Genomic DNA, 52710 nt, shown 5'->3' on the forward strand with positions numbered 1-52710 from the left:
CGGCCCGGCCGCGCTGTTCGTCAACGGCAAGGCCCTCTGAGCGACCCCGCACCACCACGGCAGCCCCCAGCCCGACTCGCGGCCGGGGGCTGCCGGCCCTGCCCGGTCACGGGCTGCCGGAGCACTTCGCGGAATGCCACCGTGACCGGCTTCCGACCGCTGGGAGTCCACCGCGATCGGCCGGGACACCGTCCGGCGCGGCCGGCCGCCCGCGCCGGCCCGCCGGGGGACGGCCGCACTCCGCCTGACGGCCGGTCGGCGCCGTCGCGTCCGTCGCCCGCTCGGTGTCCGGGGCGCCGTCCGCCGACCCGTTGCGCCAGGACGACCGCGGCTCCTCACGGTGGGTCCGCTGCCGTGCCCGACCCGACGGGCGGGTGCCCGGGGCGGCCGCGACGGCGGGACGCCTGTCGGCGGGCAGGTCAGTCGGCCCGCCTCCGGCGGGGCCGTGCCGGTGGGACGGGGTGGACGGGAAGCGGGGTGTCGCCGAGAGCGGCGGCGAGTTCGGAGTCGTCGATCTCGTGCCAGCCGGTGAAGTCGGCGGTGGCGTAGGAGCCCAGCGGGGTGACGGTGCCGTCCGGCGCGGTGCCGCGGCGCCAACCGAACGCGACGTCGCCCGTCCCGCCCGGGCGGCCGAAGCCCTCCGGCGCCCGCCCGACGTACACCACGACGAACAGGCACGCACCGGTACCCGTGCCGCCCCCGCCGTGCCGGTAGACGCCACCCGCGTGGAAGAACGATTCGGCCATGACCGGCTCCTTCACCGTGGGACGGGCCGGGAGGTCCGCGGGCCGTCACGGCGGTGGTGCTCGCCGGGACGGCCGGACGGCGGTGGAGGTCGCTTGCGGAAGGTCGCGAAGACCTTGCCGAAGGTGCCGGGGACGGCCGCCGCGACGCCGTCGGTGGTGTCGCCGAGGCTCACGCCCGTGTAGGTGACGTCAGCCGGCACCAGGGTCTGGTCGCCCGGACAGGTGAAGTCGCCCGGGCCCGGCGGGTGGTCCCCGGGGCGACGTGGCCCCCACCCGCCGCGCCGCCCGTACGCCGGCGGCGGAGACGGTGCTCGATCCACCGCGCGCCCACGCTCTCATCACGGACTCCGCCACTGACAGTCAACGCTACGCCCAACCACGGCGCAGACAAGCCCCATCGGAGACCCCGCCCGGTGACTCTCCGTGAATACCGGCTGGTCAGCGCGGTGCTGCGCCCGGAGCGCCGGTGGCCGCACCCGTCGGGCTCACTTCTCGACGAAGACGATGTCCTCGACGGCGGGGCGCAGCTTGATCGTGCTGTCGTTGATGTCGATGACGCGCTGCAGGCCCCTGGTGGAGGTCCGCTGCTCGGAGAGGAAGAATTCGTCGTCCGCGCCGGCCAGGTAGGCGGGGAGGGAGTCGAGGGAGGGACCGAAGAGGCGCAGGTAGTCGGCCAGGCGTCGGAAGAGTTTCGGCAGGATGACCGTGTGCTCGGTGAGCGAGCTCAGGTCCTCGATCTTGGCGCCGCTGTTGGTGGCGTCGTAGGCCCAGACGCTGCCGGGCGCCTTCGCGGCCTGCGCCCCGCGGGCGGTGGCGGCCATGTCGAGGCGCAGTTCCTTGGGCAGGTTCGAGTAGAACGTCGGGTAGGCCAGGCCGCGGGCGAGCAGTTCGTGGTTGGCGGTCTGGTGCAGGAGCGGCACGTCGACCTTGATGGTCGTTCCGCTCTTGGCGTCCGGGATCGGCGTGCCCCGGCCGGCCATGGCGATGCAGCGGCCGAAGGCGTCGGCGCCGGTGGCGAGGACGAACCCGGGGACGGTCTCCGGGGTGGCGGAGGTGACCCGCTCGTCCGCTCCCCGGGTGACGTCGGTGAAGCCCAGCCAGGTCAGCAGGGCGTTCCGGGCCGCGTGGGCTCCCAGGTCGAGCGGCTGGTGGACGAAGTCGGGGCCGACCCCCTGGTAGTGGGTCTCCGGTGCGTCGATGCCGTCGAGCCGGAGGGCGGCGCCGCCGTGGACGTCCCGTTCGATCTTGTGCTCGCCGGGCAGTTCGAGCCAGAAGCCGGGGTCGTCGGGGAGGAAGTGGACGGTGTCGCCGTCCGGCTCGAAGTTCTTGATCTGGTAGTGGCCCTTGACGAGCATCATGGTCATGAGGTCCTCCTGTCACCGGGATGTGACTCATTGTGAGGTCCTCCGTGGGCAAACGGTGGCATCGTGCCGTCGGCGCGTTGGCCGCGTGGGCACATCGGTGGCCGCCCCCGCGGGGCGGCCCGGGAGGGCATGTCCCGCCTACAGCCGCTCCTCCATGCCGACGGCTTCGCGGAGGCGGTCGTGGGCCTCGCCCGGTTCGTCCTCCTGGAGTTCGAGGAGGGCTTCGGCGATGGCGTCGAGCTTGCGCTGGATGGCGTGCTCGGCACGGCGCTCCGAGTTCTTGAGCATGGCGAGCAGCAGCAGCGTGACGGCGGTCATCGTGTCGCCCACCACGAGCTGCCACTCCGGGCCGAGCCCGGCCGCGTGGACGGCCACGAAGGCCGCCACCAGCAGCAGGCACAGGCCGGCGAAGAGCGGCGAGGCGGTGAAGTTCGACGCCAGTTCGGCGAACCGCTCGAACCGGCCGCGGCGGCCGTCCTCGCCCTTCTCGGCAGGGTGCTGCAGGGTCATGGCGCCGTCCCTCCGGCCCGGCCGGTCACAGGCGCCGGGCGGCGTCGGCGATCCGCCCGCGGGAGATGCCGGCGGCGTCCAGGAGTTCGGCGGAGGTGCCGGAGCCGGGCAGGATCCGCACCGCCAGGTGGGCGAGGGCCGGGCAGCGCCGGTGCTCCGCGAGGGCACCGAGCACCGCCTCGCCGAGGCCGCCCTCCGGGTGGTGGTCCTCCACCACGACGAGGCGTCCGGTGGCGTCGGCGGCCGCGGCCAGCGCCCGGCCGTCCACCGGTTTCACCGAGTACAGGTCGAGGACGCGGGCGGCGACGCCCTCCTCGGCGAGCAGGTCGGCGGCGGCCAGGCACTCGTGGACGGTCACGCCCGTCCCGGCCAGGGTGACGGTGTCCTCGGCACTGCTGCGGAGCGTCTTGGAGCCGCCGACCGGGAAGGACTCCTCGGGCCCGTAGAGCACGGGGTAGGCACCGCGGGTGGCCCGCAGGTAGGAGATGCCGTCGAGGTCGGCCGCGGCGGCCGTGAGCGCGGCGGCCGAGGTGGCGTCGCTCGGGCAGAGCACCGTGGAGCCGTGCACGGACCGCATCATCGCCAGGTCCTCCAGGCCCATCTGGGACGGCCCGTCGGCGCCGATCTCCACGCCGCAGTGGGTGCCGCACAGCGTCAGGGTGGCCTGCGAGACCGCGGCCATCCGGATGAAGTCGTGGGCCCGGGTGAGGAAGGCGGCGAAGGTGGCGGCGTACGGGTGGCGGCCGCGCACCGCCATGCCGACGGCGGTGGCGACCATCTGCTGCTCGGCGATGAAGTTCTGGAAGAACCGCTCCGGGTACGCCTCCGCGAAGTCCCCGGTGTGGGTGGAGTTGCCGACCTCGGCGTCCAGCACGACCGTCTCCGGCCGCGCGCCCAGCGCGACCAGCGCCTTGCCGAAGGCGGAGCGGGTGGCGACCTCCTCGCCCCGCTCGAAGCGCGGCAGCTCCACCGGGGACCTGACCCCTGTGGACCTGCGGCGCGGCGCGTCGGGCGGCCGCGGACCGCGCACGGTCAGCTGCCGCACCCCGCCGAGCTCGTCGACGGCGCGGGCGGCCAGGTCCTCGGGCAGCGGCTTGCCGTGCCAGCCGTCGGCGTCCGCCACCTCGGACACGCCCCGGCCCTTGACCGTCCGCGCGACCACCACGGTCGGGGCCCGGCCGTCCGCCGCGGTGGCCAGCGCCCGGTCGACGGCCTCCAGGTCGTGGCCGTCCACGGCGACCGCGCGGCAGCCGAAGGCCTCCGCCCGGCGGACGTACGCCTCGGTGTCCCAGCCGAACTCGGTCGGCCCGCACTGGCCGAGCCGGTTGACGTCCACCACGGCGGTGAAGTTGCCCAGCCGGTGCCGGCCGGCCGCGCCGAGCGCCTCCCACACCGAGCCCTCGGCCATCTCGCTGTCCCCGCACAGCACCCACACCCGCGAGGGCAGCCCGTCCAGGTCGCGGGCGGCCAGCGCGATGCCGACCCCGTACGCCACGCCCTGGCCGAGCGAGCCGGTCGCCACGTCCACCCAGGGCAGCACGGGCGTCGGGTGGCCCTGCAGCCGGGCGCCGATGCGGCGGTAGGTGGTCAGCAGCTCCGTCTCGCCGATCACCCCGGCGGCCCGGAACATCGCGTACAGCAACGGTGAGGCGTGCCCCTTGGAGAAGACCAGGTGGTCGGCGGCCCGGTTGCCGGGATCGAGCCAGTCCGCCCGCAGGTGGCGCGCCATGAGGACGGCCATCAGGTCGGCGGCCGACAGGCTGGACGTCGGATGGCCCGAGCCCGCCGCGGTGCTCGCCCGCACCGAGTCGACCCGTAGCTGCTGGGCGAGTTCGGCGACCTGCCGCAGGTCGGTGCCGGGTTCGATCGGAGCGGTGAGGGTGCGGTCGGCGGTCATGGCGCTCTCCTTCCGTTCTTCCCGCGCCTGCCCGCCACGGCCGTCCGGAATCAGCCCGTTCCGCGCCGCGTGGCCGCGCCCGCAGCGGGCAGCCGCCGGAGTGGAACCAGCGGCCGCAAGGAGCCCCCGATGAACAGCCGGAAGCACACCCCGGACGGCGACCGAAGGCCCGGGGAACGGCACGACTTCCCGCACGCCCCGCACGGACCGGGCCGCACCTCACCGCAGTGGTGGCCGCAGGGTCCGGTGCGCCGCGGCACCGAACCGGTCACGGCCCGCACCGACCTGGAGCTGAGGCGCCTGCTCTCGCGGGTCTTCCTCGGCTTCTTCGCGGTCGGCACGGTGGCCTTCGCCGTCCTCGCCGGGACGGCCGGCACGGGGGTCGCGCCGAACCGCACCACCTTCGCCGTCTTCGCGCTGCTCTGCCTGGCCTTCGCCGGCATCGCCGCGCTGGACCTCATGGTGATCCGCCGCCGGATGGCCGCGGGGCAGGGCAGGGACCGCAACGAGCGGTGAGCCCGGCGGTGCCGGCGTCCGGATCCGAGAGGGCCGGACACCGGCACCGCCGCAGGCGACGTGGAAGCCGCCGGCCACGAGGAGCCGGGCGCGCTCGACGACCCCGTCCGCGGACGACTCGGCGGTGAACTGCAGAACGTGCATGAGGTGGAGCCCTTCGGGTCCGCCCGGGGCTTTTCCCGCAGGGCAGTTGGAGGCGTGGGAACGTTCGTCCCGGGCAGACGCCCGGCAGGCCCGAAGCGAGGAGGTGAGGGTGATGGCCAGGATCCGGATTGCCCCCAAGCCCGGCCGCGGCCGCCCGCGGCCCCCGATCGACCTGCGGACCCCGTCCGGCCGACCGCTGCCGTACTGACAGGGCGTCGACCGTGCCGCTCCCGACTCCGCTGTCTTCGCGGCCCCGACCACCACGGCGTGACCGAACGTGAACCGAAAGAGCCTCAGCACCCGGCCGTCCCGGCCGGGTGCAGCTCGTACAGGGCGAAGGCGTGCTTGACGACCGGCTGCGCCACGTTGCGCACCGGCACCCCACCCGCCGTCATGCCGTGCTCGGTGCCCGCGTGCGCGTGGCCGTGGACGGCCAGGTCCGCCCGGCCCCCGTCGATGGCCTCCGCCAGCAGGTAGCTGCCCAGGAACGGGTAGATCTCCGGCGGCTCGCCGGCCAGCGTGTCCGGCACGGGGGAGAAGTGCGTCAGGGCGATCCTCAGGTCGCAGTCGTCGAGGTCGGCCAGGGCCGTGCGCAGCCCGTCGGCGAGCGACCGGGAGTACCGGACGAACGCCTTCATCTCGTCCTCGCCGAACTCCGAGCCGCAGCGCCCCGCGAAACCCCCGCCGAAGCCCTTGGTGCCCGCCACCCCCACCCGCATGCCGTCGACGGAGACCCTGGCCGTGGTGCCCTCGAGGACGGTGACCCCACCCTCCTCGCGGAGCACCTCCGCCACCTCGCCCGGGCAGCCGTCGTGGTGGTCGTGGTTGCCGAGGACGGCGATCACCGGCACGTCCAGGCCGGCCACCTCCGCCGCGACCGTCCGGGCCTCGGCGACCGTGCCGTGCCGGGTCAGATCACCGGCGAGCAGCAGCAGATCGGCCAGCCCGCCGAGGCGCTGGAAGGCCGGGCGGTAGCGGCCCGCGGCGTCCGGCGCGAGGTGGATGTCCCCGACGGCGGCGATCCGGGCGGTCGGCCCGGACACCGCACCGCCGGGTACGGCTGCGCCGGTCATCGCACCGCCTCCGGACGGTCCGGCACACCCGTGTCCGAGAGCACGATGTCGGTGTGCACCCGCAGCCCCGCGAACTCCTCCGCCACGGCGTCCAGGAGGTAGCTGCGGCAGGCCGCGCTGCCCGCCACGGCCCGTACCAGCACGGCGTCGCCGCGGAACTCGATCCGCAGCGCGAGTTCGGCGTAGGGCCCGGCGGCGAGCCGCTCCTGCAGCCGCGCCGCGCGGTACTCGGCGGGCCCGGAGCTGTCGGCGCCCGACCCGGGTTCGACGGTGTTCACGGTGTCTCCTCCCCGGACGGCCCGATCACGTCGAGCCGTTCCAGCAGGTAGAGGAAGGCCTCGGCCATGGGCAGCCCGCTGCAGCGGGACCGGACCTCGGCCCAGTCGATCTGCTCGCGCAGCGTCCGCGCGAGCGGCAGCACCCGGCCGAAGTCGCAGTGGTGCTCGGAGAACGGGGTGAGTTGGCTGACCATCAGGTCCGTCGGCGCCAGGACGGGCATCCACACCGAGTCCACCGGCCGGGCGACGGCCCGTTCCAGCAGTTCGGCGCTGACCGGCCGGTCGGAGAGCGAGAAGATCAGGTCGATCTGCTGCCCCTGGAACTCGGTCTTGACCAGCCAGTCCTCCGGCGGCGACCAGACCTCCATCCCCGAGCCGTTGAGGACCTCGGTGACGGCCTCGATCTCGTCGCGGAGCACGCAGAAGTCGGTGTCGTGCAGCGTCCGCCGCGGCACCCCGTGCGCGTAGGAGGCGACACTGCCCGCGAGCGCGAAGCGGTGGCCGCTCGCCTTGAGCAGCCGGGCCACCTGCTTGGTCGCCTCCAGGATGCCCTGGGACGGGTCCTGGCCGCCGTCGCCGCCCGCTGCCGGGGCGGTCGAGGGGGTGGTCGGGTCGGAGCGGGAGACACCGGGTGCGGTCACGCTGGGACCTCCTGTGGTCGCCGGTCCGCGCCGGCCTGGCGGACCTCCTCGCACCGCTGCCGGCGGGCCGTCCGTGGACGGGGCCGCGTCCGGCACCGGTCCGACCGTCCCGGGCGGCTGGCCATCCGTCCGGGACACCTTGTCGGGCTCCGTCGGGGGACGGGCTGTCGGGCTTCTTGCCGACCCGGCCCGGGCGAAACCCGGATCCGCCGGGCCGACGCGCACCGGACGGCGTTTTGCCGGCTCGGCAGCCGGGCAGGCGAGACCGGTACTCCGCGACCGAACCACCCGAGGAGGAGCCATGGAGGACATCCCGCAGGGCGGCGCCGGGGGAGTGCCCGGCCATCACGCCGACGAACACCACGACGACCGCAACGACAAGGGCGAACGGGGCGACCGGGACGACCGGCGGACACCGACCGTGAAGACCGTACGGGCGGGCGCCCCGGTGGCCGAACAGGAACCCGAGGGCCGGCAGACCGAGGACGAGGACCCGTCCGACTCCGGCTGACCACCGTCCGTCCGGACGCACGAGGGGACGTGTCATGGAACACGAGGAATTCCTCCGCCTGGTGCACGACACGGGCGGCTACGAGGACGACGGCACGGACGAGGCCGTCACCACCGTGCTCGGCCTGCTCGGCGAACTGCTGGGCACGGCCTCCGCCGAGGCCCTGGCCGACCAACTCCCCGAAGAACTGGGCCACCTGGTGCTCCCCGAATCGGACACCGAAGCGGCCCGCTGGACCGCAGAAGGCTTCCTCGGCCGGCTCGCCGCAGCACGGGACACCACCGTCGACGAGGCCGCCGTGGACGCCTCCGCCGTCCTGCGGACCGTGGCCGAGGCCGTCGACGACAGCGAACTCGACGCCCTCGTGACCGAACTGCCCGCCGGTTTCTCCGAGCTCCTCGGCCACCCCGAACTCGCCTGAGAGCCCCACACCCGCCGACCCGTGAGGAGTCCGCCGTGCCGAACCTTCCACACCCCCGCAACACCGCGGCGCAGCGCCCCGCCGAGGAGCAGACGCGCCACGAGCGGGCCCTCCTCGCCGCACTCGGCGAACTCCTCGACGACCTCGCCGCCCTCGCGCCGGGCGAGGCGAGGTTCGGGCGCAGGCCCTCGGTCGTCGTCCGCCGGCCCGCCACCCGCCCGGATCCCGCCGACCTCGGCGCGACCGCCTGAGCCGGCAGCGGCCGTTCACCTGCGGGTTTCGTTCCGGGGGCTGACTTCGCCGTCCGCGAGGTCCACACTGGTGCTGTGACCAGCCCACTCCTCCCCCCGGCACGCCCCGCCCACGCGGCGGCGGTTTCGCCCCGCGGGCGGACGGGCGGCGCCGCGCCGCGGCGCCGCGGACACCTGGTCGCGGCCGGGGCCCAGGACAGTGCCGGCGTGTCCGTGCTGCGGCACGCACTGCTCAGCGAGGTCGGCCACTGCCCGCCCGGCGGATCGGTCACCGTGGACCTCGGCGCCCTCGCCCGGTGCTCCGACGCGGGCATCGCCGTCCTGCGCGAGGCGCTCGACGCGGCGGCCGCCCGCGGGATCGAACTCCGGCTCACCGGCCCGCACTCCGCCGTGTGCCACGCCCTCGGCCTCGTCGACGTCGGCGGCTGGCACGTCGCCGCCCCCCGCCGCTCCTGACGGAACCCGAGCCGCGGCGACCCCACGCGCCCCTGGGGAGAAGCACGGTTGACCCTCGGCGACCACGGGTAGCCGCCGCACGTGCTCACCATCGGCGTGGAGGAGGAGTACCTCCTGATCTCCCCGGCCACGGGGGTGCCGGTGGCGCGTGCCGCCCGCGTCCTGGCCGAGGCCGGGCTGCATCCCGCGGTGACCCACGGCGAGGTGCAGCGCGAACTGCTGCAGGCCCAGCTGGAGGTGGCGACCCCGGTCTGCCGGAGCCTCGACGAACTCGGCGGGCACCTGCTGCGGCTGCGCCACTGCCTCACCGGTGCCGCCGAGGCCTGCGGCTGCCGGCTCGCCGCCTGCGGCTCGGCCCCGTTCACCGACCGGCTCCCGGTGCCGGTCACCCCCTCGGCGCGCTACCGCCGGATGCGCCGCGACGCGCCCGCCCTCACCGACGAACAGCTGATCAACGGCATGCACGTGCACGTGGGCGTGCCGGGCCGGGCGGAGGGCGTGGCCGTGCTCAACGGGCTGCGGCCGTGGCTGCCCGTGCTGACCGCGCTGGGCGCCAACTCGCCGCTGTGGCGGGGCCGGGACACCGGCTTCGCCAGTTGGCGCACGGTCGTCTTCGGCCGCTGGCCGGTCAGCGGTGTGCCCCCGTCGTTCGCGGACGGCGCCGACTACGACCGGCGGATCCACCGGCTGGTCGCCACCGGACTGATCCGCGACACCGCGCAGGTCTACTGGCAGGCCCGGCTCTCCGAGCGCTACCCGACCGTCGAGGTCCGCACGACCGACGTCCAGCTGCGGGCGGACGAGGCCGTGCTGCTCGCCGGGCTCGTCCGTGCCCTGGCCGCCCGTGCGCTGGATCCCCGCCGGGCCGCGGCCGTGCCGCCCGCCCCTCCCGAGTTCCTGCAGACCGCCGCCTGGTACGCCGCCCGGCACGGCCTCGCCGAACGGTTGCCCGACCCCGCCACCGGCAGTCTGGTGCCGGCTGCCGAGGCTGCCGCGACGCTCCTCGCCTGCGTGGGGCCGGAGCTGACGGCCGACGGGGATCTGGAGCGTGTCGAGGAGGGCCTGCACCGCCTGCTCGCCGAGGGCAACGGCGCGGTGCGCCAGCGCCGCGAGCTCCGGCAGACCGGCCGCAAGGGCCTCGTCCGCATGGTCACCGACGAGACGGCCGGCCTGCTGAACTGAGGCCCGGCCGTTCGGCGCCCCGGCCCGTCCGGGTCGGGCACCCGTCACCGGCCCCACCCGGGGCCGCGGAGACGAGGAGGTGTGCCATGCACAGGTCCAAGCGGTACCGGCCGGTCTTCGACGGGTCGCCGACCGGAGTCACCGTGATCGCCACCGGCGCGAGGGGCGTCAGCGGTGCCGAGGTGTACACCGACGAGTCGGGCACGGTGCGCGCCGGGATCGAGGCGGACGGCACCGTCCGGTCCGTCGTCGCCACGCGGCAGCTCGGCCGGCCGCGCAGCGCGGAGCCGATCGTCCGACCCGCAGGAGTCCGCCGCGGTGTCGGGATTGGGACGGGGATCCGGGGGCAGACGCACTGATTCAGGCGATTGCGGCGCGAGCCCCCGAGGCGCCGGATCGCGGCCGGCCCGACCGGAGTGGGTGCACCGTCATGGCCACCGTCGTACGAAGACTGCCGCTCAGCCGGCAGCAGACCGCACTCTACGAGCGGGCCGGTGAACTCGGCTGGGCGGTGCGCCGCGAGCCCGGCGACCGGACGCGCAACGAACGCCTGCTCTTCACCCGTCCCGGACGCTCACTGATGGCCGTCTTCACGCACGACGGCGCCTTCGCCTACGCGAGCGCCTCCGGTCCCGGTACCGGCGTCGTCGAACTGGACCTGCCCGGGACGCTGCGGGAACTGGCGAGCACGTCCCCGGCGCCGGCCGCGCAGGCCGTCCGAGCCGCACCCCCCGAGGAGACGCCGCCGGCCGAGTCCAGCACCACGGCCGGCATCTCGGTGCCCGAACCGCCGGAACTCCGCAAGGCCTGGGGTCCGTGGCCGCTGGTGGTCGTCGGGCTGCTGGTCCTCTGCGTCCTGGTCTTCATGGTGGCGCGGATCTTCGCCTGAGCAGCACCCCCGGACCCCGGGGGCCGGCGGGAGGACGCCATGACCGATGAACGCGCAGGGCTGCCGGACCACCGCGTCCGCCACCTGCGTCCCGGGCAGGACCACGCGCTGGCGACGGCGATGGCCTTCGTCCAGCAGACCCTCGACGACTGGTACCCGGCCGGCCGCGACCGGGCCGAGACCCGGCGCGTCCGGGAGAACGCCTTCCTGGTGGCCGACGAGCTGGTCGCCAACGCGTGCGCGCACACCCCGGGGCCGACCCGTCTCGACCTCGACAGGGCCGGCCGGCGGTTGAGCATCTCGGTGACGGACGGGAACGCCGCACCGCCCGTCCTCCTCCACCCCTACCGGCCCGACGCGACCTTCGGCCACGGCCTCCGGATCGTGGAGCGGCTCGCCCTGCGGTGGGGCCACCGGCCCGTGGGCGGCGGCAAGACCGTCTGGGCCGAGCTGCTGCCGCCGATGCCCCGGGTCAACGGCTTCCCGGTCGATCAGGGCCGGCTCGAATGACACCGGAGACGGACGGCCGTCAGCAGACGGTGCCCTCGAACCGGCAGGGATCCGTGAGTTCGATCTCGAAGACGGTGTCCGCCTCGGTCACTTCCAGGAGGCGGACCACCTGCGGGCTGGGGGAGGCCAGGCGGAAGCCGATCCCCGCCGCCAGGGCGGTCTGCCGGGCGCGGAGGAGTTCGTTCAGGCCGGCGGAGCCGCAGAAGTCCAGCGCGGCACAGTCCACCGTGAGCAGCTCCGGGGCCGGCTCCTCCAGCAGCGCCCCGCCCAGGGCCTCGGCCAGGGCGTCAGAGGTCTCCATGTCGACCTGCCCCGCCAGGGCCAGCCTGCACACACCCGGCGGGGCGGGGCGGCGGGTCACGCGGAGGTCGGTTCCCACGGTCCGTTCCTCTCGTCGTCGGGACCTCCCGTGGTGGGAGGTCTCCACTTCGACACTGGCCCATCCGGGTGCCCTCCCACAGCCCCCTGAGCGAAGCGGCACGGTTCCGGCGTCCTGAAAACGAAGAACCTCCGTCTTCGTGACGATCCGATCGGTCCGACCGGTTTGCCGGGCTCCGCCGCCGACGCCGGGGACGGCCGTTCGTTTCCCGGGGCGCGGGCCGGGCAGGCGCGCGCACAGATTCAGGGCGGGAGCCCCCGGACCGGGCGGCCCCGCACCCCTGGAGGAGGCTCCCGTGCATCCCGTCATCCACGTCACCCACCGCTCGCCCACGCCCGGCCTGCGGGTCGTCCAGCTGGCCGGGGAGGCCGACACCGGCAGCACCGAGACGCTGCGCGCCGCACTGGACAAGGCGCTGAGCCGCCTCCCGGCGCCCCACACCGTCGTGGTGGACTGCTCCGGCCTGGAGTTCTGCACCACCGCGGGCCTGAACGAACTGATCGTCGCCCGGAAGCGGGCCGCCGCCGACGGCATCGCCTTCCGGCTGAGCGAGCCGCGCGAGCAGCTGGCCCATCTCCTCCGGGTGACCGCAACGCACGAGCTGTTCGACGTCGAGCCCGCCGCCCTGCTGGAAGGCCACCTGTCATGACCGTCGTCAGAGTCTGTGCACGCCCACTGCTGGCCTCGATGTTCATCGCCGGCGGGGCGGACGCGGTGCGGCGCCCCGAGCACCTCGCACCCGCCGCCCGGCCGGTCGTCGACGCCCTGTCCGACCTGCCCGGGGTACCCGCCCGCACCGTCAACGCCGTCCGCCTCAACGGCGGCGTCCAGGCCGCCTCCGGCCTGCTCCTCGCGGCGGGGAAGCTGCCGCGGCTGTCGGCGGCCGTCCTCGCCTGCACCCTCCTCCCGGTCACCTGGGCGGGCCACCGCTTCTGGGAGGCCGAGGACGAGGGCGAACGCGCCCAGCAGCGGATCCACTTCCTCAAGAACCTCTCCATGCTCGGCGGCCTCCTGATGGCCGCCACCGCCGACAAGGACGGCCACCACCCGCTCCACCGCTAGGACGTGTCCTCACGGGCGTACGGATGCCGCACAGGGGAGTCCGCACGCCCCTTGAAGGCACGTCCTGCAGGGCGGCTCCCGCCGGTGGGGCGGGCGTGTATCGCGGGCGTATCGAAAACCGCATACGCCGCCGCAACGCCCCACCGGCTCGAATGGGGGCATGAACCTCGACGCCTCCCCGTCCGCACCGCCTCGCCGCACGCTCAGGGCCGCGCTCCTCGGCCTGGCGGTCCTCGGCGTGGCGGGCGGCGCGTTCGTCGTCCGGCGGCCGCTGATGATGTCCGCCCCGCGGTGCATGGCCGGACGGTGGCACGGCTGCTTCGACACCTTCAACGGTGTGGTGCTGATGACCCTGGTCGCACTGCCGCTGTCGGTGCTGCTGGCGTGGGCCCTGGCGCACCGCCGGCGTGCCGCCGGGGCCGGCCGGGCGTGGCGGAGGTCGCTGGCCGAGGTCGGCATGGTCCACGGGACGGTGCCGTTCGTGTGGATGACCATGATGCCGGGCGGCGGCGCCGGCACCGTGCCCGCCCGGGTGAGCCTGGTGCCGCTGCGGGACCTGGTCACGATGGGGCCGCTGGGGATCGTCGGCAACCTGCTGGTCTTCGCGGCGCTGGGCTTCTTCGCGCCGATGCGGTTCGCGGCCCTGGCGTCCGTGCCGCGGGTGCTGGCGCTCGGGGCGGGCTGCTCCGTCCTGGTCGAGACCGCGCAGTACGTCCTGCAGCTGGACCGGGTGTCCTCGGTGGACGACGTCCTGGTCAACGCCGTCGGCGCCGGGCTGGCCGGCCTCGCCTCGCGCCGCCGGTGGTGCACCGCGGACCGGGCGCCGTCGGACCCGTCCCGCCCCGCGCCGGTCGCGGCTTAGGCTTCCGGCATGCGCGTACTGATCGTGGAGGACGAGCCCCACCTGGCCGAAGCCGTCCGGGACGGTCTCCGGCTGGAGGCGATCGCCGCCGACGTCGCCGGCGACGGCGACCGTGCCCTGGAGCTGCTCGGCGTCCACTCCTACGACCTCGCGATCCTCGACCGGGACATCCCCGGCCCCTCCGGCGACGAGGTCGCCCGGCGCATCGTCGCCTCCGGCAGCGGCATCCCGATCCTCATGCTCACCGCCGCCGACCGGATCGACGACAAGGCGTCCGGGTTCGGGCTCGGCGCCGACGACTACCTCACCAAGCCGTTCGACCTGCGGGAGCTCGTCCTGCGGCTGAGGGCGCTCGACCGCCGACGCGCGCACCTGCGGCCGCCGGTCCGCGAGATCGCGGGCCTGCGGCTCGACCCCTTCCGCCGGGAGGTCTTCCGCGACGGCCGGCACGTCGCGCTGACCCGCAAGCAGTTCGCGGTGCTGGAGGTCCTGGTCGCCGCCGACGGCGGGGTCGTCAGTGCCGAACAGCTGCTGGAGCGGGCCTGGGACGAGAACGCCGACCCCCTCACCAACGCCGTCCGCATCACCGTCTCCGCGCTGCGCAAGCGGCTCGGCGAGCCGTGGATCATCGCCACGGTGCCCGGCGTCGGCTACCGCATCGACACCGGCACGGACACCACCCGCCCGTGAACGGACGGCCCGGGTTGAGCGCCCGACTCAAACTCACCCTCAGCTACGTCGGGTTCCTCGTCGTGGCCGGTGCCCTCCTGCTGGGCGTGGTGTGGCTGTACCTGCTGCGCTACGTCCCCGACAACAGCCGGGGCCTGCTCGGGGTGTCGCCCAACCGCTACCTCCTGGTGCACACCTTCGCCCCCGCCGCGGCCGGGGCGATGGCCTTCCTCCTGGTGTTCGGCCTCGTCGGCGGATGGATCCTCGCGGGCCGGATGCTCGCTCCGCTCACCCGGATCACCGAGGCGGCACGGACGGCCGGCCAGGGCTCGCTGTCCCACCGGATCCGCATGGAGGGCCGGCGGGACGAGTTCCGCGAACTCTCCGACACCTTCGACTCGATGCTCGACCAGCTGGAGTCCCACGTCGCCGAGCAGCAGCGGTTCGCCGCGAACGCCTCGCACGAACTGCGCACCCCGCTGGCGATCACGCGGACGCTCCTCGACGTCGCCCGCAAGGACCCGGCGCGGAACCCGGGCGAGGTCGTCGAACGCCTGCACGCCGTCAACACCAGGGCGATCGACCTCACCGAGGCCCTCCTGCTGCTCGGCCGCGCCGACCGCGGCAACCTCCCCCGCGAGGACGTCGACCTCTCCCTGGTGGCGGAGGAGGCCGCCGAGACGCTGCTGCCGCTCGCCGAACGGCGCGGGACCACGCTGGAGGTCACCGGCGGGGCGGCCCGGACGAGGGGCTCCGCGGAACTCCTGCTGCGGGTGGCGACCAACCTCGTCCAGAACGCCGTCGTCCACAACCTGCCCGCCGGCGGCACCGTGACGGTGCACACCGGGACGCAGGGCGGCACGAGCGTGCTGCGGGTCGAGAACACGGGCCGCCCGCTCCCGCCGGACCTGCTGCCGACCCTCACCGAACCCTTCCGGCGCGGCGCGGAACGCGTCCGCACCGACGAGCACGAGGGCGCCGGCCTCGGCCTGGCCATCGTGCACAGCATCGTCCGCGCCCACGGCGGGACGCTCGACCTCGCCGCGCGCCCCGCCGGCGGCCTCCTCGTCACGGTCCGGCTCCCCGGCACACCGTAGGCGGCACCCCGTCCGGTGCCCGGACGGCCGTCAGGGCGCTGCGGTGTCGGCCGCCGGCGGCTCCGGTCCGTCGTCGTCGCGGCCCGCCGCCGGGGAGGGCGCGGTGCTGCTGCCCGCGCCCTCCCGGTCGGCGGCCCGCTCCCGGTCGCCTCCGCGCTCCGACGGCCCGGTGCCGCGGTCGTCCCGTCGGGCCCGGCCGCGGCGCGCCTCGGGGTGTTCCTCGGGGTGTGCCTGCGGGTACGCCCGGCGCCGGATGCTCACGGTCTCCTCCTCACGCCGCGCCGCGGTCGGACACGTAGTCCCGCACCCGGTCGATCAGGCCGACGCCCGGGGCCAGCACCTTGCGGGCGGCCGGCGAGGAGGGCGCGCCGGGGTGCGGCCGGGTCGGTGCGGTCGCCTTGGAGCGGCGCACCTGGTTGCCCAGCACCTCCAGGTCGGCCTGGCTGCAGGCCGCGCGCAGGGCCGGGAAGAGGTTCTGCTCCTCGTCGCGGATGTGCGAGGTGACCTCGTCGACCAGGGTGGTCGCCAGGGTGTCCAGCCGGGGGTCGTCGGCGTCCTTGCCCTCGATCTCCTTGAGCAGCCGCTCGACCTTCGCGTGGTCCTCGACCTCGCGGTCGGCCATCGCGTCGCCGCCGCCCACGTGCTCGCGGACCGCGGGGTACAGGTAGGCCTCCTCGGCCACGGAGTGCCGGACGAGCTCGATCGTCACCTCGTCGAGCAGCGACTTCCGGTGTTCCCCGGTGGCCTGCATGATCTGCGCGAAGAGCTCCTCGACCTCGCGGTGGTCGGTCTCGAGTTCCTTGATGACGTCGCCGCCGTGGCCTGCCATCGCCGCCTCCTCGGTAGGGGCCCGCCCGGTGCGGGCCATGACCGGCGGGTGCCCCGTCCGGCCGGGTGCACACGTGCCGTCCGGCGGACGTCCCCCGGACGGCCCGGTGGCTTCCGTCACAGCGGGTAGACGACGCCGCGAAGGACCGACCGGGGGACGGAACGGACGGCAGAAGGTGGACGGCATGCGTTTCCACGACCGCGAGCAGGCGGGCCGCGACCTCGCCGAGGTGCTGTGCAGACAGCTCGGCGGCGTACCGCCGGATCCGCTGGTGCTCGCCCTCCCGCCCGGAGGCGTGCCGGTCGGCGCGGCCGTGGCGACCGTCCTCGGGGCGCAGTTCGACGTGCTCGTCGCCCGGCTCGTGCGCGCCCCGGACAACCCCGAGGTCCCGGTGGGCGCGCTGCTGCCCGGCGCGCCGCCGCAGTGGCAGGAGCACGCGCTGCGCACGATGGGCCTGACGAAGCAGCGGCTGGCCGGCGAGGTCGCCGACGGGCGGGCCGAGGTGGACCGCTGCGAGGCGCTCTACCGCGCGGACCGGCCGTTCCCGCGGGTCCGGGGCCGCACCGTCATCCTCGTCGGTGACGGCCTCGCCACCGGCGTCGTCGCGAGGGCCGCGCTCCGCCGCCTGCGCGAGCAGCGGCCGGCCCGGCTGATCATGGCCGCGCCGGTGAGCGCCGCCCGCGCCACCGCCGCCGTGCAGCCGGTGGCCGACGAACTGGTCTGCCCGCACCGGTCCTGGTACCTGCACGACGTCGGCGACTGGTACGAGGACTTCCGTCCGCCCTCCGACCGGGAGGTGCTCGACGCCATGGCGGCCGTCCCCGCGGCCTCCTGACCCCGCCGCCGTCCTCGTGCCCGCCCCGCGACCGGGTGCGCCGTGTCGCGGGGGCGGTGGCCCCGGGTGCGGGCCGACCGGCGTAGCGTCGAAGGTCCGGGGCCCGAGTCTGGTGGTGGAGATGGAGTCGTTCCTGTTCGACAGCGCGAGCCTGGACGCGACGGAGGAGTTCCTCTCGTCCGCCTACACGCCGATGCGGATCGGCGGGCCGGTCGAGGACGCGAGGGTGCGGATCAGCCGGCGCGCGGTCGGCCCGCTGTCGGTGGACCGCCTGTCCTTCGGCTACACCATGGGCTACGACGCGGGCAGCCTCGGCAAGGTGTGCCTGATCACCGTGCACGCGGGCACCATCGTCGACCTCACCGACGGCCGCGAAGAGGTCTTCGGCACCGGGGAGACCTTCCTGATCGCGCCGCCCGACCGCCCGTACCGCGGCGAGGTCCGCTCGGCCCGCTACACCATCGCGATGTTCGACCCGGCGCTGCTCGCCGACGCCGCCCCGGCCGTCCCCGCGGGCGGCGGACCCGTCCGGCTGACCGGCCCCCGCGCGGTCACGCCCGAGGCCAACCGCCAGCTCACCGCCGCCGTGGCCTACCTCCGCGACGGCGTCCTCGACAACCCGGCCGCCTGCGAGTCCGACCTGCTGGTGTCCAGCGCCGCCCAGCACCTCGCCACCGCGACCCTGGCCGCCCTGCCGCACAACGCCCGCACCGACCCGGTACCCGCCGACAGCCGCGACGCCACCCCCGCGACCCTGCGCCGCGCCGTCGCCTTCATCGACGACAACGCCGACCAGGACCTCACCCTGGCGGCCGTCGCCGCGGCGGCCTGCGTCACGCCCAGGGCCCTGCAGTACTCCTTCCGCCGGTACGCCGGGTGCACCCCGCTGGCGTACCTGCGCCGCGTCCGGCTCGCCCGGGCGCACGCCGACCTCAGGGCCGCCGCGCCGCAGGACGGACTGACCGTCACCGGGATCGCCGCCCGCTGGGGCTTCGCCCACCCCGGCCGCTTCGCCGAGGCCTACCGGCGCGCCTACGGCATGGCCCCCTCCGTCACCCTCAGACGCTGACCGCCGCCGGCCGGCGGCCCCGCTCACCGCGGGTCGGGTGCCACGGCGAGGGGGGCAAGACGCCGTGGCACCCGTGTACCGCCTCTGGGCAGCGCGGCGGGCTTCAAACCTGCGGGTCCGGCGGCCGGCTCCGGCGGCGGTGGCTGGTGTCGCAGAACGGGAAGCACCGGCTGCGCCGGCAGGCGCACAGGGCGACCACCGGCCGCTCGCTCACCCGCCGGGTGCCGTCCGGCAGGACGACCTCCACCGGGCCCTCCACCAGGAACGGCCCGTCCCCGGCGACGGTGACCCGCCGCGGCGCGCGCTCAGACGGGCCGGACACCGCGGACCACCACCAGTTCCTCCTCGCGCTGCCCCGGGGGGATCAGGCCGCGCTCCTCGAACCAGCCGGCCCGGGCGGTCATCACCGGCCCGAACGGCTGGCGCAGCCGTGCCGCGATGCCGACCCGCAGCCCGGCGCGGGCGAGCGCGGCACAGGTCGCCGGGACGCCGGCCAGCGCCGACTGCACCACGAGCAGCACCCCGCCCGGCGCGAGCAGCGCCGGGGCGTCGGCGCAGATCCGGTCCAGCAGGGCACGGCCGTCGCCGCCGGCGTCCCAGCTGCGGGCGATCCCGCGGCGGGGCGGCGCCGACCGGCTGGGCACGTACGGCGGGTTCGCGGTGATCAGGTCGAACCGGGACCCGGCGACCGGGGCCAGCAGATCGCCGTGGCGCAGCCGCACCCGGCGGCGGTTGAGCAGCAGATTGGCGGCGGCGGCCGCCAGGGCACGGCGGGACACGTCCACCGCCGTCACCCGGGCACCCAGCGCGGCGGCGGCCATCGCCACCGCCCCGCTGCCGGTGCACAGGTCGAGGACCCTCCGGCCGTCGAGCGCCTCGCGTTCCAGCGCGTCGGTGAGCAGCCGGGTGTCCCCCTGGGCCGGGTACACGCCCGGCGGGGTGATCAATAGCATGGTGCGCGCCTGCCCGCCGCGCCCGAGCCCAATCGGTGCCGGGCCCGACCGGCCGGAGGCTCAGTCGGCGGGCGGCCGGAGGACGCCGTGCAGGAGTTCCAGGGCGGCGAGGACGGCCGCGCGGCGGATCCCGTCGCGGTCCCGGGCGTCGTGGCGCGGCCGGGCGGTGCTGGTGCCGTGCGGGGAGGCCAGGGCGACGAAGACCGTGCCGACGTCGTGACCGTCCTGCGGGGCCGGCCCCGCGACGCCGGTGGTGGCCAGGCCGTACCACGCCCCGGTCAGCCGGCGGACGCCCTCGGCCATCTGCGCGGCCACCCCCGCATCCACCGCGCCGTGCTCGCGCAGCAGGGCCGCGTCGACCCCGAGCAGGTCCTCCTTCAGCTCGGTGGCGTAGGCGACCACACCGCCGCGCAGGACGGCGGAGGCACCAGGTGCCTCGGCGAGCACCTGGCAGAGCGCGCCGGCGGTCAGGGACTCGGCGGCGGCGACGGTGTGGCCGGCCGCGTCCAGCGCCGCGGTGATCTGCCGGGCGAGCCGGGCGGGCCGGTCCAGCCGGCTGCCGGGGGAGGGACGGTCGGACACGGTCCGGCTCCTCGCACGAACGGCCGTCAGGCCGGCGGGCCGTCGTCGAGCGGCGCCCGCAGCGAGCTGCGGCCCCGGCCCCAGGCGTCCAGCAGATGCCCGGCCAACCGGTCCTCGACCGCGCCGGTGGCGGCGATGCCGAAGGCGATGTCCGCGGCCAGCGCCGGGTCGCCGGCCACCAGCGGCTCCAGCACGGCGCGCCGCACCAACTGCTCGTGGACGGCGTCCGCCACCACGTGCTCCCGGTAGAACAGCGTGCCCTCCGGGGAGGCGCCGAGGCGCTCCAGCGCACGGGCCAGCCGGGCCGCGCCCGGCGGGGAGGTGATCTCGACCGCGGCGAACTGGCCGACCGCCGCGCCGCGCAGCGCCCGGTGCAGCCCGAACAGCGACATCAGGTTGACCACCGCCAGGGCGGGGGCGGGGACGGCGTCCAGGTAGTGGCCGTAGCGGGTGTCGAGGCCGAGGTCGGCCATCATCCGCCCGAACAGCAGCGCATGCGCCCGCTCGGGCCGCCCCGACCCGTACTCGTCGTACTGCACGGTCATCAGGGCGGCCTTGGCCGGGTGCGGCAGCCGCGGGACGGCCCACAGCTGCGGGTCGGCCTCCTTCAGGTGGTAGAGCGACCGGTGCACCAGGTACTCCCGGGCCTGCCAGCGCTCGCCGCGCTCCAGCAGGTGGAACGAGGGCCCCGTGCCGTCCGGCGACTCCACGAGCAGATCGGCGACCACCCCGTCCAGCGGGCCCGGATCGCCCACCGCCCCGCGCAGCGCCGCGAGGAACGCCGCCTCCAGCCGGGCGCGCAGCGCCAGCAGGCCGGTGTCCCACTCCCAGGCCGGATCGACCCCGTGGAACCCCTGGTAGTGGAGCTCGTAGCAGACGTACAGGGCCAGCTGCGCGTCCTCGCCCCACGGGTCCCCGACGTCCGCCGGGCAGCCGGGCCCGGTGCCCGGCGCGGCGGTCAGCGCCTCCAGCACCAGCGCGGACAGCGGGCCGCGGGCCGTGGGCAGGACGGGCGCGGCAGGGGCGGCGGGACGCAGGGCGGTCGTCATGTGGGAACCTCTCTCTCGCGGGGCCTCGGCGCGGTCACGCACCGCGGAGTTCGAGCGTGCAGCACTTGGGACCGCCGCCCGCCTTCAGCAGCTCGGGCATCTCCACCGGGACGGGGCGGTAGCCGCGCGCGTGCACCTGCGCGGCCAGGCCGGCGGCGGCCCGCGGCAGCACCACGTGCCGTCCGTCGCAGACCGCGTTCAGCCCGAACACGGCCGCGTCCGCCGCCTCCGCGCGGACGGCGTCCGGGTACAGGGTGGCCAGCAGCCGCCGGCTCGCGGCGGAGAAGGCCGGCGGCCAGTACATGATCTGATCGTCGCTCAGCACGGCCAGCGCGGTGTCCAGGTGGTAGAAACGCGGATCGACCAGCTGCAGGGTGACCACCGGCAGGCCGAGCAGGCGCTGCGCCTCGCGGTGGGCCGGCGCGGTCGTCCGGAAACCCGAACCGGCCAGGATCCGCCGCCCGGCGACCAGCAGGTCGCCCTCGCCCTCGTTGACCAGGCTCGCCGTGTGCACCGGCCGGAACCCCGCCCCGGCGAACCAGCGGCGGTGGGCCGCGGCCTCGCCCGCGCGCTGCGCGTGCTTGAACCGCGCCACCAGCACCCGCCCGTCCACCACGGTGGCGCCGTTGGCCGTGAACACCATGTCGGGCAGCCCCGGCAGCGGATCCACGGTCGCCACCTCGTGCCCCAGGCCACGCAGCACCGCACGGAGCCGCCGCCACTGCCGCTCCGCCGCGGCACCGTCGACCGGACGCCCCGGGTCCATCCACGGGTTGATCGCGTAGTCCACCGCGAAGTGCGTCGGCGGGCAGAGCAGGTACCGCCGGCGGCGGGGTTCGGGTACGGACGGAGGTGTCGGCGAACGGGTCATGGTCAGAAGCTCCCGGTCGGCCCGGTGCCGGGCCCTTCCGGCACGCGGTCTGCGCCACGCCTACCCGGGGCCGCCCGGGACACACGTCCACCCGCCCCGGCCGCGCCGGGTCACGATCCGCGCGGTCCCGGCCGCCGTGGCCGGCCACCCCGGACCGCGGATCCGCCCGGGAGCCGACCAGGCGTGGGCCGCCCCCGGGCGGGTAGGCGCGACGGCACGACCGACCGGCGCGACGCGGACCCACGGAGGTGGCCCCATGAGCGAGGACATCGACTCCGACTCGGAGCCCACGGTGTGGGCGCTCACCGTGCAGGAACAGGAGATCGGCCCGCCCGTCGCCGAGGCGTTCATCGAGGTCGGGCGGCGGTGGCACGCCGAACTGCTCACCCACGCCCTGGAGAGCGGCTTCCTGCTGGCAGCCGGCGACGCGCCGCAGAGCACCGCCATGGTGGTGATGAACGGCCCGCTGGTCGACCGGCTGCTCTTCGTCGGCGGCCGGCAGTCCTGGGAGCCGGTGCCCAAGCCCGCGGCCTCCCCCGAGTGGCGGACCGCGGCCCGCGAACGCGGCGAGGTCCTGGTCGTCGTCGTCCCGCCCGGCACCTGCCTCACCGACGAGGCCGACGGCGACCCGCAGGACGGGGCCGACGGCCTCACCCGCAGCGTCGCCGCCACCGGCGGCGAGGGCGTCGTCCTGCACGGCACGGCAGCGCTCGCCCTGATCTGACCCACGGAAGACCACGGAAGACGAGGTGCACCATGACCTCCGGCGACCTCATCGACGTCGTCACCACCGACCACGAACGCATCCGCAACCTGTTCGGCCGCATGGCGGGCACCCCGCTGAAGGACCCGCTGCGCCGCGAACTCCTCGACGAGGCGGCCGCCCTGCTGGAACGCCACATGGCCGTCGAGGCGGAGTACCTCTACCCGCTGGCGCTGCGCAGCCTCCCCGAGCGGCGGGAGACCGTGGAGCAGGAACGGGCCGCACTCGCCACGATCGGCGCCCTGCTCGACGACCTCTCCCGGGTCGGCGCGGACGCCCCGCTCTTCGACCGCAAGGTCGCGCTGCTCGTCCGCGAGGTCACCGGCCACGCCAACGAGGAAGAGGCACTGATCCTCGACGAACTCGGCACCGCCGCACCCGCGGACGAACTCGCCGAGGCCGGCTCCCGGGCCCGCACGGAGCGGCTGCACAAGGTGCGCCGCTCACCGGCCGACCGGCCCCGGGACGACCTCCCGCCGACCGGCCCCCGCCCGAAGACCCACCTGCGGGACTTCTTCCGCATCGAGGGCCTGCCGAGGTGAAGCCCGCCGGCGGCCCCCCGGGTCAGAGGCTCTCCCGCAGCGGCGGCTCGTCGGCCGGGTCGATGTCGAAGACGGTGTCGGCCTCGGTCAGCCCGAGCAGGCGGACCAGCTGGGGAGAAGGCGCGGCCAGCCGGAGGATGACGCCGGCGGCCGTGGCCGCCAGCCGGGCGCGCAGCAGCGCGTTCAGTCCGGCCGAGGTGCAGAAGGCGAGCGCCGAGCAGTCCACCACCACGGCCGTCGGCCGGGGAGGAACGCCCAGCGCCCTCCCCAGGGCCTCCTCCAGCACGTGCACCGTGTCCATGTCGGCCTGGCCGGCGACGGCCAGCCTTCGTTCACCGGCCGGCGCCGGAAGGGGGGTGACACGGAGCTCCGCATCCATGGTGCTGCTCCCTCCGCCACGGACTCCCCGACGGGGCTTCCCGCGACAGTGGCTCCCGGGGAGCCTGCCCATCCCCCGCGGAACGAAGCGTCCCCGGCGGCGCGGACCGCAGAACGAAGACCCGGCCGGCCGGGGCCGCCACCCGGCCTCCGGGGGTTACGGCGGGCGGGGAACCGGTTACACGCTCCCAGGGGAGCAACGGACGCAGGAGACGAGGGTGAACCGGACATCGCGCCACTGGCATCTGCCGCTCGGGTCCACCGACGGTCCCGGGCCCCAGTTCGGCATGGCCTACGTGCGCCGAGCACTGGCGCAGGGGCCGTCGCCCGTGCCGTCCTCCGGGGAACGGGCCGAGGACGTCCTGCTGGTGGCCTGCGAGCTGCTCACCAACGCGTACTGCCACACCCCGGGCCCGCTCAGCCTCGACCTCGACCTCGACCACGACACCCTCACCGTCGCGGTGACCGACGCGAGCACCCGTCCGCCGGTCGTCCGCCCCTACCGCCCGCAGCAGCCGCACGGCCACGGCCTGCACATCGTCGAACGGCTCGCGGTGGACTGGGGCGTCACGCCCGTCCCGAGCGGCAAGACCGTGTGGGCGGTGCTGCCGGCGCCCTGACCGGGGCGCCCGCGGGTGGTTCGCCGCGGCCCGGGTAGGCGCGCCGTGAGACGCCGCGGCTCCTGGCCGCGGCGACGACGGAAGAGGCGAGCACCGTGCAGCGGACCGAGGCGTTGTGGCAGTCGACGGGCGGTCAGGGCTGGGTGGCGCTGGCCGACCTGGCGGCCGCGCTCGTCCTGTCCAGCCTGATCGGCCTGGAGCGGGAGGCGGGGCAGAAGAGCGCGGGTCTGCGCACCCACGCCCTGGTCGGCCTGGGCAGCGCTCTCTTCGTCAGCGTCTCGCGCTACGGCTTCGGCGCGGGCGACCCGTCCCGGGTGGCCGCGCAGGTCGTCTCGGGCATCGGCTTCATCGGCGGCGGCCTGATCTTCGTACGGCGCGACGCCGTGCGCGGGCTGACCACCGCGGCGACGATCTGGCTCACGTGCGCCGTCGGCATGGCCTGCGCCGCCGGGCTGGGCGTCGTCGCCGTGTTCTGCACGGCCGGCTACTTCCTGATCATCCGCGGCTTCCCCGCCCTGCTGCGGCGGCTGGCGCCCGCGCTCATGGACGCCCCGGTCAGCGTCGCCCTGGTCTACGAGATCGGCCACGCCCTGCTGCCCCGGGTGCTGGAGGCGTGCGCGGCGTCCGGCTTCCGGATCATCGACACCGAGACGGAGCAGGAGCGGGCACCGTGCCCGCCCGGCACGGAGCCCGACACGCTGATGCGGCTCTGCCTGACGCTGGAGGGCCGTGCGGACATCCGGGCCCTGACCGCCGAGCTCGCGGGCCTCACGGGCATCCGTTCCGTCGCCGTCCGCACCGAGGACTCCCTGCCCGGCCCGCGGGGCGGCACCTGACCGACGCCCTCCGACGCTTCCCGGTCACTCGTCGAGCGGGGCGAATCCGAGCACCCAGCCGAGCGCGTCCGCCACACCGCGGGCGCGGCGCCGCTCCTCGCCGGGCCGTGCGCAGTCCCGGGCCGCCACGATCGCCGCCCGCTCCTCGACGGCGAGTTCGCCGTCCGTGAGGAGCTCGTGCACGGCGCCGCTGATCGGGGCCGGCGTGCCGGGGTCGAGCACCCACCGGTAGGCCGCGGCGGCGCCGTCGGCCTCGGGTCCTCCGTCGGCACCGGCCGCGCACGCCGCGCGGTCGATCTCCTCGGGTGTTCTGACGGCGATGAAGTCCTGGACCGGCTCCGGCACGGACTCCTGGACGGACTCCTGGACGGCGGACGCTGCTGCCACGGCGGGGGACCTCCCGGGTACGGACCGTTCGGGTGCCCGCCCGGGCGGCGGGCACCGTGAGCCACAGCCACCTACCCTGCACCGGACGGGGCACGCCCGCGCGGTGTTCCCGCCGGCGGGTCGCCGTCGCTCGGGCGGCCGGTTCCGTATCGTGCCGCGCCACCCGGCGCGATGTCCAGGACGAGGAGCGCGATGTCGTCGGTGTGCCGGCCGGCGGGCCAGCTGTGCCGGACCAGCTCGTCGATGAGCCGGTCGAGTGGTCCGGCTCCGCTCACGCCGAGCAGACCGGCCAGCTCGGCCGTGGTCCGGGAGGCGTCCGTGCCGGGGACCTCCACCAGTCCGTCGGTGTAGAGGGCCAGCAGGGTGCCCTCCAGGAGCGGCAGGGCGGTGAGCGGGTAGCGGGCCGACGCGGCGGCGCCGAGCAGCGGCCCGGCCTCCACGGTCAGCACGTGGCCGCGCCCGTTCGGGCGGCGCAGCAGCGGCGGCGGATGGCCGGCGGAGGCGACGGTGGCCTGCCGCCCGGTGAGGTCGAGCTGGGCGTAGAGGCAGGAGACCAGCAGGTCGGAGTCGAGGTCCGCGAGCAGCCGGTTGGTGCGGGCGAGCACCTCGTCCGGCGCGGCTCCGGCCGTCGCGTGGGCGTGCACGGCGGTGCGGACCTGCCCCATCAGCGCGGCGGCCGTGGTGTTGTGGCCCTGCACGTCGCCGATGACGGCGGCCGCGGTGCGCTCGTCGAGCCGGATGAAGTCGTAGAAGTCGCCGCCGACGTCGAGGCCGCGGGTGGCGGGCAGGTAGCGGGAGGCCACCGTGATGCCGGCGACGCGGGGGAGGGAGCGGGGGAGCAGGGCGTGCTGGAGGTCGTCCGCGAGGTCGTGCTTGGCGTCGTACAGCCGGGCGCGGTCCACCGCCTGGGCCAGCAGGCCGGCGAGCGAGGTGAGGACGGCGCGCTCGCCGGAGTCGAACGCCCGGGGGCGGTCGTAGGACAGGATGCAGACGCCGACGGGCCGCCCGGAGACGATCAGCGGCAGCACCGCCCAGGCCCGCTTGCCGCTCATCCGCGGAGCGCCCGGGTACTCGTCGGCCATCTGGCTCGCGTCGGCGAAGAACGCCGGGGCGCCGCTGGCCAGCACATGGCCGGCCGGGGTGAGCCGGGTGTCGAGCGGCAGGCCGTCCAGCCGGGCGATGCTCGCCGAGGAGTACCCGCAGTGGCCGATGATCTTCAACCGGCCCGCGTCGGCGGCGGACAGCACGAGCCCGTCCGCGCCGAAGGCGGGCAGGACCTGGTCGGCGACCATCTCCACGACGTCGCGCACCCCGACGGCCTCGGTCAGGGCTGCGGCGAGGTGCATCAGCTGGTAGAGGCGGCCGCCCTGGTGTTCGCCGTCCGGCCGGTGCCCGTCCGCCGGGTCGTGCACGCCGTCCGCGCCGGGGTCGGCGGCCGCGCGGGTGACGCGGACGCTGATGCCGCTGTGGTCGGGGTAGAGCCGGAATTCCAGCCAGGTGTCGGGCGGCCGCAGTGCGGTGAACGCGGCGGGCTCCCGGCTGATCACGGCCGTCCGGTAGCGGTCCTCGACGGCCGGGTCGTCGAGCCACGGCAGGGCCAGCCAGGGCAGCGTGCCGAGCAGTTGCTCCGGGGTGCGGCCGAGCACCTCGGCGGAGCCCGCGCTGGCGTACGCGATCCGCCCCTCCAGGTCGAGGGCGAGGCTCGCCCCGGGCAGCCGCTCGGCGAAGTCCGCGGCGGCCGGCTCCGCCCGGCCCGGCCCCTGACCGGTGGACAGGTCGGGGGCCGTGCGCGGCACGTCGGGCAGGCGCGGCGGCCGTTCCGCGTCGTCGAGCAGCCGGGCGATCCGGCGGCCCAGCGTGGTGATGTGGCCGCGTTCGCGGACGGTGGCGCGCTGCGGGTGGTCGGCGGGGAAGAGCAGCAGCAGCGCACCCCAGACCTTGCGGGCCCCGGCCAGCGGGGCCGCCGCGAGCGCCAGCGGGTGGGGCAGGGTGGCGGCGAGCCGGGGGTACGCCCGGGCCAGGTCCTGCTGCGAGCCGACCCACACGAACCGCTCCTCCTGGACGGCGTCGCAGACCGGCAGCGGCGCGGACAGCGGGACGCGCCGCCAGGCCGCGGCGAGCCCCGACGGCAGCCCGAAGGCGACCGCCATCACCAGCACCGGCTCCCGGTCGAGGAGGTAGACCGCACCCGCGGACGCGCCCGTCCGCCGGACGGCCTCGGTCAGGGCCGCGTCCAGCCCCGCGTCCGGATCCGGGGCCGGCCCGGGCGGTGCGGGTGCCGTGCTGCAGGGTGCCTTCTCGGCAGAGGTGTTCATCAGGGGTCCTCCGGACGTACCGCCCGCCCGGGTGCCGGGACCGGGGGCCTGCGGGAGGTGGAGCGGCCCCCGGAGGGGCGGTGGCGCCGTCGGGGCACCGGCCGTCCTCCGGGGACCGCGGGGCGCTCAGCGGCCGAGCGCGTCGGCGAGCTCCTTCTTGTTCATCTTCGACCGGCCGTGGATGTTGCGCTGCTTGGCCTCGTTGTAGAGCTGGTCGTAGGTGGGACCCTGGGCACCGGAGTGCGAGCGCTGTCCGCCGCGCCGGGAGGATGACATGTCCTGGACGGAGCTGCGGCTGGCGGTCTTCGACTCGCCGTGCCGGGCACGTTCCTTGTTGACCGTCCGGGCGGCGATCTCCTTCGCCCGCTCCTCGCTCTCGCCGCGGTCCAGTGCGCTGTCCTTGATGTGCTCGTACTGGCGTTCCCGCTTCTTGCTCGAACCGGCCGGCATGACTCCTCCTCGGGCTCGCTGGTGCCGTGGTGCCTGACCGCGCGCCTACCCCGCGGCCCCCCGCTCACGCGTGGCGCCCCGCACGGACGGGCCGCCGCGGTGTTCCGCGACGGCCCGTCCGTGCGTACCCGGGTCGTCCGGCCCCGGGCCGGAGCTGCCCGGGCCGGAGCTGCCGGGTCAGGAACTGCCGGGGGAGATCCGGCCGCGCCAGCCGCCGGACTCCAGGCCCTGGTCCTCGATGAACGCCTTGAACCGCCGCAGGTCGCCCTTGACGCGGCGGTCGACCATCCCCATCATGTCGGCGGCCTTCTCGGCGACGCCGTCCGGTTCGAAGTCCAAAGCCAGCCGCACCATCGTGTGGTCGTTGTCGAGACGCCGGAACGTCACCACACCCATCTGCTGGACGTCCCCGCCCACGGTGCGCCAGGCGATCTTCTCGTCGGGCAGCTGGTCGACGATCTCGGTGTCGAACTCGCGGCTCACCCCGGCGACCTTGGTCTTCCAGTGGTTGTGCCGCTCGTCGATCTGGGTGACCTCCTCCACGCCCTCCATGAAGCGCGGGAAGTCCGCGAACTGCGTCCACTGGTTGTACGCGGTGTGCAGCGGAACCTCGACCTCGACGGACTCTTGCACCATGCTCATGCCGGGCCTCCAGTCTTCTCGTCCAACAGGTCCGCGACGCGTCTGCCCGGCCGCTCCGGGTTCTAACGGGGCAATCGGGCCCATCGGCCGTCCGGTCGCCGAGCGGGGCGGGCGCGTGTCGTGAACGGCCGCCGCCCGGTGCCGCGCCGATGATGGGCGGATGACCCATGCCCCGACCGACACCGGTGTCCTGCCGCAGACCGCCCTGGCGAAGCTGACCGAGCTGCGGGAGCTCGCGGCCGGCGCGGTGGAGTCCTGGGAGTCCGGCGACCTGCCCGCCGCCCACCGTGCGGTGACCGCGGCGGCCTCAGTGGCCGCCGCGGTGCTCGACGTCCTCGCCGAGGCCCACGCCCGTGCCGAGGCCGAGGCCCACGCCCGTGCCGAGGCCGAGGCCCACGCCCGTGCCGAGGCCGATCGACGCCCGGCCGACACCGGGAGCGAGCCTGCCGCGGGTCCGGTCGGCCATTGGTGGGGCTGAGCGCGTTTCGGCTCCGCCCAGGGGCGCAGCCTCGAAGGGAGAGGGTGCGGCGCCGATCCTCCCGGTACCGGCCGGCCGCCCCCTGCCGCCGTCGAGGAGGTGGTCCGTGATGGCCGTTGCCACTCGCTCCGCGTCGATCCCCCAGGGCCGTCCGCCACCGCCGGTGGTCCAGCCCGCCCGGCCGCAGCCACCGGACGAGGTGGCACCCCGGCAGCCCGCCGGTCCCGCCCACGGGGCCCCGCCCGGGCCCGCCGGGCCGCCCGCCGACGCTCCGCCGCGCGAGATGCGGGTGGGCGCCTACGTCCTCGACACGGTGGCGGCCGACCTGTGGGACGCCGTCCTGCGCTGCGCCGCCGCGTGCCTGCGGCAGACGCAGGGCCCCACCCCGATCCCGCCGGGCCGCACCGCCCGGGTCCTGGTGCAGGTGGCGCTCACCGTCCTCCCCGACGCCGCCGACCCGGACACCGCGCCGCTGTCCGCGCCCGGGGCGACCGCCGCCCCCGACCCGGTGCGCCGCGCCGTCGCCTTCATGGAGTCCCACGCCGCCGACGACATCGTCCTCGCCGACATCGCCGCAGCCGCCTTCGTCACACCGCGCGCCCTGCAGTACGCCTTCCGGCGCCACCTGGACACCACGCCCCTCACCCACCTGCGCAGGGTGCGTCTGGACGCGGCCCACCGCGACCTGCTCGCCGCCGACCCGGTGACCGCCACCGTCACCGAGATCGCCGCCCGCTGGGGCTTCGCCCACCTCGGCCGGTTCGCCGCCTTCTACCGGGAGGTGTACCGGGCCGCCCCCCGCACCACGCTCCGCCTTCCGCACTGAGGCGGCCCGCCGCCGCGGGCGATCCCGGGAACCGCGCCCGTTTTCCGCCCGCCCCGCCGGGCAGCCGCCCGGCAGGGAAGCAGCACCGACCCTCCCGCGGGGAGCGCACCACGCCACCGATCCGCCGCGACGCCACCGGCCGGCACCGACACCCGGTCGGCACCGACACCCGGTCGGCACCGCCACCGGCCCGCACGGCCGCCGTCACCGGCCCGCACCGACACACGGAGAACTCCATGGACCTCGGCTTCCTCGAACCGCTGATCGGCAGGCCCGGCCCCTGGGCCACGGTCTGCCTCGACACCTCCCGCACCACCGAGGACGCCCGGCAGCGGCAGGTGCTGCTGCAGCGGACCGCGGTGCGCGAGCTCGCCGAGCTGGGCGCCGACCCCCACACCTGCCGGGCGGTCGCGGAACACCTCGCGGACGAGCCCGTCTCCGGCTCCCCGCCCGGCCGGGCCCTGTTCGCCGCAGGAGGCGAGGTCGTGCTCGACGTACCCCTGACCACCGCACCCCCGGGCGTGGAGGCCGCCTGGGGGCCGCTGCCGCGCCTGGCCCCGCTGCTGGGCCGCCTGGAGGCCGCGACCGCCGACTGCCTGGTCGCCGCGGTCGACCGCACCGGCGCCGACCTGGAGCGCCGCCGCCTCGGCAGGCCCGAGCCGCTCGGCACCGTCGACGGCACGACCTGGCAGGGCAGGGGCCACCGCGCTCCGCCCGCGGACCGCTACGAATGGCACTACCGGCACCGTGCCCAGGACGCCTGGGACCGGTCCGCCGACGCGATCGCCGACCGGCTCGCCGAAGCCCGCTCCGACTGCGGCGCGGACCTCGTCGTCCTCACCGGCGACGCCCGCGAGCGGCGCGCCGTCCACGAGCGGCTGCCCCAGGACCTGCAACCGCGCACCGTCGAGATCGACGGCGGCGGCCGCGCCGACGGCATCCACACCGACACCTTCGAACGGCGGCTCGACGAGGCGTGGCAGGACTTCTGCCGGCAGCACGCGGACGAGATCCTCGAACGGTTCCGCAACGGCACCGGCCGCCCCGGCGAACACCGGACGGACGGCACCGGCACCGAACTCGCGCCGGGAGCCGCCGCCGAGGGCGTCCCCGCCGTCGCGGCCGCCGCCCAGCAACACCAGCTCGCCACCCTGCTGCTCCGCGGCGACGGTCCGGACGCCGGCCGCGAGGTCTGGATCGGACCCGAACCCGAGCACATCGGCATGGACCGCGGCGAGGTCCGCAGCATGGGCGTCCGCCGTCCCGAGCGCGCGCAGGCCGGCGACGCGCTGCTGCGCTGCGCGATCGCCTCGCGCGCCGAGGCGGTCACGGTGCCGGACGGTGCCGAGGGGCCGGTCGGCGGCGTCGGTGCCGTGCTGCGCTGGCGGAACTGAAGCGGCAGGCGGAGCAGCCTCTCGGGTTTGCCGCCCTCACCGGTTTGCCGGGCACCGCCCGGGGCAGACGCATCGCACCTTCGCAGGTGGACCCGGCACCGCCCCGCCGGACCTCCGTACCGACCGGTCTCCCCTCGGCGGTCGGCACGGCGGCGGGGCGGTGCCGGTTTGCGTGGTGCCGGTTTGCGCGGTACCCGCTGACGCGGATCAGCACGCGCGGACGGACCGTGCCGGGCGGCCCCGCCCGTCGGTGCGTTCCGACCGGGCGAGGCCGCCGGGTGCCGTGCTCACTCCCCGGGCGGTTCGCCGTCGGGCGGCAGGTCGACCTGCTCCACCCGGCGCAGCCGGACGGCGTGCTCCTCCGGCCCGAGGCCGACCGTCTCGCCGTCTGCCGTCCCGATGGTGTCGCGGCGTTCGTCGTCCAGGGTCAGCTGCCCGGCCTCCGGGTCGGGCGGGCCGTTGACGGAGTCGGCCTCGGGTTCCTCCGCCGCGAGGCGCTCGTCCAGCGACCGGCCCTCGGCCTGCTCGGCCCCCGTCACACCGAAGGACTCGGCGGCCACCGGCGCCTCACCGGGCACCGGCATCCGCTGCGGATCCTCGGCCAGCCGGGCGCCGGGCGAGCCGTCCGCCAGGTCGGGGATGCCCTCGTCCTCGGGCTCGGCGCCCGGATCGTGCCCGTGGATCCGCTCCGGGTCCGCGGCGGGGGTGTCGCCGACCGGCGGCGGATCCTCGGCGGGCCGTTCCCCGGGCGGCCCCGGGGCGTCGATCTCCACCGGCGACCGCCGGCCGCGGCGCTCGTCCTCGTCGGGCCGGACGCCGGGAACGGGACCTTCGGCGATCTCGGGCTGCTGCTCGTCGCTGCCGGCGACGTTCGGGGTGCCGCCCTTGCCGATCGGTGCGGGCTCCCGCTCGGGACCGTCCGTCCGCTCGCGGTCCTCCTCGTGGCCGGCGGTGTCCGCCGGGCCGACGGCCCCGCCCATGTCGTGCAGTGGCCGGCTCTCGCGGTTCATGGTCGCTCCTTCCTGACCGGTCCGCGTGTGCCCCGCAGGAATTCCGGCAAACCGCAGGCAGCAAGCGGGAGAGGGCGTTCCTGACGGACCGTCGGCCGATGCCGCGGTTCTTCCGGCGGGGCCCGGGTAGGCGCCCGGTGACCACGAGACAGGGGGACCACGACCGAGGAGTTCGGTGATGACAGAGTCGCAGCAGCGCGACACCCTGAGGAACCGCCAGGCCCCGTCCGTCCGTCCGGGCCGCCGTTCCGCCGACGAACGGCGCGGGGGCACGGCAGGCGGCCGGAGCGAGGCGCATGCACCGGAGCCGGACGGCGACGTGCCGTGGCGGCGCGAGGCCGAGCTCTACGCCGTGCTCGGCGAGGACTGACCGCCCGCCCCGCTCCACCCCCGCGGGCCGGCCGATACGGGCCGGCCCGCGGAAGCGTGCTGTCCGGCCCGTCCGCTCACGCGTCGTCCGCGGTCGCGTCCGCCAGCAGCCAGCCGCCGGGATCCTCGGCGCGGTCGACGGCGAACAGCACGGCCTCCCTGCGCCGCCAGGGGACGTCGCGGCCGGTCAGCGCCTGCGACGCCAGGGCGCGTGCGGTGCTGCGGCTCCAGCGCAGCTGCTCGGCCGTGCGGGGGCGACAGAGTGCGGCCAGGTCCAGCAGGGTGCGGTCGCCGGCGGCGGGGGCCGCGCAGCACAGGGCGTCCCAGAGCAGTGCGTTGTCACCGGCCAGGGCGTGCACCCGCCGCAGGTCGGCGAGCAGCGTCGGGCCGTCCGCGGGGCCCCGGGCCGTGCGGCGCTCGCGGACCGCCCGGGTGGGTGCGGTGCGCGACCGGGCCGGGAGCAGGCCGAGGATCCACGCCGCGTGCCCGCAGGACACCGCGGCCAGTCGTTCGGCCGCCGCGGCGACCCCGTGGTCGGCGGTGCGGCCGGCCAGCGCGGTGAGTTCGGCGGCGAGCATGCGCTCGCCCTCCCACAGGTCCTGCAAGGCGCTGCGGACGCCCTCCGGTACGCCGTGGCCCGTGCGGTCCTCGGCGGGGGACCGGTCGGGCGTGGTGGTGCTCATGTCTCCTCCGCGGTCGCAGTTCCGGCTCCGCGCGGCCCGGGCGACGGGCATGGGACCACCTCGTTCGGCGGCCACCCGCCGGGACGGGCGGGGACTCCTCGGCCGGTCCGGCAGCGCCGGTCCGGCCGCCGCGGCCCGTCCGGGCGACTCGCAACCGACGCGGGTCGGGGGTCCCGGTGGCGGCCCGGCGGGTCGCGGTGCCAGACCCTGCGTCTGCCCGCCGGGGCAACCGGGAAACGAGCGGCGCGGGTGCGGCGGGGGCGGTGCTTCACCGTCCGAACGGCGGGTAGCCGCCCACTACTTCCGACCGCGAACCACCTGGAGGAAGCCGTGAGGCCGAGCCGACCGATCGTCGTACCCGCCGCCCGCCGGGGCAGCCACCGTCCCGGCCGACGCAACCCGCTCGGCCCGCAGGGCCGGGTCCGCCGCTGCCCCGGCCCGCTCCTCCCGCGCGCCCGGACGGCCTTCGAGGTCTCCCGCCGCGACGCCGCCCACTGAGCCCGGGGTGACGGCACCTCAGGGGCCCGCACCGCACGTGCGCGCGCGTGCGTGTGCCGGGGCGGTCGCGGTGCGGGCGCATAGGATCGGCCGCATGGCACTGCGACCCGTGATGGTGAACATCAAGGCCCTCGACGGGCGAGCGGTCGGCCGGTTCTGGGCGGAGGCGCTCGGCTGGAGTGCCTACCACCCCGGTGCGACCACCTACGTCGGACCCGCCGGCGGCCTCGTCTGGCCGGACCCGGTCTTCCTCGGCGTCGACGTCGTTCCCGTCCCGGAGGCCGGGACGGCGACCAAGAACCGGGTGCACCTCGACCTCGCCACCACCTCCCGGGCCCACCAGGCGGAGCTGGTCGCGCGGCTCCGGGCCCTCGGCGCCACGCCCGCCGACGTGGGCCAGGGCGACGTGCCGTGGACGGTCCTCGCCGACCCCGAGGGCAACGAGTTCTGCGTGCTGGAGCCCCGCGAGGTCTACCGGGACACCGGGCCGATCGCCGCGGTGGTCGTCGACTGCACGGATCCGCGGGCCATGGCCCGGTTCTGGGACGGGGCGGTGGACTGGACCCTGCACGAGGTGACCGACGATCAGGCGGTGCTGCGTTCCGCGAAGGGCACCGGCCCGTACCTCGAGTTCCTCCGCACGCCCGACGTGAAGACCGTGCCGGACCGCGTCCATCTCGACCTGCTGCCGTACCCCGGCGACGACGTGGCGGCGGAGGTGGCGCGGCTGCGGGCCCTCGGCGCCACCGACCTCGACCTCGGTCAGGGCGAGGTCCCGTGGACGTGCCTGGCCGACCCGGAGGGTCACGAGTTCTGCGTCCTCGCCCCGTCCTGACGCGAAGCCTCGACGACACCCCGCCGGACGGGACGCCCGCCTGACGGGACGACCGCCCCGGCCGGCCGGCGTCAGCCGTCATGACCGGTCGCGGACCTGCGGCAGAGCGGGGAACGCGGCGGTCTGGGTCCGGCGCGCCGTACGGAGCCGGTCCGCCCGCCGACCGGGCGGTGGCGGGCCGGTGGCGGGCCGGTCGAGGTCGAGCGCGGCGCCCCGTGGCGGCGCCCTGCTGCTCACGCCACCGTAACAAGCGGTGCGCAAAACCGCACAGATCATGGAACATTTCTTACATGAGGTTGGCGGATTCGATATCGCCTCGGGGCGGGCGTGAGGTCGACGCGCCCGCGGAGCCGGTCCGGCCCCGAACGGCGGCTGATCCGGCACCGGGGATGCCGGCCCCTCGGGCGTAGCCGTAGCCGTAGCCGTAGCCGAAGCCGCGCCGGGCGGCCGAGGCTCGCGTCGGACCGGCTCGTGGTTCCTAAGACCCGACGATGCGATTAGAGTCCGACTCGGGATCGACGGAAGGGGTCCGGCATGAGCCTTGCGAATCCGCCGGGACGTCATCCGGACCGGCTGACCGACCGGCAGCGGGCCATCCTCGACTACGTCGCCACCGCCGTGGCCGAGCGGGGCTACCCGCCGAGCATGCGGGAGATAGGCCAGGCCGTCGGCCTGAGCTCCACGTCCTCCGTCGCCCACCAACTCGGTGCGCTGGAACGCAAGGGCCTGCTCCTGCGCGACCCGCACATCCCCCGTGCCTACCGGGTGCGCGGCAAGGCCGGATACGAACCGCCGACCCGTGAGAGCGAGGCCACCGGCCTGGTCGACGTCCCCGTCGTCGGCCGGATCTCCGCGGGTCGGCCCGTCCTCGCCGAACAGGACACCGAGGACGTCTTCACCCTCCCGCGCAGGCTCACCGGCACCGGCGACGTGTTCATGCTGCGGGTCGTCGGCCACAGCATGACGGGCGCCGCGATCTGTGACGGCGACTGGGCCGTCGTCCGCAGCCAGCCCACCGCGGACCCCGGTGACATCGTCGCCGCCATGATCGACGGCGAAGCCACCGTCAAACGGCTCCGCCGCGAAGGCAACCGCAGCTGGCTGATGCCCCACAACTCCGGCTTCGAGCCGATCCCCGCCGACCGCGCCACCATCCTCGGCAAGGTCGTCACCGTGCTGCGCAGGCTCTGACCCGCACGCACCGGGCAGGCGGCGCCGACACCGGACCCCGACCGGCGGGCTGCCCGCCGGATCGTCGGACGCGGAGATCAACCGGCGTGACGCGGAACGCAGGTGGCCGACCCACGGGACGGGACCGTGGAGCGGCCGGCTGCCGCCACTACCGGGAGGCGGGGAGGCGGATCCCGCGGCCCCAGTCGGGGTGGGCGTCGGTGAAGGCGGCGATCCGGCGGGCCGCGTCGACGAGGTCGTCGCCGAGCCGCAGGTCCCGGCGGTAGCGGCGGGCGAGGGCCACCAGGTCGGCCAACCGGTCCTCGGACCAGGCCCGGCCGGCGGCGTCCCGGAGGCGGACCAGGTCGTCGTGCTCGGCGAGGAGGCGCCGACGGTCGTCGTCGAGGAGCAGTTCCCAGCGGTGCCGATCGGCCGACCCGGCCGGCACCGGGCCGAGGGCCCGGCGCAGCTCGGTGATCCGGGTCGCTGCCGCCTCGCGCAGGCCGGCGGCGAGCAGGTCGGTGTGCCGGAGGACCGGCTTCGAGTCGATGATCGGCGGGTTCATCCGGTCACCGTACCGGCGCCGCCACGACCGGCCCGCGACCGCCGCACGGATCGCCCCCGGAGTGTCGCCGGGACGGCGGAACGGGTCGAACGTCCGATCGCGTGCCCCGACTCGCGTCGGCGTCCGCACCGTCGGAGCCGTTGGGCGCACCGCCCGCCGCGGGCGAGGCGCACTGCCGTGTCCGCCCAGGGAGAGGTGCGCGTCCCAGGCGTCGAGCAGGGGCGGGACCACCGTCCGGCGCCGCACGGAACCGGCGCGCAGGACGGCGGACCGCACGACTGCGAACCCCTGGCGGACAACTACGACCAGTGGCTGCGGTGCAGCCAGGACTGCTGGACGGAGTACGACCGCTGCGTCGAGCCGGTGTTCGGGCCGCTAAACTGACGGAACTACAGATCGTCGCCCCCTGTGGGCACATGGCGCGGACGGGCGCCGTCGATCCGCCGCGTGTTACTCCGTTCGAGTGAATGTCGGGTTCGTGGGACCTCCCGGGCGGGCAGAGCCTGCGGCATGACGACATCCACGAACCCCCGCCGCCGCCCTCGTCGCCGCCGTCCTGCCGCGCCCTCCGCCCCCACCCCTGCCACTGCGGTCCGCACCGTGCCGGCCCACACCGCGGCGGTCCACACCGCGGCGGCCCGCACCGCGCCCGTCCGCTCCGCTCAGGGGCGTGCCGAGCGACCCCCGAACGCCGGGCCGGGCAGCGGCGGTCGGTGCTGCCGGACCTGGTCGAGCGAGCGCATCTCGCAGGGCGGCACGGTCATCCGCACGACCTGGCACGAGCCCGTGTGCCGGACCTGGAGCCGCCCGTGACCTCCTCCGCAGGACCGGCCCCGGCACCCGGCGCCGCCTTCCGTCACCACTGGGACCAGGGCATGGTCCAGCCGCTGAGGCCGTTGGCGGGGTCGAGGGGCTGCTTCTTGACGGAGTTGCGGATGACGACGACGTCGCCGACCAGGGAGGCGGCGTAGACCTTGCCGGCGGGTGAGTCGTCGTCGCCGGCCTCGGAGTCGACCATGCCGATGCAGCCGTGGCTGATGTTGGAGCGGCCGACGGCCGCGGCGGCCTTCGGGTTGCCGTGCAGGTAGGTGCCGCTGGTGGTCAGTCGCATCGCGTGCGGCTCGACGGCGTCGTAGCCCTCACCCACCAGCCCGACCTGGCCGCGGGAGGTCATCTTCTCCATCCGGCTCATCTCGGAGATGACCATGGTGCCGTTCCAGGACGGGTTGTCGTCGGTGCCCGCGGTGATCGGGATGGTCTGGGCGGGCTTGCCGTCCTCCGTGACCACCATCCGGTGGGTGCGGGCGTCGACCTCGCTGATCCGCTTGCGGCCGACGGTGAAGTGCTCGTCGCGCTGGGTAGCGCCGTACACGCCGGGGGCGAGTTCCACGCCCTTGGTCCGCAGGTGGATCTGCACCGTGGTGCCGGACTTCCAGTACGCGGCGGGCCGCAGGTCGAGGCGGGTGTCGTCGTCGAACCAGTGACCCCTGACCTCGGTGCCGTCCGAGGCCTCCACGGTGACGGCCTTCTCGGCCTCCGCCTTGTTCTTGACCTTCACGCCGAACCGCACCGAGATGATCATGCCGACGCCGAACGTCCGGCCCGTGACGACGTTGTCCTCGACCTTGGCGGTCTTCGACGGGGTCAGGGTGGTGAACCGGCTGGTGGCGGCGGTCGTGACGCCCGCGGCGTCCACGGCCTTGGCGTTCACCGTGTAGGCCGCACCGACCGTGAGACCACCGGTGGCCGGGATCCAGCTGAGCCCGTCGGCGGCCATCGCACCCTCGACCGGCTTGCCGTCCGCGCCGGTCACCGCGACCTCGGTCAGCTTGCCGGTCGCCACCGACACCCTGACCCCGCCCGGCGCCACGTTCTGCGCACCGTCCTTCGGCTCGATCGACAGCACCGCCGCGGACGCCTTCGCCGCACCGCCCGTGCCGCCGGCGCCCCCCGCCCCGGCGGCGGCCGTGCCGCCTCCGGCCCCGCCACCACTGCACGCGGCCAGCAGCAGAACCCCGCCCAGTGCCCCGCCCGCCATCGATGTCCGTCGCACGACGGCCCCCCTCCATCGGATCTTCCGAAGAGGTACACGCCTCGACGGGCGTTCAGGTTTCACCGGAGGGCGCGAGATCGACGTCACGCATGCGTCCCGGCGGGGTGGGCCTGCGTCGAGCCCGCCCCGGGCCGTTCCCGGTCACTGGAGCGCGACGCCGAACGGACCGCCTTCCGCCCGCTCGCGCGGCACGTTGAACCGCACCCGGTGGTCGAGCTCGACCTGGTAGTACGCCCCGCCCTTCGGGACGTCGGCGATCTCCACGGGGAAGTCGCACCGGGCCACCTTCGACGACCTACCGGGGCCGAGGGTGCCGGTGGCGAGGAGCTTGCCGTGGTCGTCGTAGACGGCGACGGCCGTGTGCTGCGCGATGCCGGCGTATCCGCCGGTGCCGGTGCACTCGTCGGACGCGCGCGTCAGCCCGGTCGGCAGCGTCACGGTGCCGCTGAGCGAGAACATCCCGGCGAACGCCGGACTGCCGGAGCCGATGCCCCACACCAGGCCGACCACCGCCGCACCGGCCACGAAGCCGACCACGCCCGCGGCGCGCCGGCCGGGCACGCGTGCCGCTCGCTGCGGCGCGACCGACGGGGAGGCGGGCGGCGGAGCGCCGGGTGGTGCAGCCGCAGCGGTCGGTGCACCGGTCGCGTCAGCCATGCCCGCGAGTATCGCACCCCGGGCGGCCGTGCGGGAGGACGGAACCGACGTCAGACCGGGCTGCACGTGCGAACCGGACGCGACGTCAGACCCGGGCCGTCCTGGTGAACGGCAGAGCATCCAGATCGGCGCGCACCTTGCCGTGCTGACGGTCAGACACTTTTCACCGGTGGCACCCCCGCCCGGGAGCCCTCCCGGGCCACCGGCGGCGGCGCGACCGGCACGCCGAGCCCGCGGACGGGCACACCCCGTACGCCGGGAGCGGCCGGGACGTCCGGCTCGCCGCTCCCGGCACCGTCCGGCTCGCCGTCGCCCTCGGCGCCGTCCTCGCCGTCGGTGTCCGCCCCGCCGTCGCCGGGCGCGAGCCCGGTGTCCTCGCCGAGCCCGACACCGCCGGTCGTCCCGCTGGCCACCGCGCCCGCCGCGAACGGAAGTTCCGCACTGCCGTGGGTGATCGGTCTGCTCGCGGCGCTGGCCGCAGCGGCGGTCGGCGGGGTGCTGGCGCTGCGCCGTCGTGCCCGCTGAGCCCGGTCGGAGGACGGTCAGTCGAGGCAGAACTCGTTGCCCTCGACGTCCTGCATGACGATGCAGGCGTCGTTGCCGTCGTACAGCAGGCGTTCGCGCACCGCGCCGAGCGCCAGCAGTCGCGTGCATTCGGCCTCGAGCACGGCCAGGCGCTCCTCACCCACGAGGCCGGTGCCGACCCGCACGTCGAGGTGGACGCGGTTCTTGACGACCTTGCCTTCGGGAACGCGCTGGAAGTACAGCCGCGGGCCCGCACCCGTCGGGTCGCTGCACGCGAACCAGGCGCCCCGGTCCTCGGCCGGCCGGGAGCGGTGGTAGTCGTCCCACGTGGCGAACCCCTCCGGCGGCGGCGGTACGACGTACCCCAGCACCTCGCACCAGAAGCGGGCGACGCGCTCGGGATCCGCGCAGTCGAACGTGACCTGAACCTGCCTGACCGATGCCATCGGGCCACCCTAGCAGGTTGATCATTCCGCTCAATTCCCGCTGGATGTCCAAAGGTTGGTGGGAACGGTCGGTGCGGGCGGCGGCATGCGGGCCCGATCGTCCCGTGATGCCTCTCGTGGTACCTTCTGTGCCGCCGTGCGCCGTTGCGAATCCGAGGAGGTGAGACCGATCAACACCGTGACAGGTCGGGCCTCCCTCCCCCGCATGGCCTAGGGACGCCCGCCGAAGGCATCCCGAAAGGCCCGAACCATGCGCTTCATCTCCGACTCGTCGTCCCGCGGTGTCCGCGAACAGCTCTTCGAACTCGAAGGGGTGCCCGGCGTGCTGTGGACACCGGAAGGTGCCGCAGGCGGCCGTCCCCTGATCGTGATGGGGCACGGCGGCGGCCAGCACAAGAAGGCCCCCGACATCGAGACGCGTGCGCGTCGTCTCGCCGCCGAGTGCGGCTTCGCCGTGGTCGCGGTCGACGTGCCCGGCCACGGCGGCCGGCCGGTCGACGAGGAGTTCGACCGGATCGCGACCGAGAACCGGGCCCGCGCCGAGGCGGGGGAGGACCTGGCCCGGCTGATCGCCGAGTTCCAGGCCTTGGTCTCCCGCCGGACCGTTCCGGAGTGGCGGTCGTTGCTGGACGCCGTCCAGCGACTGGAGCACGTCGGCGCCGGGCCGGTGGGCTACTGGGGGGTGTCGCTGGGCTGCGGACTCGGGGTCCCGTTCGTCGCGGCCGAGCCCCGGGTGCGGGCCGCGGTCCTGGGCCTGGGCGGGGCCCTGGCCTCGGCCGGGGACGCCGCGAGGATCACCGTCCCGGTGGAGTTCCTCCTCCAGTGGGACGACGAGAGGGTGCCGCGGGCCGCGGCCCTGGCACTCTTCGACGCCCTCGGCTCGGTCGAGAAGACACTGCACGCCAACCCCGGCAAGCACTCCGAGGTCCCGGACTTCGAACTCGACAGCACGCTGCGGTTCTTCGCCCGCCACCTCGGCTGACACCTCCGACCACCGGCATGCCCGCAGGCCGTTGACCCGGACGAAGGGCGGCGTGCACCGACTCGGTGTCGGACACGCCGCCCCTCGAACGGGCGGGACTGCGGGGCCGCAGTCCGTGCTGTCACTTCGGGTCGCGGTCGAACATCCGCTTCGACCAGCGGTACCCGAGCACCGTGAGGACCAGGCACCAGGCGAGGGCGATCCACCCGTTGTTGCCGATCCCGGTGCCGAGCAGCAGGCCGCGCAGCGTCTCGATGGCGGGGGTGAACGGCTGGTACTCGGCGACGGGCTGGAACCAGCCCGGCATCGCGTGGACGGGGACGAAGGCGCTGGAGAGGAGCGGAAGGACCATCAGCGGCAGGGCGTTGTTGCTGGCCGCCTCGGCGTTCGGGCTGACCAGGCCCATGCCGACCGCGATCCAGGTGAGCGACAGGGCGACCAGGGTCAGCAGCCCGAGCGCCGCCAGCCACTCCAGGGCGGTGGCGTCCTCGGCTCGGAAGCCGATCGCGACCGCGACGGCGCCGACCAGGACCACGCTCGCGACGCACTGCAGCACGCTGCCGACGACGTGCCCGATCAGGACGGAACCGCGGTGGATCGCCATGGTCCGGAAGCGGGCGATGATGCCTTCGGTCATGTCGTTGGAGACGGAGACCGCGGTGCCGATCGTGGTGCCGCCGATGGTCAGCAGCAGGATGCCCGGGACGATGTAGGCGATGTAGTCGGCCCGGTCCGGCCCGCCGCCCCCGATGCCCGCGCTCATCACGTCGCCGAAGACGTAGACGAAGAGCAGCAGCAGCATGACCGGCGTGAGCAGCAGGTTCAGGGTGAGTGACGGGTAGCGGCGCGCGTGCAGCAGGTTGCGGCGCAGCATCGTCGAGGAGTCGTGGACGGCGAGGGACAGGGAAGTCATCGGGAGGCCTCCTCGGCCTGGTGGGGGAGGGTGGTGCCGCCGGTCAGGGCGAAGAAGACGTCGTCGAGGTCGGGGGTGTGCACGGTGAGTTCGTCGGCCTCGATGCCGGCCGCGTCCAGCCGGTCGAGGACGGCGCGCAGGGCGCGCTGGCTGCCGTCGCTGGGGAGTTGCAGCGCGAGCGCCTCGTCGTGGCGGGCGGCGTCGCGGAGGGCGGAGGCGGCCGACCGGTACGCCGTCGGGTCGGTGAAGCGGAGCCGGACGTGGCCGCCGGGGACGAGCCGCTTCAGTTCCTCGGCCGTGCCGTGGGCGGCGATCCGGCCGTCGTTCAGCACGGCGACGCGGTCGGCGAGTTCGTCGGCCTCCTCCAGGTACTGGGTGGTGAGGAAGACGGTGGTGCCGCCGGCGACGAGCTCGCGGACGATCTGCCACATGTTCTGGCGGGAGCGCGGGTCGAGGCCGGTGGTGGGCTCGTCGAGGAAGATGATGCTCGGCGTGCCGACCAGGGTCATGGCGATGTCGAGGCGGCGCTTCATGCCGCCGGAGTAGGTGGAGGCGGGCTTCTTCGCGGCGTCGGCGAGGTCGAAGCGCTCCAGCAGTTCGGCGACGACGCGCCGTCCCTCCCGCCGGGGGAGGTGGTGCAGGTCGGCCATGAGGAGCATGTTCTCCTCACCGGTGATCAGGCCGTCGACGGCGGAGAACTGGCCGGTGACGCCGATCGCGGCGCGGACGGACTGCGGGTCGGCGGCGAGGTCGTGGCCGGCCACCCGGGCCGTGCCGCCGTCGGCGGAGACGAGGGTGGAGAGGATCTTGACGGCGGTGGTCTTGCCGGCGCCGTTCGGGCCGAGCAGCGCGAAGACGGTTCCGGCCGGGATGTACAGGTCGATGCCGTCGAGGACGGTCTTGTCGCCGTAGGACTTGCGCAGGCCGGCGGCGGTGATCGCGGCGGGCGGCTGCTGGTCGAGGTCCGTCCTGGATGCGGGCATGGCGGACGAAGGCATGGGCCCCTCCGGTTGAAGGCTGGCGTGGCTGGAGCGGGGACGGTGGTGCCGGTGCTGCCGCGGGTCAGGCCCGGGCGCGGAGGATGTCGACGGTGCCGTGCGTGGTGCGGGCGCTGACCTTGACGGTGTCCTCGGCCTCCGGCTCGGCCTTGGCCGCGGCCGGGGCTCCGGCGGCGGCGAGCGCGTTGCGGACCTGCCCGGAGCCGGAGGCGGCGTCGATCCAGGCGGCGGTGCCCTGGCGGACGCCGACCTCGATCGAGCCGAAGGCGGTCTCCAACCGCACCGTGCCGCGGACGACTTCACCCAGGCGCAGGGTGCCGTGGGCGGTGCTGGCGGTGACGGACGCCTCGGCGTGGGCGATGTCGATGTCGCCGTTGGTGCCGCGCACCCGGAGGTCGCCGAGGGCGGTGCCGACGGTGGTGGTGCCGTGCGCGTTCTTCAGGGTGGCGGGGCCGTCCACGGTGCCGACGCGCACGCTGCCGGAGCTGGTGCTGATCTCGGCGGCGCCCTCGATCCGGTCGACGGTGATCGAGCCGTGCGAGGCCTCCAGGTGCAGCGCGCCGGTCGTGTCGAAGCGGAGGTCGCCCGAGGAGGTCCTCACCCGGACCTCGCCGAGCCGGCCCTCGCCGAGCACCTGGGTCCAGGAGCCGGCCACGGCGACGTGCGAGCCCGTCGGCAGTTCGACCGTCACGTCGACGGTTCCGGAGCGGCGGAGCGAGAAGGGCTGCTTGGGCGTGGTGACGGTCAGGACGCCGTCCGTGCAGGTGACCCGGGTCCGTTCGGCGGCCCGCACGTCCTGGTCCTTCTGCGGGTCGCGGGGCAGCACCTCGACGACGGTGTCGGTGCGGTCGCCGGCGGTGAGCCGGACGGAACCGGCCTCCACGGTGGCGGTCACGGAGATCGGTTCGGGGGTGGTGAAAGAAGGCACGGCTGTCCCGTCCTCTCGGCTCTGCAGGACGTCCCCGCTGGTGGGACGCGGTGTGTGGATCGGGGTGGGGCGGAGATGGTGCGGGGTGCCGTGGTCGGCACGCCCGGCCGGTCGAGCTGCGCCCGGTCGGTCGTCGGCGCGACCAGGTGGTCCAGGTTCGTGACACCATGGTGGCACCATGATGGCGCCATGCGCAAGCCTATGTGGCGCCATCCGTGACACCTCGCGGCACGGGCGGTTCTGACCTGTGGAAACGCGCCTGGATGGACAGGATTGCTGTGGCGCCACCTGCGCCTTGTCCGACGCCGGCGGGCTGCGATGGCGTCGCGTGGCGCCATGTGGCGTCACTCGGGGGCTGCGGGTGCCATGCGGAGCTTCGCGGCATTCGATGATGGACGTGCCGCGCCGATGCCACCTAGGCTGGTGATCATCCGGGAGGGGGGTGTGGTGAACGGCAATCCGCTGTACCACTGGACGGCGCTGGCAGTGTCCACCGCGCTCCTGCTGCCGATTCCGGTGGCGGTGCTGGCCGGCTGGACACCGCCGTGGATGCGGGGGCGACGGGCCGGGATGCGGCTTCGCGCCTACGGTGCCCTCTGCTGCTACGCCCTCGCCCCCCTCAACGGCCTCCCGCGGATCGCCGACGCGTCCGTCGGCGCGGTCATGGCCTGCACCGCCGCCGGCCTCGGCCTCATCGCCGCCGCAGTGGTGCTGTTCCTCCTCGCGGAGCGCAAGGACGCGGACGCCCGGTCGGCGGCGCAGGCCGAAGCCCCGCAAGCCTGAAGGGCGACCCTTCCCGTCTGCTGCCACCGGACGGCGGACGATGCCGCCGTCAATGCGACGCCCTGCGCGGGGTCAAGTGCCGTCCCTCCGGCGCCGGCTCGCTGCCGGCCCGGAACCTCGAAATCTACGGCGTCGGCGGCCTGGTCGTTCCCTCGCCCGACGTGGTTCCAGCCCCGACCCCCGGCCGGGCCGGCGTCAACGTCATCCTGCTCGACACGGCGCTGAACCACCTCGGGTGACGGCGGCCCGGCGGCGCCACCGACCGGAGTCGACCCGCCCCCGGAGTAGCGTTCACGCTCATTCATTGCAACGAGCTGCAGGTGTGACGTTGCGTTAGTTCTGGGGCTGTTGCAACGATTTACTGGCTCTGGCCTGCTGCTATTTGGATTTGATGCAACGAATCAGTTGCCAGGCATTGGAATGCAACGTAGCGTTTCCAATGTCAGAAACCAGTGCAGCCAGCCAAGGAGAGCACGATGCACACCTTCAACACCCCCGCCCCGGTCACCGTCGTCCTCGACGTCCCCGCGGGCCGCGTCCGGGTCGTCGCGGCCGACCGGGCCGACACCACCGTCGAGGTCCTGCCCGCGGACGCCGCCAAGGGCCGCGACGTGAAGGCGGCCGAGCTGATCGAGGTGGCCCACCGCGACGGGGTGCTGCGGATCGAGGCCCCCGCTGCGAAGAACCGGATCCTCGGCACCTCCGGCACCGTCTCGGTGACCGTCCACCTGCCCGCCGGCTCCCGCATCGAGGCGAAGGGCGCCGCCGCCGAGTTCCACGGCACCGGACGGCTCGGCGAGGTCGCCGTCGAGATCGCGCAGGGCACCGTCGAACTCGACGAGGCGTCCGCCGCCCGCCTCACCCTCCAGTCCGGCGACGTCACCCTCGGCCGCCTCACCGGCCCCGCCGAGATCAGCACCCAGCAGGGCGACCTCCGCATCACCGAGGCCGTCCGCGGCACCCTCGTGCTGCGCACCGGCTCCGGCGCGATCGAGGTCGGCGTCGCCCACGGCGTCTCCGCCGCGCTGGACGCCGGCACCGCCTTCGGCCGGATCGCCAACTCCCTGAAGAACACCGACGGCGCCGACGCGGCCGTGACCATCCGCGCGACCACCGCCGCCGGTGACATCACCGCCCGCAGCCTCTGACCACCGCCGCACGGCCGACCGGACCGTGGGAGGTGCGCGCAGCCGCACCTCCCACGGCGCCGCGGTCGCGGTCAGTATCCGGCACGTTCCGACACGAGACGAGGAAACGACCATGAGTGAATCCCTGCGCACCGCCGAGAACGCCACCGGACAGGACCGTCCCGACCTGCAGAAGGCCGTCGAGGACTTCGTCGACGCCGGGTTCGCCGGGGTGCAGATGCGCGTCCACGACGAGCGGGGTGCGTGGGTCGGCACCGCCGGAGTGCGCAAGCTCGGCGAGGCGGCGCCGCCACCGCCGGACGGACGGTTCTGGATCGGCAGCACCACCAAGACCTTCGTCGCGACCCTGGTGCTGCAGCTGGTCGCCGACCGGGCGATCGGGCTGGACGACCCGGTGGCCGACCACCTGCCCGAGCTCGGACTGGACGGGCGGATCACCGTGCGGATGCTGCTCCGGCACACCAGCGGGCTGGCCAGCTACACCGGCGACCTCGACCCCGACGGGACCTTCGTGCCGGGCATCCCGGCGGCGGGCAAGCCGTGGGTGGACGACCGGTTCCACAGCCACCGGCCGGAGGAACTCGTCCGGTTCGCCCTCGCGAAGCCGGCCCGGTTCGAGCCCGGAGCCGACCAGAGCTACTCCAACACCAACTACACCCTGGCCGTGCTGCTGATCGAGAAGGCCGCCGGCCGCCCGTACGCCGAGCAGATGCGGCTGCGGATCCTGCAGCCGCTCGGGCTCCGGGACACCGCGGTGCCCGGTGACTCGCCGGAGCTGCCCGCGCCGCACGCCCACGGCTACTACCGCTACCGGGACGGCGACCAGTGGAAGGTCGTCGACGTCACCCGCCAGAACCTCACCCTCCTGACCGGCGCCGGCGACATGATCTCCACCACCCGGGACCTCCACACCTTCTTCTCCTCACTGCTGGGCGGCGAGCTCCTGCCCGCCCCGCTGCTGGCCGAGATGCGCACACCGCACGGCATGCTCGGCTACGGCCTCGGCCTGTTCGTGCAGGACCTCGGCCCGGACGGCGGCACCGTCGTCCACCACAACGGCGGCGCCCCCGGCGGCTACGGCGCACTGATGATCGCCAGCCCCGACGGCAGCCGGACCCTCACCGCCGGGCTGACCACCGGCGACGCCGACGTCGACCCGGCACAGGCGTTCCCCGGGGCGCTGGACCGGCTCATCAGGGCCGTGTTCGGCAACGGGCGGACCACGGGCTGACGACGCCGCACCGGATCCGGCCCGGGTGGCGGGGTCGGCCGGGCCACCCGGGCCACCCGGGCCACCCGGGCCACCCGGGTCTGCCGGGTCTGCCGGGTCGGCCGGGCCGGCCGGGCCACCCGGGCCACCCGGGCCACCCGGGTCTGCCGGGTCTGCCGGGTCGGCCGGGCCGGCCGGGCCGAGGGGTGCCGTTCGTCCCTGCCATGTCAGGCCGTTCATCTGCCAGAATCGACCGGCCGGCAACCAGGGACGAGGAGGGCCGCGTGGGCGGTGACGAGGTGCGGTCGAGGATTCCGCAGCTGCGGCTGGACGAGCTGCTGGAGGAGCTCCAGGCCCGGATCGACGCCGCCCGGGGCACCCGGGACCGGGTGCACAGCCTGCTGGAGGCCGTGCTGTCCGTGGGCCGGGAACTGGACCTGACCCAGGTGCTGCGCCGGATCGTCGAGGCCGCCGCCGTGCTGGTGGACGCCCGCTACGCCGCACTCGGTGTGATCGGCCCCGACGGCGAGACGCTGTCGCAGTTCCTCACGGTGGGACTGTCGGAGGAGGAGATCGCCCGGATCGGCCCCTACCCGACCGGCAAGGGGCTGCTCGGCGAGCTGATCCGCCGTCCCGAGGCGCTGCGCCTGCGCGACCTGTCGGAGCACCCGGCGTCCTTCGGCTGTCCCGCGCACCACCCGGTGATGCGGACCTTCCTCGGGGTGCCGGTGCGGGTGCGCGACGAGGTGTTCGGCAACCTCTACCTCACGGACAAGCGCGGCGGGGAGGAGTTCGATGCCGACGACGAGTCGGTGATCGCGACCCTCGCCGTGGCGGCGGGCGTGGCGATCGACAACGCCCGGCTCTACGAGGAGGCGCAGCGCCAGCAGCGCTGGCTGAGCGCGAGCGCGGAGATCACCCGCACGCTGCTGTCGGGGAGCTCCCGGTCCGAGGTGGTCGGGCTGATCGCCCAGCGCGCGCGGGAGATCACCGGCGCCGAGCTGGCGGACGTCTCGGTGCCGGTGGCGGGGACCGGATCGCTGCGGGTGGAACTGGCGCTGGGCGGCGACGGTGCCGCACGGCTCGGCCTCGTCGTCCCGGCGGAGGGCACGCTCTCGGGCGCGGCCGTCGCGAGGGCCGAGCCGGTGACCAGCCCCGACCTCGCCGACGACCCGCGGCTGTCCGCCGGCCCGCGGCGCTTCCAGGGACTCGGCGCGGCGGTGGCCGTCCCGCTGGGCCGGGCCGGCAGCGAGAGCGAGGGCGTGCTGCTGCTGGCCCGGCGGCCCGGCGAACCGCCCTTCACCGAGCGGGAGATCGGCCCGCTGCTGGGCTTCGCCGACCAGGCCGCGCTGGCCCTGGAGCTGGGGGAGCGGCGCCGGGACGCCGAACAGCTGGCGATGCTGGAGGACCGTGACCGGATCGCCCGGGACCTGCACGACCTGGCGATCCAGCGGCTGTTCGCCACCGGCATGACGCTGCAGAGCGCCGCACGGCTGATCGACCACGCCGGGGCGTCCGACCGGGTGATCCGGGCGGTCGGCGACCTGGACGAGACCATCAAGATCATCCGGTCGACCATCTTCGGCCTGCGGGCCCGGGAGGACGAGGCCGGGCGCGGGCTGCGGGCCCGGGTGGTCCGGGCGGTCGAGGAGGCACAGGCCACCCTCGGATTCGCGCCCCGGCTGAGCATGGAGGGCCTGCTCGACACCGACGTCCCGGGGGAGGTCGCCGACCACGTGGTGGCGGTGCTGGCCGAGGCCCTGAGCAACGCCGCCCGGCACGCCCGGGCCGGCCGGGTGGAGGTGTCGCTCCGCGCCACCGGCCAGCAGGTGGTGCTCGCCGTGCTGGACGACGGCGTCGGCATCCCCGAGCAGGGACGGCGCAGCGGCCTGCGGAACATGGCCGAACGCGCCGAGGGCCTCGGCGGGCTGCTCGAACTGTCGAGCCCTGCGGACGGCGGGACCCGGCTCGTCTGGTCGGTCCCGCTGGGACGCTGAGCCCACCGGTCCGGTGCTCGCCGGCGGGAGCGGCCACCGGTGCCGTGTCAGGGCGGAGGGCTCGTCACGTCGGCGAGGAGGCGTCCGGTCACCAGTTCGGGGTGGATGCGGACGGTGACCCGGTCGGCGGGCCGGGGGTGCGACCCGGCCACGGCCCCGGGGCCGGTCACCTCGGCCCTGCCGAGGACGGTGACGCTCCAGCCACTGCCGTCCGCCTCGCTCACCTCGTCGACCTGGAAGGCGACCAGCGCGTCCGCCACGGCCCGGAGGAACTCCGACCCGGCGGTGGCGGGCACGAGCACGCTGCCGTCGTCGTCGAGCCGGTACCTGACCGGCAGGACGGCGGGCAGCGCCCCGACGGTGTAGACGACGCGCCCGATCGACGACGTGGCCAGGAGACGCAGGGAGTGCCACTCGCCCAGCGGTGCGGTGTCAAGGGTCATGGCACCGATGGTCGCCCGGGACCGCCGCGCGGGGCAGGGGCCTTCGGCCCCGGTCGGACGGCCGGGCGGCCCGCCGCGCCGGGCCCGGTCGTCAGCGGGCGGTGCGGCCGGCCGCCTGGTCCTGGGAGGCCATGGCCTGGGTGGCGATGACCGCGGCCTGGACGCGCCGTTCGACGCCGAGCTTGGCCAGCAGCCGGGAGATGTGGTTCTTGACGGTCTTCTCCGCCAGGTAGAGGCGCTGCCCGATCTGGCGGTTGGTGAGGCCCTCGCCGATCAGCGCGAGGATCTCCCGCTCCCGGTCCGTGAGAGCGGGCATGTCGGAGGCCGGCGGGGCGGTGTCGCCGCGCAGGCGGGCCATCAGGCGGGTGGTGGCACCGGGGTCGAGCATGGACTGGCCGCCGGCGACCGTGCGGACGGCCGAGACCAGGTCGGTGCCGGTGATCTGCTTGAGGACGTAGCCGGAGGCGCCGGCCATGATCGAGTCCAGCAGCGCCTCCTCGTCGTCGAAGGAGGTCAGGATGAGGCACGCCAGCTCCGGCATCTTCGAGCGCAGTTCGCGGCAGACGGTCACTCCGTCGCCGTCGGGCAGCCGCATGTCCAGGACCGCGACGTCGGGGCGCAGCGCCGGCACGCGGGCCAGGGCCTGTTCGACGGTGGCGGCCTCGCCGATGACCGTGAGGTCGGGCTCGGAGTCCAGCAGGTCGTGCACGCCGCGCCGGACGACCTCGTGGTCGTCGAGGAGGAACACCGTGATCTGGGTGCTCGCCTGGGCCTCCGTGCTGCCCGTCATCGCGTCTCCGTAACTCTCGGACCCGCCGTCGGGGCGGCGGGTGGGACCGTCGGCGGTGTGCCGGGGGGCTCCCGGAGGACACCGGGGCCGGGCGGCCCCGGCCACCCCGGCAACGGACCCCATTATGCGCCCCGGTGACGGCGTGTCCGGGCGGCCCTGCCCGGGGAGATGCCCGCTCGGACATGACGGGTGTCGCCGGCGCCCCGGTGCTGCCGAGCCGTGCGGGTGCGGGACGATCGCTCCGGGCTGCAGGGCACCGGCAGGACACGGAAACGCCTAACGGAACAGCGATCGGGCCGTTCCCGGTTCCTGCCGGTCCCGCAGCCGGCCGCGCTCCGCGGTGCGGCCGGCGGACGGGGCGGCGTGGCTCAGGCGAGCGCGGTCCGCAGGGCCGCGAGCACGGTCGCCGGCTCCGCCAGAGCGTGATGCACCGGTGGCACCGGCAGGTCGAGTCCCAGCAACCGGTGGACGGCGTGCATGGCGCCGCGCACCGAGTACTCGACGGTGAAGACGACGTCCTCCGGAATCTCGACGTACTGGCCGAGGAAGGCGAAGTTCCGTGCGCCGTGCGGGATCACCCTGGGCCGGTCGTGCGCCGAGCGGCGGGCGAACTGGCTGGTGATGTAGGGCATCATCACGGAGGTGATGGTGGTGGAGGCGCGCACCTCCTCCGCGATGTCGTCGAAGCCCAGCTGGCCGAGCAGTTCGGTGAGGATCTCCCGCCCGGTGCATGCGGCCATGGGCTTGCCGGTGAAGTCACCGGGAGCGTCCATGAACAGGCCGTACCCCCACAGGGTGAACACGCCCTCGGGCTGGCCGGCGAAGTGCGGCTGGCGGGGGACGACGATCGACATCAGCCACGGCGAGTCCTTGAAGGTCATCAGCGCGCCGGTGCCCGGGGCGTTACCGCTGTATTCCTCGATCCGCTTGAGCAGTGCGGGGCTGCGCATGGTGAGGGTGAACGACTCCCAGGCGGCCTCGGCGACGCTGCCGTTGAAGACCGACGGCCGGCCGAAGTCGGGCGCCTTCAGGGCCAGCGTCTCCCACAGCGTCCAGCTGCCGTCGCGCTTGTCGCGGACGAGCTCCGGGACGGTGTCGTCCCCGCCGAAGGAGGCGTCGGCGGTCATCGAACCGAGCGTGATGAACGCCAGGTCCAGCTCGGCGAGCTCGACGGTCTCCGGGCCGCTCGCCCGCCGCAGGTGGAGGCGCCCGGCGCGGCGGATTCCGTCCCTCTCGGTGAAGTCGACGTCGGTGACGGTCACGCCCTGCTCGATCCGCACGCCGCGCTCCAGCAGCCACTTGGTGAGCGGCCGCACGACGGAGTCGTACTGGTTGAACCGGGTGCGACGGACGCCCGCCAGGGTGTGGATGCGCGGGAACTCCTGGAGGAAGCGCAGGAAGTAGCGCTTGAGCTCGATTGCGCTGTGCCAGTTCTGGAAGGCGAAGGTCGTCCGCCACATCGCCCAGAAGTTGGTGGCGAAGAAGTGTTCGGAGAAGAACTCGTCGATCCGCCGGGCGCCGATCGCCGACTCGGGTGTGACCAGCAGGCGGGCCAGTTCCAGCCGGTCGCGGGCGTCGAGGCCGAGGCGCGACGCGTCGACGATCCGGTGGTCGCGGTCGATCAGCCGGGCTCTGGCGTCCGTCGGCACCGCCCGGTTGAAGTCGGCGACCTCCTGGCGGACGGAGACGTTCGGATCGTCCAGGGTCGGGATCGATTCCAGGAGGTTCCACAGGCACGTGTACGCCTCGTCCTCCAGCATCCGCCCGCCGCGGGTCACGTACGCCCCGTCCGGCGCCTTCCGCCCGTCGAGCGAGCCGCCGGTGAGGGGCATCTGCTCCAGGATGCGGATGTTCTCACCGGGGACGCCGCCGTCCCGGATCAGGAAGGCCGCGGCTGCCAGGGCGGCGATCCCGCCGCCGACCAGATACGCCTTGGTGGTGCGTCCGCTGTCGATCATGCCTCGTCCCGGTCGTTGTGGAGTGCGCCTGCGCCGTCGGCAGGCGCCGTCCAGCCTGGTCGCTGCGCGACCGCCGCCGGCAGGGCCCTGCAGTCCCTCCGCGGGGGCCGCAGGTCCCGGTCAGGCGCGGCAGATCCGGGCCGGTGGGCCCTGTGACCGAACGGTTGCACCGGGTGATGATGGGAGTGGGTCGCCCGCTCGACGGGGCCGCCCCCGGGCTCTGCCCGGAACGGAGGGGGGTCGAGAGGAGACGATTCACCGTGGACCTTCCCGTCACCGTCGGCGTCGACGGATCCGAGGCCGGGACGGCGGCCGCCGACTGGGCCGCCCGCGAGGCGTTGCTGCGCGACCGGCCGCTGCGCGTCCTGCACGCCCTCCCGCTGATGCCCCATCTGCTCCCCGCCGGTGCCGTGGCCGTCCGGCCGGCGGGCGACCTGCTGCACGAGGTGGCCCACGTCCTGGCGGTGCGTCA

At 75.2% G+C, this 52710-nt stretch carries 68 protein-coding genes (1 of these 68 only partly in view); 34 read left to right on the forward strand and 34 right to left on the reverse strand.

Translation table 11 applies throughout. The features are described from left to right. Positions 1–419: 419 nt before the first annotated feature. The 5 genes from AB0O09_RS19965 to AB0O09_RS19985 all read right to left on the reverse strand — a co-directional run bounded on the left by AB0O09_RS19965 (position 420) and on the right by AB0O09_RS19985 (position 4517). Positions 420–746, reverse strand: coding sequence for a hypothetical protein (locus tag AB0O09_RS19965; RefSeq protein WP_363543008.1), 327 nt, complete (start codon positions 744–746; stop codon positions 420–422). Positions 747–757: 11 nt separating this feature from the next. Beyond that, positions 758–946 carry a hypothetical protein gene (locus AB0O09_RS19970; protein ID WP_363543010.1) on the reverse strand — a complete coding sequence of 63 codons (189 nt, stop codon included), beginning with the start codon at positions 944–946 and terminating at the stop codon, positions 758–760. Positions 947–1231: 285 nt separating this feature from the next. After that, the gene (locus tag AB0O09_RS19975; RefSeq protein WP_363543012.1) at positions 1232–2110 is read right to left on the reverse strand and encodes a nuclease; all 879 of its coding nucleotides are present in this window, start codon (positions 2108–2110) and stop codon (positions 1232–1234) included. Positions 2111–2248: 138 nt separating this feature from the next. Then, positions 2249–2620 carry a low affinity iron permease family protein gene (locus tag AB0O09_RS19980; protein WP_363543013.1) on the reverse strand — a complete coding sequence of 124 codons (372 nt, stop codon included), beginning with the start codon at positions 2618–2620 and terminating at the stop codon, positions 2249–2251. 25 nt (positions 2621–2645) lie between these two features. Continuing rightward, complete coding sequence (locus AB0O09_RS19985; protein WP_363543015.1) at positions 2646–4517, reverse strand: transketolase; 1872 nt, start codon at positions 4515–4517, stop codon at positions 2646–2648. Positions 4518–4646: 129 nt separating this feature from the next. Between AB0O09_RS19985 and AB0O09_RS19990 the strand changes: the two genes are divergently transcribed. Further along, positions 4647–5033 carry a hypothetical protein gene (locus AB0O09_RS19990; RefSeq protein WP_363543017.1) on the forward strand — a complete coding sequence of 129 codons (387 nt, stop codon included), beginning with the start codon at positions 4647–4649 and terminating at the stop codon, positions 5031–5033. 437 nt (positions 5034–5470) lie between these two features. Here the strand turns inward: AB0O09_RS19990 and AB0O09_RS19995 are convergent, their stop codons facing one another. From AB0O09_RS19995 to AB0O09_RS20005, 3 genes are read right to left on the reverse strand one after another with little or no spacing between them, the layout of a single operon-like run. After that, positions 5471–6250 (reverse strand): metallophosphoesterase, encoded by a 780-nt coding sequence (locus AB0O09_RS19995; RefSeq protein ID WP_363543018.1) that lies wholly within the window; start codon positions 6248–6250, stop codon positions 5471–5473. Next, a complete protein-coding gene (locus AB0O09_RS20000) occupies positions 6247–6528 on the reverse strand; it encodes a hypothetical protein (protein WP_363543020.1) in 282 nt (93 codons plus the stop codon). Before AB0O09_RS20000 ends, AB0O09_RS19995 begins: the two co-directional genes overlap by 4 nt. Then, positions 6525–7169 carry a nucleotidyltransferase family protein gene (locus AB0O09_RS20005; RefSeq protein ID WP_363543021.1) on the reverse strand — a complete coding sequence of 215 codons (645 nt, stop codon included), beginning with the start codon at positions 7167–7169 and terminating at the stop codon, positions 6525–6527. The genes AB0O09_RS20000 and AB0O09_RS20005 overlap by 4 nt, the downstream gene beginning before the upstream one ends. Before the next feature lie 301 nt (positions 7170–7470). On the opposite strand from AB0O09_RS20005, the gene AB0O09_RS20010 reads away from it, so the two are divergent. From AB0O09_RS20010 to AB0O09_RS20045, 8 genes are all read left to right on the forward strand, one after another. Beyond that, complete coding sequence (locus tag AB0O09_RS20010; protein ID WP_363543023.1) at positions 7471–7680, forward strand: hypothetical protein; 210 nt, start codon at positions 7471–7473, stop codon at positions 7678–7680. Positions 7681–7714: 34 nt separating this feature from the next. After that, positions 7715–8101 carry a DUF2267 domain-containing protein gene (locus tag AB0O09_RS20015; RefSeq protein ID WP_363543024.1) on the forward strand — a complete coding sequence of 129 codons (387 nt, stop codon included), beginning with the start codon at positions 7715–7717 and terminating at the stop codon, positions 8099–8101. Between the two features lie 35 nt (positions 8102–8136). Beyond that, the gene (locus tag AB0O09_RS20020) at positions 8137–8352 is read left to right on the forward strand and encodes a hypothetical protein (RefSeq protein WP_363543026.1); all 216 of its coding nucleotides are present in this window, start codon (positions 8137–8139) and stop codon (positions 8350–8352) included. A 75-nt stretch (positions 8353–8427) separates the two neighbouring features. After that, entirely contained in the window at positions 8428–8808 is a 381-nt protein-coding gene (locus AB0O09_RS20025; protein WP_363543028.1) for an STAS domain-containing protein, read from the forward strand. Positions 8809–8889: 81 nt separating this feature from the next. Further along, positions 8890–9990 carry a glutamate--cysteine ligase gene (locus AB0O09_RS20030; protein WP_363543029.1) on the forward strand — a complete coding sequence of 367 codons (1101 nt, stop codon included), beginning with the start codon at positions 8890–8892 and terminating at the stop codon, positions 9988–9990. Between the two features lie 86 nt (positions 9991–10076). After that, positions 10077–10349 (forward strand): DUF6296 family protein, encoded by a 273-nt coding sequence (locus tag AB0O09_RS20035; RefSeq protein ID WP_363543031.1) that lies wholly within the window; start codon positions 10077–10079, stop codon positions 10347–10349. Between the two features lie 71 nt (positions 10350–10420). Next, on the forward strand, positions 10421–10879 hold the full coding sequence (locus AB0O09_RS20040) for a DUF6480 family protein (protein ID WP_363543033.1): 459 nt from the start codon (positions 10421–10423) through the stop codon (positions 10877–10879). A 39-nt stretch (positions 10880–10918) separates the two neighbouring features. Beyond that, positions 10919–11389, forward strand: a complete 471-nt coding sequence (locus tag AB0O09_RS20045; RefSeq protein ID WP_363543035.1) for an ATP-binding protein — start codon at positions 10919–10921, stop codon at positions 11387–11389. 19 nt (positions 11390–11408) lie between these two features. Here the strand turns inward: AB0O09_RS20045 and AB0O09_RS20050 are convergent, their stop codons facing one another. Continuing rightward, positions 11409–11768 (reverse strand): STAS domain-containing protein, encoded by a 360-nt coding sequence (locus AB0O09_RS20050; protein WP_363543036.1) that lies wholly within the window; start codon positions 11766–11768, stop codon positions 11409–11411. A gap of 295 nt (positions 11769–12063) precedes the next feature. On the opposite strand from AB0O09_RS20050, the gene AB0O09_RS20055 reads away from it, so the two are divergent. The 5 genes from AB0O09_RS20055 (at position 12064) to AB0O09_RS20075 (ending at position 15458) form a co-directional block, all read left to right on the forward strand. Continuing rightward, positions 12064–12417, forward strand: a complete 354-nt coding sequence (locus AB0O09_RS20055) for an STAS domain-containing protein (protein ID WP_363543038.1) — start codon at positions 12064–12066, stop codon at positions 12415–12417. After that, complete coding sequence (locus AB0O09_RS20060) at positions 12414–12830, forward strand: DoxX family protein (RefSeq protein WP_363543040.1); 417 nt, start codon at positions 12414–12416, stop codon at positions 12828–12830. Before AB0O09_RS20055 ends, AB0O09_RS20060 begins: the two co-directional genes overlap by 4 nt. A 160-nt stretch (positions 12831–12990) precedes the next feature. Continuing rightward, positions 12991–13692, forward strand: a complete 702-nt coding sequence (locus AB0O09_RS20065; protein ID WP_363543041.1) for a VanZ family protein — start codon at positions 12991–12993, stop codon at positions 13690–13692. A gap of 9 nt (positions 13693–13701) precedes the next feature. Beyond that, complete coding sequence (locus tag AB0O09_RS20070; protein WP_363543042.1) at positions 13702–14382, forward strand: response regulator transcription factor; 681 nt, start codon at positions 13702–13704, stop codon at positions 14380–14382. Continuing rightward, the gene (locus AB0O09_RS20075; protein ID WP_363543044.1) at positions 14379–15458 is read left to right on the forward strand and encodes a HAMP domain-containing sensor histidine kinase; all 1080 of its coding nucleotides are present in this window, start codon (positions 14379–14381) and stop codon (positions 15456–15458) included. The genes AB0O09_RS20070 and AB0O09_RS20075 overlap by 4 nt, the downstream gene beginning before the upstream one ends. A 30-nt stretch (positions 15459–15488) precedes the next feature. Here AB0O09_RS20075 and AB0O09_RS20080 read toward each other — a convergent pair whose 3' ends face one another. Both AB0O09_RS20080 and AB0O09_RS20085 read right to left on the reverse strand, forming a co-directional pair. Beyond that, on the reverse strand, positions 15489–15719 hold the full coding sequence (locus AB0O09_RS20080; RefSeq protein WP_363543046.1) for a hypothetical protein: 231 nt from the start codon (positions 15717–15719) through the stop codon (positions 15489–15491). A gap of 10 nt (positions 15720–15729) precedes the next feature. Beyond that, the gene (locus tag AB0O09_RS20085; RefSeq protein WP_363543047.1) at positions 15730–16287 is read right to left on the reverse strand and encodes a hemerythrin domain-containing protein; all 558 of its coding nucleotides are present in this window, start codon (positions 16285–16287) and stop codon (positions 15730–15732) included. A 184-nt stretch (positions 16288–16471) separates the two neighbouring features. On the opposite strand from AB0O09_RS20085, the gene AB0O09_RS20090 reads away from it, so the two are divergent. Together AB0O09_RS20090 and AB0O09_RS20095 are read left to right on the forward strand one after the other, a co-directional pair. Then, positions 16472–17122, forward strand: coding sequence for a phosphoribosyltransferase family protein (locus AB0O09_RS20090; RefSeq protein WP_363543048.1), 651 nt, complete (start codon positions 16472–16474; stop codon positions 17120–17122). Between the two features lie 121 nt (positions 17123–17243). Next, positions 17244–18191: a helix-turn-helix domain-containing protein gene (locus tag AB0O09_RS20095; RefSeq protein ID WP_363543050.1), complete on the forward strand. Its 948-nt coding sequence runs from the start codon at positions 17244–17246 to the stop codon at positions 18189–18191. 103 nt (positions 18192–18294) lie between these two features. Here AB0O09_RS20095 and AB0O09_RS20100 read toward each other — a convergent pair whose 3' ends face one another. From AB0O09_RS20100 to ddaH, 5 genes are read right to left on the reverse strand one after another with little or no spacing between them, the layout of a single operon-like run. Further along, positions 18295–18513: a CDGSH iron-sulfur domain-containing protein gene (locus AB0O09_RS20100; protein ID WP_363543052.1), complete on the reverse strand. Its 219-nt coding sequence runs from the start codon at positions 18511–18513 to the stop codon at positions 18295–18297. After that, positions 18497–19177: a HemK2/MTQ2 family protein methyltransferase gene (locus AB0O09_RS20105; protein WP_363543218.1), complete on the reverse strand. Its 681-nt coding sequence runs from the start codon at positions 19175–19177 to the stop codon at positions 18497–18499. The genes AB0O09_RS20100 and AB0O09_RS20105 overlap by 17 nt, the downstream gene beginning before the upstream one ends. 27 nt (positions 19178–19204) lie before the next feature. After that, on the reverse strand, positions 19205–19696 hold the full coding sequence (locus AB0O09_RS20110; protein WP_363543221.1) for a nicotinamide-nucleotide amidohydrolase family protein: 492 nt from the start codon (positions 19694–19696) through the stop codon (positions 19205–19207). Positions 19697–19752: 56 nt separating this feature from the next. Next, positions 19753–20775: an iron-containing redox enzyme family protein gene (locus AB0O09_RS20115; RefSeq protein WP_363543054.1), complete on the reverse strand. Its 1023-nt coding sequence runs from the start codon at positions 20773–20775 to the stop codon at positions 19753–19755. 34 nt (positions 20776–20809) lie between these two features. Continuing rightward, positions 20810–21646, reverse strand: a complete 837-nt coding sequence (ddaH, locus tag AB0O09_RS20120; protein ID WP_363543055.1) for a dimethylargininase — start codon at positions 21644–21646, stop codon at positions 20810–20812. A gap of 256 nt (positions 21647–21902) precedes the next feature. Here ddaH and AB0O09_RS20125 point away from each other — a divergent pair, with 256 nt between their 5' ends. Both AB0O09_RS20125 and AB0O09_RS20130 read left to right on the forward strand, forming a co-directional pair. Beyond that, positions 21903–22370: a hypothetical protein gene (locus tag AB0O09_RS20125; protein ID WP_363543057.1), complete on the forward strand. Its 468-nt coding sequence runs from the start codon at positions 21903–21905 to the stop codon at positions 22368–22370. 32 nt (positions 22371–22402) lie between these two features. Next, positions 22403–22951 carry a hemerythrin domain-containing protein gene (locus AB0O09_RS20130; protein ID WP_363543059.1) on the forward strand — a complete coding sequence of 183 codons (549 nt, stop codon included), beginning with the start codon at positions 22403–22405 and terminating at the stop codon, positions 22949–22951. Between the two features lie 22 nt (positions 22952–22973). Here AB0O09_RS20130 and AB0O09_RS20135 read toward each other — a convergent pair whose 3' ends face one another. Further along, positions 22974–23330, reverse strand: coding sequence for an STAS domain-containing protein (locus AB0O09_RS20135; RefSeq protein WP_363543061.1), 357 nt, complete (start codon positions 23328–23330; stop codon positions 22974–22976). A gap of 217 nt (positions 23331–23547) precedes the next feature. Between AB0O09_RS20135 and AB0O09_RS20140 the strand changes: the two genes are divergently transcribed. Together AB0O09_RS20140 and AB0O09_RS20145 are read left to right on the forward strand one after the other, a co-directional pair. Then, complete coding sequence (locus tag AB0O09_RS20140) at positions 23548–23949, forward strand: ATP-binding protein (RefSeq protein WP_363543063.1); 402 nt, start codon at positions 23548–23550, stop codon at positions 23947–23949. Between the two features lie 95 nt (positions 23950–24044). Further along, positions 24045–24785 carry an MgtC/SapB family protein gene (locus AB0O09_RS20145; protein ID WP_363543065.1) on the forward strand — a complete coding sequence of 247 codons (741 nt, stop codon included), beginning with the start codon at positions 24045–24047 and terminating at the stop codon, positions 24783–24785. Positions 24786–24809: 24 nt separating this feature from the next. Here the strand turns inward: AB0O09_RS20145 and AB0O09_RS20150 are convergent, their stop codons facing one another. From AB0O09_RS20150 to AB0O09_RS20165, 4 genes are all read right to left on the reverse strand, one after another. Further along, positions 24810–25172, reverse strand: coding sequence for a hypothetical protein (locus AB0O09_RS20150; protein ID WP_363543067.1), 363 nt, complete (start codon positions 25170–25172; stop codon positions 24810–24812). A 71-nt stretch (positions 25173–25243) separates the two neighbouring features. Next, positions 25244–27487, reverse strand: a complete 2244-nt coding sequence (locus AB0O09_RS20155; protein WP_363543069.1) for a SpoIIE family protein phosphatase — start codon at positions 27485–27487, stop codon at positions 25244–25246. A 126-nt stretch (positions 27488–27613) separates the two neighbouring features. Continuing rightward, positions 27614–27937 carry a plasmid stabilization protein gene (locus AB0O09_RS20160; protein WP_363543071.1) on the reverse strand — a complete coding sequence of 108 codons (324 nt, stop codon included), beginning with the start codon at positions 27935–27937 and terminating at the stop codon, positions 27614–27616. Between the two features lie 177 nt (positions 27938–28114). Next, positions 28115–28579 (reverse strand): SRPBCC family protein, encoded by a 465-nt coding sequence (locus tag AB0O09_RS20165; RefSeq protein ID WP_363543072.1) that lies wholly within the window; start codon positions 28577–28579, stop codon positions 28115–28117. Positions 28580–28739: 160 nt separating this feature from the next. Between AB0O09_RS20165 and AB0O09_RS20170 the strand changes: the two genes are divergently transcribed. From AB0O09_RS20170 to AB0O09_RS20180, 3 genes are all read left to right on the forward strand, one after another. Then, positions 28740–29057 (forward strand): hypothetical protein, encoded by a 318-nt coding sequence (locus AB0O09_RS20170; protein ID WP_363543073.1) that lies wholly within the window; start codon positions 28740–28742, stop codon positions 29055–29057. A 109-nt stretch (positions 29058–29166) separates the two neighbouring features. Next, on the forward strand, positions 29167–29883 hold the full coding sequence (locus AB0O09_RS20175; protein WP_363543074.1) for a helix-turn-helix domain-containing protein: 717 nt from the start codon (positions 29167–29169) through the stop codon (positions 29881–29883). A 236-nt stretch (positions 29884–30119) separates the two neighbouring features. Beyond that, positions 30120–31277: a hypothetical protein gene (locus AB0O09_RS20180; protein WP_363543076.1), complete on the forward strand. Its 1158-nt coding sequence runs from the start codon at positions 30120–30122 to the stop codon at positions 31275–31277. A 287-nt stretch (positions 31278–31564) separates the two neighbouring features. On the opposite strand, the gene AB0O09_RS20185 is transcribed toward AB0O09_RS20180, so the two are convergent. After that, a complete protein-coding gene (locus AB0O09_RS20185; RefSeq protein ID WP_363543078.1) occupies positions 31565–32287 on the reverse strand; it encodes a hypothetical protein in 723 nt (240 codons plus the stop codon). A gap of 178 nt (positions 32288–32465) precedes the next feature. Here AB0O09_RS20185 and AB0O09_RS20190 point away from each other — a divergent pair, with 178 nt between their 5' ends. After that, a complete protein-coding gene (locus AB0O09_RS20190) occupies positions 32466–32657 on the forward strand; it encodes a hypothetical protein (RefSeq protein ID WP_363543079.1) in 192 nt (63 codons plus the stop codon). A gap of 76 nt (positions 32658–32733) precedes the next feature. Here the strand turns inward: AB0O09_RS20190 and AB0O09_RS20195 are convergent, their stop codons facing one another. Beyond that, entirely contained in the window at positions 32734–33339 is a 606-nt protein-coding gene (locus AB0O09_RS20195; RefSeq protein ID WP_363543081.1) for a hypothetical protein, read from the reverse strand. Between the two features lie 330 nt (positions 33340–33669). On the opposite strand from AB0O09_RS20195, the gene AB0O09_RS20200 reads away from it, so the two are divergent. The 3 genes from AB0O09_RS20200 to lexA all read left to right on the forward strand — a co-directional run bounded on the left by AB0O09_RS20200 (position 33670) and on the right by lexA (position 35863). Beyond that, positions 33670–33837, forward strand: coding sequence for a hypothetical protein (locus AB0O09_RS20200; RefSeq protein WP_363543083.1), 168 nt, complete (start codon positions 33670–33672; stop codon positions 33835–33837). Positions 33838–33931: 94 nt separating this feature from the next. Next, positions 33932–34672 (forward strand): VOC family protein, encoded by a 741-nt coding sequence (locus AB0O09_RS20205; RefSeq protein WP_363543085.1) that lies wholly within the window; start codon positions 33932–33934, stop codon positions 34670–34672. 534 nt (positions 34673–35206) lie between these two features. Further along, positions 35207–35863: a transcriptional repressor LexA gene (gene lexA / locus AB0O09_RS20210; RefSeq protein WP_363543086.1), complete on the forward strand. Its 657-nt coding sequence runs from the start codon at positions 35207–35209 to the stop codon at positions 35861–35863. Positions 35864–36011: 148 nt separating this feature from the next. Here the strand turns inward: lexA and AB0O09_RS20215 are convergent, their stop codons facing one another. Next, positions 36012–36407: a hypothetical protein gene (locus AB0O09_RS20215; RefSeq protein ID WP_363543088.1), complete on the reverse strand. Its 396-nt coding sequence runs from the start codon at positions 36405–36407 to the stop codon at positions 36012–36014. 177 nt (positions 36408–36584) lie between these two features. On the opposite strand from AB0O09_RS20215, the gene AB0O09_RS20220 reads away from it, so the two are divergent. After that, positions 36585–36791 (forward strand): hypothetical protein, encoded by a 207-nt coding sequence (locus AB0O09_RS20220; protein WP_363543090.1) that lies wholly within the window; start codon positions 36585–36587, stop codon positions 36789–36791. A gap of 472 nt (positions 36792–37263) precedes the next feature. Here AB0O09_RS20220 and AB0O09_RS20225 read toward each other — a convergent pair whose 3' ends face one another. From AB0O09_RS20225 to AB0O09_RS20240, 4 genes are all read right to left on the reverse strand, one after another. Continuing rightward, on the reverse strand, positions 37264–38460 hold the full coding sequence (locus AB0O09_RS20225) for an Ig-like domain-containing protein (RefSeq protein WP_363543094.1): 1197 nt from the start codon (positions 38458–38460) through the stop codon (positions 37264–37266). A gap of 141 nt (positions 38461–38601) precedes the next feature. Next, on the reverse strand, positions 38602–39117 hold the full coding sequence (locus AB0O09_RS20230; RefSeq protein ID WP_363543096.1) for a hypothetical protein: 516 nt from the start codon (positions 39115–39117) through the stop codon (positions 38602–38604). A 152-nt stretch (positions 39118–39269) separates the two neighbouring features. Continuing rightward, entirely contained in the window at positions 39270–39530 is a 261-nt protein-coding gene (locus AB0O09_RS20235) for a hypothetical protein (RefSeq protein WP_363543097.1), read from the reverse strand. 129 nt (positions 39531–39659) lie between these two features. Further along, positions 39660–40088, reverse strand: a complete 429-nt coding sequence (locus AB0O09_RS20240) for a VOC family protein (RefSeq protein WP_363543099.1) — start codon at positions 40086–40088, stop codon at positions 39660–39662. Between the two features lie 250 nt (positions 40089–40338). Between AB0O09_RS20240 and AB0O09_RS20245 the strand changes: the two genes are divergently transcribed. Beyond that, entirely contained in the window at positions 40339–41070 is a 732-nt protein-coding gene (locus AB0O09_RS20245) for an alpha/beta hydrolase (RefSeq protein ID WP_363543101.1), read from the forward strand. A gap of 121 nt (positions 41071–41191) precedes the next feature. On the opposite strand, the gene AB0O09_RS20250 is transcribed toward AB0O09_RS20245, so the two are convergent. The 3 genes from AB0O09_RS20250 to AB0O09_RS20260 form a co-directional block, all read right to left on the reverse strand. Beyond that, a complete protein-coding gene (locus tag AB0O09_RS20250) occupies positions 41192–41983 on the reverse strand; it encodes an ABC transporter permease (protein WP_363543103.1) in 792 nt (263 codons plus the stop codon). Beyond that, positions 41980–42966, reverse strand: a complete 987-nt coding sequence (locus AB0O09_RS20255; RefSeq protein ID WP_363543105.1) for an ATP-binding cassette domain-containing protein — start codon at positions 42964–42966, stop codon at positions 41980–41982. Before AB0O09_RS20255 ends, AB0O09_RS20250 begins: the two co-directional genes overlap by 4 nt. 79 nt (positions 42967–43045) lie before the next feature. After that, positions 43046–43909: a DUF4097 family beta strand repeat-containing protein gene (locus AB0O09_RS20260; protein WP_363543107.1), complete on the reverse strand. Its 864-nt coding sequence runs from the start codon at positions 43907–43909 to the stop codon at positions 43046–43048. 447 nt (positions 43910–44356) lie between these two features. On the opposite strand from AB0O09_RS20260, the gene AB0O09_RS20265 reads away from it, so the two are divergent. The 4 genes from AB0O09_RS20265 (at position 44357) to AB0O09_RS20280 (ending at position 49047) form a co-directional block, all read left to right on the forward strand. Next, positions 44357–44692 carry a hypothetical protein gene (locus AB0O09_RS20265; RefSeq protein ID WP_363543108.1) on the forward strand — a complete coding sequence of 112 codons (336 nt, stop codon included), beginning with the start codon at positions 44357–44359 and terminating at the stop codon, positions 44690–44692. A 476-nt stretch (positions 44693–45168) separates the two neighbouring features. Then, positions 45169–45840 carry a DUF4097 family beta strand repeat-containing protein gene (locus tag AB0O09_RS20270; protein WP_363543110.1) on the forward strand — a complete coding sequence of 224 codons (672 nt, stop codon included), beginning with the start codon at positions 45169–45171 and terminating at the stop codon, positions 45838–45840. Between the two features lie 112 nt (positions 45841–45952). After that, entirely contained in the window at positions 45953–47071 is a 1119-nt protein-coding gene (locus tag AB0O09_RS20275) for a serine hydrolase domain-containing protein (protein ID WP_363543111.1), read from the forward strand. Between the two features lie 263 nt (positions 47072–47334). Beyond that, positions 47335–49047, forward strand: a complete 1713-nt coding sequence (locus AB0O09_RS20280; protein WP_363543113.1) for a GAF domain-containing protein — start codon at positions 47335–47337, stop codon at positions 49045–49047. A gap of 47 nt (positions 49048–49094) precedes the next feature. Here AB0O09_RS20280 and AB0O09_RS20285 read toward each other — a convergent pair whose 3' ends face one another. The 3 genes from AB0O09_RS20285 to AB0O09_RS20295 form a co-directional block, all read right to left on the reverse strand. Continuing rightward, a complete protein-coding gene (locus AB0O09_RS20285) occupies positions 49095–49490 on the reverse strand; it encodes a pyridoxamine 5'-phosphate oxidase family protein (protein ID WP_363543114.1) in 396 nt (131 codons plus the stop codon). Between the two features lie 91 nt (positions 49491–49581). After that, on the reverse strand, positions 49582–50280 hold the full coding sequence (locus AB0O09_RS20290; protein WP_363543116.1) for a response regulator transcription factor: 699 nt from the start codon (positions 50278–50280) through the stop codon (positions 49582–49584). A 368-nt stretch (positions 50281–50648) separates the two neighbouring features. Continuing rightward, positions 50649–52238, reverse strand: a complete 1590-nt coding sequence (locus AB0O09_RS20295; protein WP_363543118.1) for an oleate hydratase — start codon at positions 52236–52238, stop codon at positions 50649–50651. 260 nt (positions 52239–52498) lie between these two features. Between AB0O09_RS20295 and AB0O09_RS20300 the strand changes: the two genes are divergently transcribed. Continuing rightward, a protein-coding gene (locus AB0O09_RS20300; protein WP_363543120.1) for a universal stress protein crosses the window boundary here: on the forward strand, positions 52499–52710 show its beginning. The gene runs 589 nt beyond the window's last position; 212 of the gene's 801 nt are visible here — the first part of the coding sequence; the start codon lies at positions 52499–52501; its stop codon lies beyond the right edge, outside the window.

The organism is Kitasatospora sp. NPDC093679, assembly GCF_040683455.1.
In the GTDB taxonomy this organism is placed as follows: domain Bacteria; phylum Actinomycetota; class Actinomycetes; order Streptomycetales; family Streptomycetaceae; genus Kitasatospora; species Kitasatospora arboriphila.

Excerpts from the sequence above, each read along its gene's own strand:
- AB0O09_RS20125 (WP_363543057.1), top strand. The coding sequence starts at position 21,903 with ATGAGCGAGGACATCGACTCCGACTCGGAGCCCACGGTGTGGGCGCTC.
- AB0O09_RS20285 (WP_363543114.1), bottom strand. The coding sequence starts at position 49,490 with ATGACCCTTGACACCGCACCGCTGGGCGAGTGGCACTCCCTGCGTCTC.
- AB0O09_RS20295 (WP_363543118.1), bottom strand. The coding sequence starts at position 52,238 with ATGATCGACAGCGGACGCACCACCAAGGCGTATCTGGTCGGCGGCGGG.
- AB0O09_RS20160 (WP_363543071.1), bottom strand. The coding sequence starts at position 27,937 with ATGCCGGCCGGTTCGAGCAAGAAGCGGGAACGCCAGTACGAGCACATC.
- AB0O09_RS20165 (WP_363543072.1), bottom strand. The coding sequence starts at position 28,579 with ATGAGCATGGTGCAAGAGTCCGTCGAGGTCGAGGTTCCGCTGCACACC.
- AB0O09_RS20205 (WP_363543085.1), top strand. The coding sequence starts at position 33,932 with ATGGCACTGCGACCCGTGATGGTGAACATCAAGGCCCTCGACGGGCGA.
- AB0O09_RS20135 (WP_363543061.1), bottom strand. The coding sequence starts at position 23,330 with ATGGATGCGGAGCTCCGTGTCACCCCCCTTCCGGCGCCGGCCGGTGAA.
- AB0O09_RS20090 (WP_363543048.1), top strand. The coding sequence starts at position 16,472 with ATGCGTTTCCACGACCGCGAGCAGGCGGGCCGCGACCTCGCCGAGGTG.
- AB0O09_RS20195 (WP_363543081.1), bottom strand. The coding sequence starts at position 33,339 with ATGAGCACCACCACGCCCGACCGGTCCCCCGCCGAGGACCGCACGGGC.
- AB0O09_RS20015 (WP_363543024.1), top strand. The coding sequence starts at position 7,715 with ATGGAACACGAGGAATTCCTCCGCCTGGTGCACGACACGGGCGGCTAC.
- AB0O09_RS20270 (WP_363543110.1), top strand. The coding sequence starts at position 45,169 with ATGCACACCTTCAACACCCCCGCCCCGGTCACCGTCGTCCTCGACGTC.
- AB0O09_RS20130 (WP_363543059.1), top strand. The coding sequence starts at position 22,403 with ATGACCTCCGGCGACCTCATCGACGTCGTCACCACCGACCACGAACGC.
- AB0O09_RS20290 (WP_363543116.1), bottom strand. The coding sequence starts at position 50,280 with ATGACGGGCAGCACGGAGGCCCAGGCGAGCACCCAGATCACGGTGTTC.
- AB0O09_RS20185 (WP_363543078.1), bottom strand. The coding sequence starts at position 32,287 with ATGAACCGCGAGAGCCGGCCACTGCACGACATGGGCGGGGCCGTCGGC.
- AB0O09_RS20170 (WP_363543073.1), top strand. The coding sequence starts at position 28,740 with ATGACCCATGCCCCGACCGACACCGGTGTCCTGCCGCAGACCGCCCTG.
- AB0O09_RS20240 (WP_363543099.1), bottom strand. The coding sequence starts at position 40,088 with ATGGCATCGGTCAGGCAGGTTCAGGTCACGTTCGACTGCGCGGATCCC.
- AB0O09_RS20070 (WP_363543042.1), top strand. The coding sequence starts at position 13,702 with ATGCGCGTACTGATCGTGGAGGACGAGCCCCACCTGGCCGAAGCCGTC.
- AB0O09_RS20035 (WP_363543031.1), top strand. The coding sequence starts at position 10,077 with ATGCACAGGTCCAAGCGGTACCGGCCGGTCTTCGACGGGTCGCCGACC.
- AB0O09_RS20230 (WP_363543096.1), bottom strand. The coding sequence starts at position 39,117 with ATGGCTGACGCGACCGGTGCACCGACCGCTGCGGCTGCACCACCCGGC.
- AB0O09_RS20060 (WP_363543040.1), top strand. The coding sequence starts at position 12,414 with ATGACCGTCGTCAGAGTCTGTGCACGCCCACTGCTGGCCTCGATGTTC.
- AB0O09_RS20180 (WP_363543076.1), top strand. The coding sequence starts at position 30,120 with ATGGACCTCGGCTTCCTCGAACCGCTGATCGGCAGGCCCGGCCCCTGG.
- AB0O09_RS19965 (WP_363543008.1), bottom strand. The coding sequence starts at position 746 with ATGGCCGAATCGTTCTTCCACGCGGGTGGCGTCTACCGGCACGGCGGG.
- AB0O09_RS20250 (WP_363543103.1), bottom strand. The coding sequence starts at position 41,983 with ATGACTTCCCTGTCCCTCGCCGTCCACGACTCCTCGACGATGCTGCGC.
- AB0O09_RS20245 (WP_363543101.1), top strand. The coding sequence starts at position 40,339 with ATGCGCTTCATCTCCGACTCGTCGTCCCGCGGTGTCCGCGAACAGCTC.
- AB0O09_RS20275 (WP_363543111.1), top strand. The coding sequence starts at position 45,953 with ATGAGTGAATCCCTGCGCACCGCCGAGAACGCCACCGGACAGGACCGT.
- AB0O09_RS20255 (WP_363543105.1), bottom strand. The coding sequence starts at position 42,966 with ATGCCCGCATCCAGGACGGACCTCGACCAGCAGCCGCCCGCCGCGATC.
- AB0O09_RS20190 (WP_363543079.1), top strand. The coding sequence starts at position 32,466 with ATGACAGAGTCGCAGCAGCGCGACACCCTGAGGAACCGCCAGGCCCCG.
- AB0O09_RS20155 (WP_363543069.1), bottom strand. The coding sequence starts at position 27,487 with ATGAACACCTCTGCCGAGAAGGCACCCTGCAGCACGGCACCCGCACCG.
- AB0O09_RS19975 (WP_363543012.1), bottom strand. The coding sequence starts at position 2,110 with ATGACCATGATGCTCGTCAAGGGCCACTACCAGATCAAGAACTTCGAG.
- AB0O09_RS20010 (WP_363543023.1), top strand. The coding sequence starts at position 7,471 with ATGGAGGACATCCCGCAGGGCGGCGCCGGGGGAGTGCCCGGCCATCAC.
- lexA (WP_363543086.1), top strand. The coding sequence starts at position 35,207 with ATGAGCCTTGCGAATCCGCCGGGACGTCATCCGGACCGGCTGACCGAC.
- AB0O09_RS20045 (WP_363543035.1), top strand. The coding sequence starts at position 10,919 with ATGACCGATGAACGCGCAGGGCTGCCGGACCACCGCGTCCGCCACCTG.
- AB0O09_RS20065 (WP_363543041.1), top strand. The coding sequence starts at position 12,991 with ATGAACCTCGACGCCTCCCCGTCCGCACCGCCTCGCCGCACGCTCAGG.
- AB0O09_RS20115 (WP_363543054.1), bottom strand. The coding sequence starts at position 20,775 with ATGACGACCGCCCTGCGTCCCGCCGCCCCTGCCGCGCCCGTCCTGCCC.
- AB0O09_RS19985 (WP_363543015.1), bottom strand. The coding sequence starts at position 4,517 with ATGACCGCCGACCGCACCCTCACCGCTCCGATCGAACCCGGCACCGAC.
- ddaH (WP_363543055.1), bottom strand. The coding sequence starts at position 21,646 with ATGACCCGTTCGCCGACACCTCCGTCCGTACCCGAACCCCGCCGCCGG.
- AB0O09_RS20095 (WP_363543050.1), top strand. The coding sequence starts at position 17,244 with ATGGAGTCGTTCCTGTTCGACAGCGCGAGCCTGGACGCGACGGAGGAG.
- AB0O09_RS20215 (WP_363543088.1), bottom strand. The coding sequence starts at position 36,407 with ATGAACCCGCCGATCATCGACTCGAAGCCGGTCCTCCGGCACACCGAC.
- AB0O09_RS19980 (WP_363543013.1), bottom strand. The coding sequence starts at position 2,620 with ATGACCCTGCAGCACCCTGCCGAGAAGGGCGAGGACGGCCGCCGCGGC.
- AB0O09_RS20085 (WP_363543047.1), bottom strand. The coding sequence starts at position 16,287 with ATGGCAGGCCACGGCGGCGACGTCATCAAGGAACTCGAGACCGACCAC.
- AB0O09_RS19990 (WP_363543017.1), top strand. The coding sequence starts at position 4,647 with ATGAACAGCCGGAAGCACACCCCGGACGGCGACCGAAGGCCCGGGGAA.
- AB0O09_RS19995 (WP_363543018.1), bottom strand. The coding sequence starts at position 6,250 with ATGACCGGCGCAGCCGTACCCGGCGGTGCGGTGTCCGGGCCGACCGCC.
- AB0O09_RS20040 (WP_363543033.1), top strand. The coding sequence starts at position 10,421 with ATGGCCACCGTCGTACGAAGACTGCCGCTCAGCCGGCAGCAGACCGCA.
- AB0O09_RS20175 (WP_363543074.1), top strand. The coding sequence starts at position 29,167 with ATGGCCGTTGCCACTCGCTCCGCGTCGATCCCCCAGGGCCGTCCGCCA.